Origin of the sequence: Bradyrhizobium japonicum USDA 6 (assembly GCF_000284375.1) — a bacterium.
In the GTDB taxonomy this organism is placed as follows: Bacteria; Pseudomonadota; Alphaproteobacteria; order Rhizobiales; family Xanthobacteraceae; genus Bradyrhizobium; species Bradyrhizobium japonicum.
In genome coordinates, this window is record NC_017249.1 from 3,268,098 (window position 1) to 3,323,140 (window position 55,043).

The window sequence follows — 55,043 nt, forward strand, 5'->3', positions numbered from 1 at the left end:
ATGCGATAGCCAAGTGCAGGCAGCCCGGCTTGATCTCGGCACGTTGCCTGTAGTGACAACGAAGGTTGTGAAGCGGTCCGCGAAACGGTCCGCCGCAAAAATGGACGTTACGCCAAATATTTGAACTCATCGGTGGGCCGGCAGGACTCGAACCTGCAACCAGACCGTTATGAGCGGCCGGCTCTAACCATTGAGCTACAGGCCACGCGAAAGCGGCCGGAGCTATTGAGTGCACTCCCCTTGTCTGCGCAATCATCTCGCCTGCGGCCAAAATGAATCCACGGCGTTGCCGGATTTAAGTCGCATTGCAACCCAGATCACGGCCAACGCTCGTGGTCGGGCAGGGGCGCAACACCGGGGGTTTCCATGTCCGGTCATTTGCGAATTTGTTTTGCCGCTTTTGTATGTCTTGCCGGTCTGTCGACGACGTCTGCGTCGTCGAACACATTTTCCGCATTCCTCAATGCTGATCCCGCGCCAGCCCCCGCGCCCAGTTCCGCGGAAGTGGAGTGCTTGTCGCGGCCCGGCAAGTCGACCGCCGACGGCCAGCACTGGGTCTATCGGGTGGAAGGCCGGCGCAGATGCTGGTACCAGCGCGCCGAAGGGACAGAGACGGTGAAGAAGTCGGTCCAGTATCGCACCGCGAGACATCGCGTCGCGATGGCCGAAGAGAACAAGACCGCAGCTCGCAAGCGGAAGGCGGTGGTGGATGCGCGTGCGGAGCTGCAGCGCTCCGCACCCGAGGATACGTCTCGGCCGAGCCCGTCCGCGCCCGTGCAGGTGGTTGATGCCGGTCCCGTCCTTGCGACCGGGACCGCGACCCGCGTGTCGCCGGTCCCCCTTTTCAAGCGCGACCGCCTCACGGCCGACGGTATCACGCCGCGCCAGGTCGGCGTCCATGCTGACGTCCAAGTCGACGTGGAGGCAATGCTGGCCGCCACGCCGGCCGTCAGCGACGTGGTCGCCGCTTCGGCGACGCCGCTCGCCTTTTCCATCGCCGGCGATGACGGGCAGGGCTGGACCTGGCTTGGCACGCTGCTGATGGTTTTCGGGTTTCTTTCCGTCTTGAGCGCGAGTCGAACCATTCGGTGGGCCGTGCTGCTGCACCAGTTGAGGTCATCATTCGTTCGCCAGGGGCTGCTGCCGGTCAAAGCGCGACCTCGCGGGGAGGTGGTGCGAAGCGGGCATTCGGCCTGAACCGCACGTTTCGGATCGGCTCGAGGCGTCCGCTTTCGGAGATGATGTGAGGGGGCATGATGGAGGACGCCGATGCCCCCTTGATCTGGCTCAAAGCCGACTCCCGCGAGATCATGGCTCGCTGACGGTGCAGCTAGGGTCCGTATCCGCCCAGCTGCTGAACGGCTGGTCGATTGCTTGCCGCTGTTGTCTCAGCGGTTGCGTCGACCAACCGGGGAGCGTGGCCCATGAGTAAGACTTGTTTGCTTGCCGTCCTTTGCGCCCTCGATCTGGCTGTGGCGACGCCCGCCTTTGCCAAGAGGTCGCGTACAAAAGTAGTTACGATCGCCGGTGCTCACCAAGCTGCGTCTCCGGCGGCGAGCTGCAGGATTATCTGCAGGCAGGACCTGTTCGATCGCAACAACAGGAACAACGTGCGGTCCGGTTGGCCTGGTCCCCCGGCTCAACCGGCGCAATTCTAACGCAGTCTCGTGACGGCATTTCAAGGTGGTTCAATTGCAGAGGCTGAACGAGCAACTCCGCCGATTTTAGGGGTGAACTATCTCACCTTGGATGGATCGCCAGCGGTCCGCATGAGGCGATCCGCCTTCACCAGCACGCGATCGTCAGTCGCCTGCGGCCGCAATGAGAAGCTGACAGCGACAAAAGCGACGCAGAGCACTATGCCCACCGCCATGGTGCGCTGAAAGGTTGGCCTATCAGCATTTTGAAATGAGGGGAGGTTGCTCCTCTTCGCCAGCTGTTCAAATCCAGCCTGGGAAAGCCTTTGCAATTGTTCGGCTTCGCGATGCTCGATGGAAAGCGCGCGGCAGTGAGCGGCCATCTCACGATAGTGTTCTCGTGATGAAAGATCGATCGCCGTCGCAGCGCGTTTTTCGAACGCTCGGGCTCGGTCGGCAAGCTCTTTTGCTTTTGACATCGGGCACCTCATTCAAAGGTGGTCCGCTGGACACCATTTCATAGGTCGGCCGACGTCTCAATTCGGTTCAACGCTCGGACGGCTCCCTTTCACCTTGGTGGACCTCTCAGCTGGTACGATGCGAACGAACTGACAAATATCTCCAGCTTCGATTGCTCTTCGTCCCGACAGGGCTCGACGTCTGTCCCGTGCTCACCTTGCCCGCCGCCGGCGGGGTTGGGGCAGGGACCATGCCCCATCGTGCCGTAATAACTTCACAGTTTGAGGAACCAATACCCATGCTGGCTGGGGGATCAGCGCATGGGGGAGCCATGACTGACAGCGATTGGAAGGAGCGCTGGCACGATGTCGAGCGCTTTCGTTTGATGGCGCATGAAACGACAGACCCAGTGGCAGCGGCTCTGCTTCGCGATATCGTGTTGGACTTGGAAGCGGACCTGAATGAGTTGGTCGACGTAGAGGCGCAAGGGCTGCCATGGCTTGGAGCAGCGGCATGAGTGAAGGCCTCGTCGATCGATCCGCCTAGAGCATGATCCGGACCCGAAGGGCGGCGTTAGCGTAAAGTGCACCAACGGTTTTCCCTCGCGACAAACGCGGAACGCGTTTGCGCGGAGATCATGCTCAAACAACAACCTAAAGCGCGATGACGATTCTCCTGACTTTATCGCGCTTTAGGCAACCGGTGTCTGCTCGACCAGCAACTCGCCACCGTCACCGTAATTCCAAAAGGCCTCGCCGAGGTGGATGTCCAGGTCGTTTGACACTGCCGATCGGGGCTCAATCGTTCCCTATGACCATCCCGGAGCACGCCGTTTCCAGCGGCGAAGGCCCCGGCCGGTGTTCGGTCACGGACGCGCGCGATTACTCGCGTAAGACGGCGTGCCGGTCGTCTGTCGCGGTTCACCGGGTGCAAGGTCCGCCCCCTCACTGCGGCCAATCCTTGCAGAGCGTGATGCCGATCATGATCAGGGAGCCGATTGCGACCACCATCGGGCAGACAAACGGCAACTCTTCCAGCACGCAGATGACGACCGCCCGGACGCGGAGGGTTTTCTTCGTTTGCGCAAAGCGCCAGCCTGCCACACCCATCGGACGTCTCCGTTTGGCCCCCAGCAGCGGCGGTCTTACTCTTCAGCACGAAGCGATTTCCGGCTATCGCCCATTCGGATGTATCCCTGGATCAAGGTGAAGGAACCCTTGCGCTAGCCATGGCGCCAGCGGATTGATGCGAGTAGATTGCTGCCTGTCGTGGCAAGCCACGCGGCTTTGATTGGAAACCGCGCACGCCGTGGCCCGTGATGTGATCCCAAGTTATTCGCCTTGCCAGGAATATCGCAGCATGTGGAATTGGATGATGCTGGGGCTAGAAAGCAATCGCGTGATTGGGCTGCGGATTGCGAAGCTGATGCGCGGCGGCAAAGCTGCCCAACGTGAAGCCCACCGCATGGTCAGTGAAAAAATGCTCGCGGCGGCGAAGGCCAGCACCAGCCTGATGGCGGGCGCTTCCGGCGACAAGATTGTTGAGCAATATCGAAGAAAGGTGGCGGCAAACGCCAAACGGCTCAGTCGCAAGCGAACGCGCAAACGAAAGTCGCGCTGAATTCGCCGGGGCGGCAAGAGCGGCTTGCCCTAGCCGCTCTCTCCGTTCTAGTCCGCCCCGCTTAGCGTGGGATCTGATCCATAGTTTGTTTAATTTTCTTCCCGGTATCGTCGACCATTTTGAGCGACAAGTCGGCGATACGACGGCTGCTTTCCAGAGCGGTCTCCACGGTCTCCCGCACCATATCACTCTGCACCGCTGTAAAGTCCTGTGGAGTTCGGCACGTCCACAACCTGTTCAAGTGGTCGATGTGCTTCTCAAATTGTTGCCGAACCATCTGGAGGTACTCTTGGGACTTTCCCCCCATCGCTTTGGCGGCGGCTGTACCACTGTAAAGGAGCGTCTGTGCGTTGCGAGCTGACCGTTCGGTTGCCGCCGTTGTCTTTTGCGCATCTTCTTCAGATAAGCCAAGCGTGCGACTAAACTGCTCGCTTGACCGTCCCATTACGAGGTCGCCGCTTCGAGGCTGGAGCGCCAGGTCTGCTGTAACGTCTCAACGTTTTGCTTGGGCATATCAGCGCTGGCCCGCGCCACTTCCTCGCCGGCTTCAGCCGCAGCTTGCCCGATGCGCGTAGTCTGCTCCGCAGCCCTCTCGCCTGTACGGCGGGCTGCGTCTTCCATGTTTTGTGTCGATCTCTCTTCCGGACGCGGGTTTGCCATCTTTAGTTCGTCGATGACTGCCCTCAGCCTATTGTGCAGAAACGCGATCTTGATGAGACCGTTCCTCTCGCAAAGGCGGTGCGCGGTGTGGCGCAATGCCGTCGTCCGACGTTGTGTGTGAGCGCTTCCGGTTTTTGCGCAAACCGGACATTCGGCCGGACCCACAAGTCTGAGAGGCGCCAACAACAGACATCGCTGGCGCAAATTCTAAAATACAAACTTGCGCAGTCGATTGATCAACAGCGCTAACGCAACTAGATCGCGTGTTGCCATTTTTTCCTGAGTGTTGCCGCGTAGGCACACCGCATACTGACCCCATCAGCTACGCTCAATAAGATCGATCCTAGACTCGTCTCTAGCAGCAACGGGGGCCTCATGCTGAAATTCGGAATCGTTGGCATTGCATCGTTGGCTTTGGTGGGAACGGCGGTCGCGGCGGACCTTCCTCGCCCGCAGCCAGTTGTCCAGACTGCGCCAGTTGGTAAGTGGCCCGTCGGCAAAACCCCGGTCGGCAAATACCCGATCGGCAAAGCTCCGGCCCCGGTAGTAACCAAGGGCTAATCTGAAGATTGGAGCGCCTTCGGCTCTTTGAGGCCGAGGGCGTTCGTCTGACAACGCCGAACAAACACGACCTCCGATCGCCTCAGTCTTCAGAGATGGACATAATCCTCCCGAGGTCTGCGGTGGGTCAAAGGGAGACCTCGTCGGCCACTCTGCTATCTGTCCGCGATATCCCCTCTAGCGGACATCCGAGCGTTCAGCCCAAATCTCAGCAATGGGCCAACAGGGGAAACAGCGCGGCTTGACCATCGACTGAACAAGCACGTCCTCATGGCGTTCGGCGCGGTCAAGCCTGGAATGCCTCAGCGACAAGATGAGAAAAAGCCGCCGCCGGTTTGGAACGGCGACGACTTCTTTACGCGCTCAGACGGCAGCGACTACCCGCCGCGTCGCATGAAGGAAACGGTTAGCGGGCGCTGCGACGCCATCAATTGGATGACGCTCCTGTTTGCGCAATTCATCGACTAGACGTTCGAGGTAGGGCGGCAGAGGCGAGGCTTCGAGAGATAAGCTCTGTTGCAATCTGTCACCCACCTCGTCACAGATCGACCGGGCAGTCTTCAGGTCGACGTGGTCCGATATTCGATTGGTCGGTTCCATATCGCGACCTTTCGATAGGCCCCACGATTAATTTAAGTTACAGGGATGCGAAAATGTTTCGCGCACCTTCGAAAAATGCCGGTGGTTCCATTTAGTGGAACGAAGACGCTATGCGTCAGACCGATCGCCATTGTCAGCGCTGATACCAGCAACCCGCCGAGTTAGTGAAACTCCTGGGGCGCGACTTTCTTGGTCGAGCTGCACAACGCAACGCGTTCAGAGGCTCGCGCGAGCCGCGAGGACGATCTTCGTGCCTCCCTTCGCTGCGACCACCACTTCAGGGTTGCGATGCGATGCTACGAACGCCCGTGTGAGTGGACGCAAGATGAGTGCTGGCAGATTCTTGACACCATTGCGGCCGATCGTGCGGGATTGATTGGATGGGCATGATCATGGATGTCGATACGCGAACGACTATCGACCAACCGGACGATCATGGAGACGTTGTTGCGGCCCTGAAGCAGACGATCGAACAATTGCTGGCACGAGTTGTGGAACTCGAGCAGCCTGGCCTTCTCGGGGGCCGGCCCGTAATCCCCCTTGTGACCGCTGAGGCACCCGCCAACGTCGCCTGTTGGCGCGAAGCGGCGTTCGACCGTGACCGCTCGAACTTCGGGTGCTCGGCGTGAAGCAGAAATCTTTTGCTCGACACGAGCCTTACCGCTTCTGCCCGAGCGGACTGTCCTCCCAATACAGGATAAGAGTGCGCAATTGGGCCTGTCGCAGTTTGTTCGTGCTGGCGCGCTGGGCTCGCGCGGAGTATTTCTGTATGTAGAATGCGGAACAATCCCATCATTGTGCAAAAATACGGCGGCACCTGTCTTGAAACGCCGGAAAAAATCCGCGCGGTCGCGAGCGGTCTCGCCGACCTGCACAGGCGTGGTTATCGGGTCGTAGCGATCGTTTCAGCGATCGGCAAGACCACCGACGAACTTGTCAAGCTGGCCTATCAAGTAAGCCCGCATCCCAATCGCCGTGAGCTTGATATGTTGCTAACCACCGGTGAGCGCATCAGCATGTCTTTAATGAGCATGGCGCTGTCCGATCTCGGCACACCGGCGATCAGTTTCACCGGAAGTCAAGCCGGAGTGATGACCGACGACTCGCACTCTTCCGCGCGCATTTTAGATGTGCGGCCGATTCGCGTGCGCGAGGAGCTCGACCGCGGACGCATCGTGGTTTTGGCCGGCTTTCAAGGCGTGAATCCCGCAACTAAAGAAATCACCACGCTGGGCCGAGGCGGCAGCGACACCACTGCGGTCGCCATGGCAGCTGCGCTAAAAGCCGAATGTTGTCAGATCATCAAAGAGGTCGACGGAGTTTGCTCGGCCGATCCGCGCATCGTGGCGAATTCAAAACTCTTGCGTCAGCTGGATTTTACTTCGCTGTCGGAGATGTGTTTTTGGGGCGCCAAGGTCTTGCATTGTCGCTGCGTGGAGCTGGCACAAAGCCAAAACGTTCCCTTGGTTCTGAAGAAACTGGGCGGCGCCGAACAAACCACGCGAGTGATGAGAGAGGTTATTGGGATGGAAAGCGGAAAGGTTTTGGCCGTCAACTCAATAACTCGCATTGAGCATGTGGAGATCGATTCCGCGGATCTCAATCAGGGCTTCGAGAAATTCGCGCGGCATCTTAAACAAAACGGCTTATCCTGGCCGCAGCTCCTCGCGTCGGCTTGCGCCGGCGGAAAAACCCGCATCATGATGACTTCCGATTCGGAGTCGCTCGACGCGTTGCTGCGCACGCTGGAGAAGAGCAAAGACTTGCGCCAACAGTGTGAGGCCTTGAGTTCGGTGAGCCTCACTTGCTTTGGCGGCGTTTCTTCAGACTTGCCGTTTAAGGCGATTCAGGTTCTGCAACATCACGGGATTGTCGCCGACAAATGCGTTTTGTCACCGCATTCTGTGAATCTGATCATTCCTGCGGAGAACCGCGAGGCCGCGATCAAGGCTTTGCATTCGCTGATCTAATTGATTGTCTTGCCTAGAATATAGGGGCACTCCGCGCGAGACACCCTGCGTGAGAAACTCGGCGTGAGGTTGTCGCCCGAGCGGTCACATTGGCGCAGAGCGGAGGGCACGCTCGATCTTCGGACAAGTCACATCTTGACCGCGTTCGCGAATAGCGTGTCACCCCACTCGTACAAGGGGCGCATGAAGTCAGATTGAGTGTGGATTGCTCGACCTTTGCGATCCCGCCATTTTCGTCCGTAGGTATCGAACGGAAAGTGTCGCATGTAGTAGTCGCAAGTCTCCTCCCAATGTTCGACCGACAATGACTTGCCGTAGTGTTGGCAATACAGACTGGTCGCCACGCGTTCTACACCGACCGGCTCTCGCCCATTCGCGAAGGCGACCCCCGACCGGTTTCGCCACAACATCAGAATATCCCGCTGTTCCGGGCCGAAGAAACGACGAAAGTGCAGTAGTTCGCAATCGGCACGATAGGGCGCGTCATCGCCACGAGTCATATAGGCGTCAAACAGCTGAACCCGCACGCCGTCATAGACGCTGGAATGAGTTCGTTCGACGTATCCGCGCAGATCTCCGGTAACACGCTCATCCGGATCGAAGCAAAACGTCCAGTCGAACTGCAATTGTTCGCGCGCGGTCTGCAGCAAAATTCCGCGATGTCGACGCTCGGCAATCCGGCGCGCCTCGATGTCCGCTTCCCACGACCGATTTGTCACAATTAGAGCGACTTTCGGGTGCCCGCCAAGAATCTCCAGCGTTCGATCCGTACTCGCGTCATCATAGGCGATTATCGCATCCACGTGCTTCCCGACGTAGTCCAGTGCATCTCGGAGAATAAGTGCTTCATTGCGAACGCGGGTGATTCCGATCAAAAAGTGCCGATGACCGACGAGGCCTCTGTTGCAAACAATGATTTGCTCACCGTCGCGGAGCTGCCAACTGCTCGTGCCCGACATGGTCACCACCTGACTGCGACAAAGAATTGGCACTAATGATGGTGGGCGGGCGCAGTAACCGCAAGAGTCAAAAATTGTAGGGCTGATGCTGCCAGCGGTACGCCGCCAACGCGACATTGGGGACAGCCACTCCGGTGGCCCGTTTGGGAGGCTCCCGAAATGGAATGTCGCCTGTTGGCCAGTAGCTGAACAGCCGACTGGGCGTGGCAACGTCGCCTGTCGAGGATCAACCAGACATAAGAAACTTCGCGCCCGACCGCTGCTTTTGACCCGAAGCAGGTATGGCCGGAAATGACGCGCCGCGCGATTGGTAGCCGCTCGCGAAGCGCCCGCATGTTGTTTTCAGCGAAGCTTTACAATAGTCGTTTTCAGTGAACGCTACTTTTGGTAGTCTTTACCATGTAGGTTTTAGAGCGATTTGGGGGAAAGCTGTGAGGGCACCACTGTATCTTGCGTTGCTGCTGTTTAGCTGCTCGGGCCTGCGGGCGGCCAGTGTGGACCCGTCCGTTCTCGACAACGCGGTCTATCGGGTTGGACAAGATGAAGCTCTCATAATGCAGGTTGAGGGCGCTGGAACAGCTCCTTGCAGTCGTAACACTCCGGTTGGGGCAACATGTTACTGCAACAAAGGGGTCAGAAGAGGGCATCCGGTACTTGGCTGGACCGCATCGACAGCTGATTTAACAAATGATGGAGCAGGACACTACATGCGACCAGGCTGGCACGTCTCGGCAACCAAGGGGATGCACGGCGGAATGAAGTTCTGCCACCGCGATCAATGATGCTCATTGTTGTTGCAGGTTGAGGTGGAGGCAGATCCTTTAAGTTCTGCTTCTGGCCCATCAGCGAAGTGGCGACACCCTCACTGAGGTCAGCTTAGTGGGGCTTAGCGGACGAGATTTGCTCACGCTGAGTTCTTCGCCTTTTGACCCAAAGGCGACGTCATTGCTCCGGTGGGCACTTGCGTTGTGCAAAGACACGGCGGGCGGTGGTTCCCCGCCGGTGCACAATTGGTCTGCTCGACTCACCATTGATCTGAGTCAATCTCCTCAGTGTCCTCCCGGTGAAATGATTTCGACTGCAGCATACAAGTAATAGGACGGCTCCGGCGCAATCCTGCCGAAACTTTCCCGCGAGGGAGGAGGCCTCCATGGCTGACCATTCCACCGTTTCAACTGAATCCAGCCTGGCGTCGCCGGGCCTGTCGACCGCGATCACTCGCCGCTCTCTGCTTGGCGGGACCGGCATTGCGGTTGGCGCCGCCGTGCTTGCGTCTCCGCCGAGCATGCCCGGGTTCGCCCCGGCGCTGGCGCAGCCTGTGAACGCAGACACCCGACCGCTCGACGCGGCGTTCAAGCACCGAGCCTTCGGAGTCCGCGTGGTCTGTGCGAGCAACAACGAGAAAATTCCCATCGCGCCCCACCCTGCGAATGGCGACGAGGCCCGCTACAGTAACAAGATCGGTTCCGATTCACGGGGCCTGCCGCACGACAAACGCGGCGAAGTGACACCAGAGGCATGGCAGGCTCTCTATACCGCCTGCCAGTCGGGCGATCCCGCCGATTTCGAGAAGATTCCGCTCGGCGGCACTCGCAAGCTGGTCAATCCCTTGGGCACGCAGGCCGTCAGTCTCAGCGGCATAAACCCTACTCAGATTGGAATACCCCCGGCACCGGCTCTCGCAAGTGCAGAGCGCGCCGGCGAGGCGGTTGAGGTATATTGGCAATCCCTGCTTCGTGATGTCCCGCTTACCGAGTTGCGCGACGACACCTCCAATCGGGACGTGCTCGCAGCAACCGAGGAGATCAACAAGCTTGCCGATTTCCGAGGGCCGAAGTCTGGTGGGCGGGTCACGCCCGGTACACTGTTTCGCGCCAATGCGCTTTATTTCGACGCAGGCGACCCGAAGGGCCGTTCCGTGACGCCTCCAGGCGTTTTGGACGGTCCGCTAATCTCGCAGTTCCTGCTCAGGGACACGCCCTATGCCTCACAGTGGATCAGTGCTCAAATTCGTACCGCGTCGCCCGCCAGCGAATTCTTGACCGACTACGAGGAGTGGCTGGCGATTCAGAATGGCGCCGCACCGAAGCGCCAGCTGCAGTTCGACGCGACACCGCGATACATCACGACGGGAAGAGATATCGCAGAGTATATCCACACTGGTCCTGCACTTGGGTGGGCGGCAGCGCTGCTCCTTGCAACCCCAGGAGGCGGGCCGGACAAGCGCTACTCCGGGATCTATCCACCGGCAGAGCCCGTGTCCTACCCCTCGAACCCGTATCGGAAATCGAAAACCCAGGGGCCCGGTGGTGGCACCTTCGGGTTGCCCTACGTGCAGGCACTGCTCGCCACGGGGATCAGTAACTCCGTCCGCGCGTCTTATTGGCAAAAGTATTTCGTGCACCGGGCTGTGCGACCGGAAGCCTACGGCGCTCTGGCGCACCATCGCCTCGCCAATGGCGTGAGCGACTACCCACTGCATGATGATTTTCTGAAGTCGGAGGGCCTCGCTCGCAGCAAGGCCAAATACGGCACTTATTTGTTGTCGCAAACCTATCCGGAGGGCGCGCCCTTCCACTCCACCTATCCCGGCGGGGCCACGAGCGTTGGTGCCGTCACGGCTACCATGTTGAAGGCGTTCTTCGATGAGAGCCGCGTCATCGCCAACCCGGTGCAGCCCGATCCGGCTGACCCGACAAGGCTCGTGCCCTATGACGGCTCACCGCTCACGGTCGGCGGAGAGTTGAACAAGCTCGCCGTGAATTTCGGTTTCGGACGGAATTGGGCGGGCATCCACTGGCGTTCCGACGCGTCCGCCTCGATGGCGATCGGCGAGGAAGTGGCTATCTGTATGTTGCGGGACGAGCGCGCTACTCTTCGCGAGCCGTTCGACGGCTTCTCCTTTACACGTTTCGACGGCAGCCGCGTGACGATCTGACAGCAGACGGGCGGCACCCTGCCGTGAGGCGCCGGTGCACATGAGCGGAAGGGTTTATGCTTGACGGCCTGCCGGTGAAGGCCCAGCGCCTCGGCTGCTAAATTGACGTTGGCCCCGAAGGCGGCCTCGTTCTGATCATCTTGCGATGCGCGTTGGATCGACCTGGCCCTTAACCCGTAAGAGCGTTTAAGACCAATGGGGGTCTCGCTCCACGCGGGACCCGACACTAAGCGCGACATGACTACAAGATGATCGGGTGTGGCGAGCACTTCCGGTTATGGCCATAGCAGACCGATCGTGCCTCTTGGCGCGATGTCGGCTTATGACCCCCAACGGACCTCCCCAGCAAAGGTTCGCGCTGCCGATTTGATCCCAACAAGGCTGCGAGATGTCCGTATCCCCAAGTGCCCTAAGTTGAAATTTGGAGTGCAGTTTGCTGCACCGCAGCGACGATTGATAGCAACCGATCGGGTTCCCAACCGTTAGCAGCCATCACCGGGTGGCCCTTGGCATTTGCCGGTGACCGAGAGACCAATAGCGCTCCCGCTCCACTCTAACAGGGAAGGAGAGCGCCATGAGACGCCGCTCAAAGCCCCACCCATTCGCAGAGAGACTAGCCGCCGAGAAAGTGCGCCTTGAGCAAGAGGCGGCGAAGCTGACAGCCGGCCGCGAACTGGAAGGCATTCTCAGCAAAATCCGCCAGATCGACGTAGCGTCCGACATCCATGAATGGCTCGAAGCGTCCGCCTAGCAAAGCAAGGGAGGGTGTCATGACCGAGCAGCCCCATATCGATTTGTATTCATCCGCCGACATCTGTGATGAACAAAGCCTCGGAGAATGTCGCAACATCGTCGCAGGACGCGCAACGCCAGATGCAGAGCGAGCCTACCGCTGCCGAGCAACCAAAGAAGATCGAGCCCGCACCCTCCTCGCAGTCACCGGATCGGACGGCAGGCACGGTCGAGCAGACCCGTCCCGCACCCACTGAACAGTCAAAGAAAATGACAGCCGGTGAGGCCGAGCAAGCGCCGTCCCAGCAAAAGGTGGGCCAGGACTGCGATTAAGCGCCGGGACCATGACTCGATCTGCGATTAGGGGACTGAAAGGCCCCTTTGAGAAGCTGATCGCGCTCCCGCAAGACCAAGCGGAGCGAGCATGATCGACCCTGCTCATTTCAATACGTATTCAATCCAAGCACGCGTCTGCCTTGGCGTTGCCGCCTTCGGCGCTGCGCTGCTGTTTGCTGGGGCGGTGGCGAGAATTTATTTCGTGCAGTAAGGCCGCGCGCGGCCTGCTGAGAGCCTCCACTTAAGTTTTGTTCTGGCGGCGCTCCGACTCCGGGTGCATACTGGTAGTATCACCGCACACGGCACCGTTGCTTCGAATCGGTGATCAGAACGCCGGTTGCGCTCCTGCCCAATTCACTTAGGGAAGGGAGAGTACCATGAGACGACGCTCACACTCCCACACATTTGACGACAATCTGAACGCGGAGAGAGCCCGCATTATCGCCGAACTGGAAAACACACAGCCGGGACAGCAACGTGATCTTCTAGAAAGCAAACTGCGCCAGCTCGAAACGGCGTCTTCTATAGACGGGTGGCTGACGTCGTCGGGCCTGCAACCTCCTGAAGAATAAGGCCGCCTCAGTTGGTGGCCTTTCGTTTGTGGCACCAGATGCACGAGTACCGCGCTTATCTCATGGGCCTCGACGGGCATATCGAGCGTCGCATCCAACTGATTTGCGAGGACGAAACCGAAGCCAGGAAGCGCGCCAAGGTCTTGGCTGACGGGTACGACGTGGAGCTATGGCTTCAAGATCGAAAGGTCGCGGAATTTAAGAGTGAGTAAGGCCGCGTCAGTTGGCGGCCTCTGTCGTGCTCGTCATCCTGCTATGTTACCTGTTGGCCCTCACGCGAAGTCCGGCTGGCTCTGAAATCGTCAGCGTATTGGGGTAGACCGGAAGTGACTGGCCGACTTCCAAACCGCCGCTCATGACCCGAAACGGACGTGGACTAGCCGGTCTTTTAGGGGGCGGCCGGGCCGTTCTCTCGAAGAGAGCCTAAGCGAAGAGTACCTGTTGAGGTCATGCAGGACGCGTCCGCCAGGGCTAGATTTGCGACAGGTTCTACCACCGATATTGCCCACGTTGGACTTGGTGTTGCTGTCCGCTCTGGCGCTCAAAGGCCTGACATCAGCACCGCTGACGCACTCAAGGCGACGCTGCTCAAGGCTCAGTCCATTGCCTCGATCCCGGAGAGTGCCACCGGCTATTCAATTGCAAAGGTATTTGATCGCCTCGGCATCGCCGAGCCAATGAAAGCGAAGATGAGGGCGCAGCCCAGCCCTGCGCAGGTCGTCGCGGCAGTTGCCAAGGGTGAAGCCGAATTGGGCGTTTTTCTTATCAACGTTCTTACCGCTCCGGGTTTGGATATCGTCGGTCCGTTTCCTGCCGAACTGCAAAAAACGTTTTATTCACCGCGGCTGTTGGATCGGAAACTAGGGAAGCCATCGCTGCCAAAGCAATCATTGAATACCTTGAGTCCCGCGGCAGTTGGGATCATCAAATCGAATGGTATGAATCCGAGCTGATGGCGCTGATCAGCTCCTCGAGCGGCAGACGTTCGCGCGTGCTCACCAGCAGTGCCGCAGAAGAGAGATCGTCACAGCCGGTTATGGCCCGAGACTAGCTCGGTGGACCGACGCGGTCCGCACTTGGGGGTAGATCGGACACGCGCCGAGCGCGCTCGGAGCGCCGCTTTTGACCCGAAGCCGAGATCGGCGAGCACAAGGTCGTGCGCTATTTGGTCGGTCCTCCCGGTGGTCGAATGAGGACATCAGATGGTGGACGTCTGCGTTTTGGGCCCATCGAAAAGCTTTCTTCAGGAATCGCTTGTGAGGGATCCGCACCCGCGCACGCAACAAGGCGGCGATGACGTCGTGTTCGATTTCTCCAAAAGGGTACGGCACGCCGTCACGTCGGATGACGTCGAGGACGCTTCGCGGCCATGGACCCGTCCTAAAGGGCGCCTGGGAAGCAGTGCTTCAAGAGTTTGACGCAGAATGCGCTGTACGACCGCGAGCACATGGTATTCAATCCCTGGAACTGTCTGCCTGGGCACGGGCCGCTCGGCAGCGTCAACTGGATGCGGCTCGACGTCTATCTTGCCTCGCGGCAGGTGCGGCGGAAAGTGAACTTGGTGGGTCATGAGCAGCGAGCCGAAGCCCGATCGTTTGGGCGGACTTCAGCGGACACAGGGGCCGCCGAATGTCGAGAATGAGGCTCCGCATGCCGAACGCCGCCAGCTCACCGTGACATTTATCGACGTCGTCGGTTCGACACCCCTGAGCGAGCGGATCGATCCCGAGGAGTTCTTCGCGATTATCAGAACTTACCGCGATATCTGCGACGAGCAGATTCGCCGCTACGGCGGTCATATCGCCAGGATGATTGGTGACGGGTTGCTCGCATTTTTGGCGTCCCGCAAGCACATGAAAATGATCCTGAGCGCGCGGTCCGCGCCTCTCTGGCGATTGCCGCGGCGATCAAGGAACACAAGTTTCTGCTGTCGGACGGCAGCTTCGTTCGCCTGGGCGTGCGCATCGGGGTCAACACCGGGGTCGTCGTCGTCGGCAGCGTGCCCGGCGAGCCCCCCGATCGACGGGAAGTGTTCGGCAGTACGGCGCATGTCGCTGCCCGCCTGCAAGGACTCGCGAGTGAGAACGGTATCGTAGTTGGCTCGAGCACTTACGATCTGACCCGGAGAACCTTCAGCTATGTGCCGCTTGGCCGACAAGCTCTCAAGGGCGTGGAGGGGCCGGTCGAGGCTTGGCGTGCAGAGGCGCTTGGGTCAAACGAAAGCAGGTTCGACCGCGCGCGGAGGTCGCCTCTTGCCCCGATGATAAACCGAACCAGCGAAAGTGCGTTGCTTGCCGAGATGTGGCAGCAGACTCTCGCCGGCTCGGGGCAAGTTGGCGTCATTTCCGGCGAGCCCGGAATCGGCAAGTCACGTTTGATCCGCCAGTTCCGCAGTTCGCTCGGTGCGTCTCCGCGTGATGTTCTGTCGCTGCAATGTTCACCGTTCCACATTAACACGCCGCTTGCCCCGGAAATCGAGCGCCTCATACGCGCGACCGGCATCCACGACACCGACAACGCGGAACTCGCGCTGGCAAAACTGCAATCGCTGTTGGCGAGCGCCGTCACCGATCTCAAGCAGGCGCTTCGTTACTACGGGGCGGTGCTATCGATCCCCGCATGCGCGGGATACGAGCCCGCGGATTTCGGATCTCCGTTTGAGCGCGAGCGTGCGTTCCAGGTGTTTGTCGATGCCCTCGTCGCCGCCTCGCGCAAGCAGCCGATCCTCGGAATCGTCGAGGACGTCCAGTGGATGGATCCGACCACCATCGAGCTGCTGGGACGCGTGATAGCCCCGCTGTCCTGGCGAACGGATAATGGTCCTGATCACGCATCGCGACGACTACAAGGCCGACTGGCTGTCGGGCCCGGCCATTCGACGGATCACCCTGCAGAAGCTGGCGGCGCATGAATGCGAGCAGATGGTCGCAGCCGTCGCGGGCAGCGATCTCGTACCGCGCCGGATCACCAGCCAGATCGTGGAGAGGACCGACGGCGTGCCGCTCTTCGTCGAGGAGTTCACGCGAGCCGTCGTCGACGCCGGCGCGGTCCCGCGGGCCGCAGAGAGCCCTGCGCCGAAGTTGCCGGAAACACTGGTGCCGGCAAGTATCCACGATTCACTGATGGAACGCCTCGACCGTCTCGGTCCCGCCAAGCGCGTCGCCCAGATCGCCTCCGTTTTCGGAAGGCGTTTCGACTATTCAGGCATTTTCAACGTGCTTCCGGACCAGAGCCAAACGCTGCCAAAAGCGCTGCGGGCTCTCGAGAGAGCGGGGATCGTGTATCGCACCAAGGAACCCCAGGGCGAGGTCTTCACGTTCAAGCACGCGATGATACAGGAAGTCGCCTACTCCTCGTTGCTCATGGAGGAAAGGCGTGAACTCCATGCGCGCGTCGCATCGTGGCTGCTCCAGGACACCTCCATTGAAGAAAGCAGCCAGCCAGCGGTGCTGGGCTATCATTATGCGCGCGCGAGCAACGTTCCGGAGGCGATCGAGGCCTGGCTCCAGGCTGGCAAATCCGCGCTACGCAGATCTGCGACCAAGGAAGCCGTGGCTCATCTTCGCGAAGGTCTCTCGCTGATCTCCAAGATGCCGGCGTCGCCACGGCGCTTCGAGGCTGAAATCGGACTGCAATCCAATCTGGCGATGGCGTACACGGCCAACGCCGGATGGTCCGACCCGAACGTCTATGGTCCCTACAGTCGTGCGCTCGAGCTTTGCGCGAGCCATGGCACCATTCGCGAGAAGGCGACGGTGCTGTGGGGAAGTACCATAGCCAAGCTGGTCAACTGCGAGCTCACCAAAGGCCTCGAACACGCGGAAAATTTCGTCCAGCGGGCAGAAGAGTGGCGCAACGACGAGGCTGCCCTCATGGCCTACACCGCCGCCGTGATCGCCAATTTCTTCCTCGGTCGTTTGCAGCAGGCGAGTGAGCTCGCGGCTCTGGTCAGCGCTCGCTACAATCCGCGCGAGCACGGCAAGCTGGTCCAGATCTATCAGCATGATCCATTAATTGTATCGCTCGTCTATTCCGGACACATTGAATGGCTGTTGGGCCGGCCCTGCCGGGCCAGGGAGTGTTGCATGACGGCGCGGCAGCACGCGAACGAGATCGGGCATCCGTTCATGGTGGCCTTTGCCTCGATTCTCGGCGTTGCCGATCACTGGTATGAGGGCGATCTCGCGGAGAACCTTGCCAGCGTAAAGCGAGGCCTGAAGGTCGCTGATGAGTATGGTTATCCGATGTACCGGGTCATCGGCCCATTGTGGGCGACCGCCGCGTTGGCGGCACGAGGCCCCGCACCGGACGTGCTCGAACAACTATGTGGCTTGCTCGATAAGCTCCCCCCGAGAACCAGTGCATTCAGATGCCGCTCTATCGAATTCTGCTGGCCACGGAATTCGGACGGATCGGGCAGATAGAAAGGGCCCGGAGCTTCGCCGCTTCGGCTGCGACCCTGATGAAGCAAACCGGCGAACGCTGGGCTGCTCCCGAGATCTACCGGATCCACGGCACGCTGCTGTCTCGCGAACCGTTGCGGGACGACCGGGCTGCCATGCGCATGTTCAAACGCTCGCTCGTCTCCGCCAGGCAGCTCGGGGCGGTTGGCTGGGAATTGCGCACGGCGATCAGCATCGCGCGCCTGGTCAGCGCAGGCGGGAGCGCATCCGGACGCACTGAGGCACAAGACCTGCTAATATCGACCCGGGCGAAATTCGCATCCGCGGAAACCTCCCGCGATCTGCGCGAGGCTGATGATCTGGTGAGAGTGTTGAACTAGCATTGGCCTGAGGTCGGACCGTTGGAGCCGGTGATGCGCAGAGCCTGGAGGCCAAGATTCAGCCCAATCGCGCCGCGTCGTGCTGATGCGGAGCGCGATAAAAGAGCCTGTGTCAATCGGTCAGGTTGAGCGTCTTATCGGCGCAGACGTTGATGCCGGAGGCATCCGTCGACTGGCCGTCGTCGAACGTCCCGCGCAGATCGAAGCGGCAATCGCTGGCCTGTGGCAGTTTAGCCGACGCTTGCTTGCCGGATTTCAGCGGGCCCAGTACTTCCTTCCAGTCTGGCGACCCTGACTTGGCCGCCTCGAGCTGGACTAGATCCGCTTTGCGCGAGTTCGTCACGGTGACGGTGACCGCGCCCGCCTGTTTCGCCTTGGGCTTCGGCGCGGCCTGCGCGGCGGTAAGGCCGAACAGAGTTGCTCCCACGAGCGCTGCAGCAAGTGTCCGAGTGTTCATCGGATTGTCTCCGTTTGGCCCCCAGCAGCGACGGTCTCATTCTTCAACGCGAAGCGGTCCCGGTTATGGCCAGTTCGCGTGTTCCATAGATCAAAGTGAAGGAACTCTTTCAGCCCTGTAGCCCCGGTGCGCGCTGCCTGCCGTCCTGCGAGGTCGAACTGTCCGCGTTCTCAACGGCCGTCGCCCGCGCATTGTGAGGGGGCGCAGGATGACTTCTGCCGCACCATCGATGCGGCGCGCACGCCTGATGGCGTCTCGCCGAAGTGTCGGCGGAACGAGCGATTGAAATGAGAAACATCGCCAAAGCCGAGTGCAAACGCGATATCGATGATGGCCAAATGCAGATGGTGCGGGTCAGTCAACATCGCGAAGGCACGCTCAAGCCGACACGCTGCAAGGTGCTCGGTGAACGACTTTCCGGTCTCTTCGAGCAACTTTTGCACGTATCGCCGCGACATACCGAGCGCTCCAGCAACATTGTTCAGATCGAAATTGGGGTCGCAGAAGCGTCGCGCGACCTCCGTCAGGATCGCCTGCAGCTTGGCTGCCTTCACACCACGCTCCGTAACGAGGTTTGCAGCTTCGACGGTCGGCCCGAGCGTCGCGGCCACAAGATCGAGGAGATGTGTGCCGACGGTGGAGGCGAGTTTTGATGACGGAGGTTCTTTGAAGGATGCGAGCGATTGCAGGTAGAGGTGGAGCAGGCGAAGCGCCGGTCCAGGACGCACCGGCCGACCTGATAGATCTTCGGGCTGTGCAACCAGCGACCTAAGGGCGGCAGCCGGCACGGTCACGAATTTGACGCTGGCGCCACGCGACCCAAATACTCGCAGCAGCCTTCCCCGGTCAACCAGACAAGCGGCGCCGGCATCATAGACATGTTCCTGGCCAGCATTTGCAAATTGGACCGGGCCAGCTTCGACGATGTTCAGTCCGAATTGGTCACGGCTATCCTTGAGGTGGCGTTTGTGACGGATAAACTCCACCGGCGTGGTGACAATGCTACAAACGCCAACCGGGCCGAGCGGCAAGTAGGTGACATTGATACGCGGGCGGCCGCCGCTGTGATCTATCACGTCCAAGGCGAGGTTCAGCCGCGTAAACTCTTCACGGAACGTGGAGAACCGTGTGCGCTCCGGCAGCATCTCAGTCGACCATCGCACAAGGGGAGATGACGTTGGCATGCCGGCCTCCCGTTTCGGTGCCCAACCAGGCAAGAACGACTGAGCGCCCGAACGAAATCCGCAAATTCCTCGAATGACGCCAAGACTGAGACAATATCGGACCGCAGCTTCGCTGCAGGTGTGAGGTGGATTACAAATGGAGGTAGGGACCTCAAGAAAATGATGAGGAATTTCCCGTCAGGCTTTCGATGCTGACACGGCTCGCATCGAGGTTGCTATGATGCGCGAAATGCCGCAAGGGCACGAAGAATTTGCGTGTGCAACTTTCAGGATGCGCATGTGTAATCCACAGCCGATACGACTGGCGTCACTCCTCAAAGGTGAAGAAAACGCCGTGCCTAAAGGCCGCCAACCGAGACGGCTTGCTTCTTTAGCAAGCCCACATCATCCGCGAGCTGCGGGCGGCCGGAAAATCCGGTCTACGTTCCATTGCGGAGGAGCGGAACGAAGCCGACAAGTCGGTTGCGCGCGCGGAAGGCTCGGTTTGCTCGGTTCGGCGGTTGCGAGTGTCTTGACCATCGCAAGATCGAATGGGGTTGGGATAGAAGCAGCGATGCGGGCCCGAATGGGATCGCCCAAAAATGTCACTGCAATCGTGATCATAACTACAGATACTAGGACTACGAGCACATCAGTCATGATTCGCTTCGAAAAGTGCTTCGTCATGATTTGAACCCTCACAACCAATGACGCGCGCGTGCGCAGTTAAACTCAATTTCGCATGCAAATGGGTATGTCAATGGGAGTCGCCGCACGTAGCGGATCGTCACCAACTATGTAGCAGCGATGCAGACCCAATTTAGCGGATGCGTCAAAACTGATGTCCTCGCAGGACGCTATAGCTTCCACGTCGTGCATCGCACGGACACGACAGGATGGTCGAGGGTCCTATGGAGGGCGACGAAAAGCGCGGGGACCGTGCGACCGAACCTATCGAGAATATCTGGCGCAAGAAAATTTGTGGTTGCGGTTGCAGAGGACATGCATCTGTTTCGGACGCGCGCTCATATCATCGCGCTAGGCGGTATACCTTGAACTGAGACATTGTGCCGCAACCGATTTGTAAACTGTGGTTGAGGTTCGTCTTGCGTGCCAATGTTCTCATCACGCCGGGCTCAAGCGACTGAGCTGATTATTCCATCGAGATCGAGGAGTAAATTTCATGGCGCAAATTCTTGCTCATAACCTTAAACCCGCCGCGACTTGGGGTTCCGGCGGCGCGTCCTACGATACCGTGAGCCAAAGTATAGCGGACGCCATTGATCACGTCGTGAATCGAATCTGGCCGCAACCGGGAGAGCGTATCCTTGACGTTGCGACAGGCACGGGCTGGACTGCGCGGCGGTTATCTAATCGAGGCGCAAAGGTGACTGGTATCGATATTGGTGAAGGCGTTATCGAGGCGGCGAAACTGATTGCACCGGAGATCGACTTCAAGGTCGGCGATGCCGAAGCGCTGGAATTTCCGGATCAAAGTTTTGACTGTGTGACTTCGACGTTCGGTGTCATGTTTGTCTCGCGCCCCGAGGCTGCAGCTGCCGAGTTGGCACGTGTCACGCGCAAGGGCGGGCGACTGGGGTTGGTCACTTGGCTGCCTGGCAGTGCGGTTGAAGAAATATTCCAGACAATGCGGCCATACATGCCGCCACCGCCTGACAATCCTCCTCCTTCGCCATTTGCGTGGGGCCGGGAAGGCCGCGTTCGGGAATTGCTTGGCGATACATTCGATCTGGCCTTTGAACCTGGCACCACGGTACTCCGCATGCCGAGCGGCCAAACGGTATGGGACATATTTGTGACTGGCTATGGTCCGACAAAAACGCTGGCCGCATCGCTCGACCCTGAAAGGCGCACGGCACTTCAACGAGACTTCATCGCGATGCATGAGAAGCACCGCTCGCCGGTCGGGTTAGCCATGCCGCGCGACTATCTCTGTACGATTGGAACTCGAAAATAACGCACCCGGCACTGCGTGCCCATCAGCCATCCGCGCAACGCATCCGCAGTCGACCAAGCGTCCCATCATCGACCTCGACGCGAGCGCGTCAACGCGGGGGCCTCCGTTGTGTCCGGCACGTTGTCCACCGCAATCGGTAGCGGCTTGCCTCTCCCGCTCGGGGCGGCGCATCGCCGCGCAGCTGGGGCTATCACCGAGGAGTAACACCAAACTTGAGGGGCACAACGGGTGGGGTTAGGCTTCCGGCGAAGTGAAGAAGCAATGGCCTGATAACCCGGCGGTGGTCTACATGCGCCATACGATTAAGACCGCTCCAAACGTCGTCATCCTCGAGGCGTCACACACGCGGCGGGGATTTGCAATTTCCTGGATCGCCCGAACCCTAGTCGCGGCGGCACTCATCGGGTTCTGTCTCAACGCCGACGTCGTCGCGTGTGTGGCGCGATACGCCACTCAGCAGGAGTTATCTAAGCTCATCACGATCGTCCCGCCGGTCATGGCGCAACAGACGCCATTGTCGAAGGACGACGAGGCGGCGCAGCTCAAGCAGGCGGTCGACAGCGCGACAGCGGAACTGCGGCAGTCTCTGCAGCTAGAGCACGCCAGGGCTGAGGCGCTCGAAAAAGAACTTGTGAAGGCATGGCGGTACGTCGGGAAACTGCTGTCGATGCCAAACGGCGAGGCGCACCAGTTCAGCCAAGCGGTCGACAGCGCGACGGCGGTACTGTGGCAGTCTCTGCAGCAGGAGCACGACAGGGCCGAAGCGCTTGCAACCGAACTGGCGGAGGCGCGGCGCTCCATGGAACAGAAACCTGCCGTTGTGGAAGAGAGGCGCGGTGTCTCCTTGCCTACCTGGGCAAACAGCTACGCCGCCTTCGTGAAGCCCGCCCAGACCGTAGGTCAACCGGACGTGGCCACGGAGAACCGCAAATCGGCAATTAAACCAGGCGAACCAGCTCGCGTTGAACACAAACCGCGCGGGGGCTACGGCTGCCAGCACTTTCAGACTTACGATCCGGCATCCGGAACTTACATCGGCTATGACGGACGGCGGCGTTCCTGCCCATAAGTGCGGGGGGTGTTTCGGCAACAAGTCTAGCTGACCTGCCGCTATGGGTAGCGAGATGCAGCCGCCCTCACTCGGCTGCTGCGGCTTCCTGACGACGTCACCGAACGTGTCGTCTTGTCGATCCATCCGAAGGCCATGCCGGTGATCTTGGCCACCGACGAAGAGCGAGACGTGTGGATGCGCGCACCGTGGGATGAGGCCAAGGCGCTGCAGCGGCCATTGCCGGACAACACGCTTAAGATCGTGATGCGGGGTGAGGATATGGAAAATCGCGTCGCCGCATAAGCCCCAGCATTCGCTAAGAAAAAGGCGAATTAACCTTTCCTTAACCATAACCGTTCAGCCTCCTCTCGGGGCAGCTCGATGGAGTAACGGGCTATGTCCGACCGAGCAGCAAAGCCTGATGGGAATTTGCTTTCTGCGTTCGCGTTGATGATTGGTGGCACATTAGGTATCAGCCTGCCGATAACGCTGGTGATCATTTGGATTTGTGCCTAGCGGCTTTCCGATATTGCGCCGCCGCCTTGTTGTCGCTCGTTGCGTGTACGAGCGCAGCTTTCACTGTTGACCTAATCGGCCAAGCCAGCATCGTCGACGGCGACACTCTTGAAATCCACGGAGCGCGCATCAGGCTCTGGGGTGTCGACGCTCCCGAGAGCAGCCAGCTTTGCCGGGGCGAGGACAGTCTGCAGTATCGGTGCGGCGCAAAAGCTGCGAACGAATTGGCGGCCTTCATTGGTGAACGGCCAGTGTCATGCGCGCCGACGAGCCTCGACCGCTACGGGCGCACGGTAGCTTCATGCGCAGTCGGTGGGACCGATCTTGCCGATTGGCTCGTGAGCCAGGGGCTGGCGCTGGACTGGCCGCGATACAGCCGCGGGCTCTATGCTGCGGCTCAGAATGATGCGCGAGGCCACGAGCGGGGCATATGGTCAGGCAGCTTCGTCGAGCCATGGCGCTATCGCGATTGCATCTGGCGCGGCGGGCAACCCGCAACCTGCTCAGACTAGCTGCTGCCAGTTTGCCGCTCGGTCCACATCATTCGCACCTTACCTGCGAAGGTGAGTTCAGGACGATCTCTGGCTTCCCCTTGTAGGGTTGAACTTGGCCTGTGATGCTGCACGTCTTGCTCGCCACGTTGGGCAATTCAGAAAAGGTGCTAGCGTTCTTGGTAGGTATCCAGCCAGTGAAAGCTTGGTTTGGATACGTGCCGCCCATATTGAGAAACCTGTTTCCTCGACCTGATGTCGTGTCAGCCGAGACAACGCCCTTCACCGTGACCAACTGGCCTTGATAGGTCGGGGCTTCTCTGGGCGAATGGTTTTGGCCGGAGGGTCTGCGAAGGCCGCCGGGACAACCCCAATCAACGCGAAAAACAAAACAACCATTTTGAGCATTATTGTCCCCGTCACACGTGTTCCTACGAGAACTATGAAAGGACATTTGTCACGGTTCAACGGCCCGCGTCAGCCTGCAGCGTGTGACCTGCTTCGCGCCGTGCCTGCGACTGAACCTCGGTGAGTTGGACTGTCGCCTCGCGTAGTCATCATCGACGGCCTATGACCCAAGGCGGTCATTGGGCGACCGTCACGCGCACGCGCCAATCTGGGGCAGATGGATCAGCTGGGATCCCTTCGGGCGCAACGAACGCCACGCGGCGAATCGCCGAAGCGAGCTCGGAACAAGCGATTGAAATGCGAAACATCCGAGAAGCCGACCTCTAGGGCGATATCGGAAATTAGCCGCGCGCTGGCGCTGGACTCGGTCAGCAGTTTGAGCGCTCGTTGGAGGCGTAACTCATTCATGTGCCCGGTGAACGATGATCCTGATGATGCCATGAGGCGTTGCAGATAGCGAGGTGAGATGCCTTGGCAACGAGCTACCATCTCGACGCTGAGCCCTGGTTCTTGAAAGTGTGTCTCGATGTAATCGAGGGCGGCGCCGTGGCGCGCATTCACGACAGCGCTCGCACTGCTCTCGCCCAAGGGGGCGCACTCGCCGATTGCGAGCGCCAGAAGATCGTGGATGTGAGCCACGACCGCATCTCGCAGCTTCGGGGTGGCCAGAACACTCTCAGTAAATGCCGACTTGAGATAAGCCATGAGAAGTCGGAGCGTTTCACTTCGGTGGGAAATCGGCCGCATGGCGCGGCTTTCGACGTTCGTCACGCGCTGTGCGAGGGCGTCGCGCGGTACGGCAAGACCGAATAGCAATCCGTCGACATAGGTGACGGTGGCCGGCTCGGAATGCAGAATTGCGATGGCGTCGCTGGCGTGAAGCTCGATTTCTTGACAGCGCTGCGATAGTTGACTTTTGCCGGGAGAACAGAGGATGACTCCGATCGAGTCATCACCATCAGCGATGCTCGCCTGCAAGCGCTTGAAACGCATAGGGGAGCCTTTCAGCGCGAGCCTGCGCAAACCTCGGATCGATTGCAGCGTTGCGTAGGCCTGAAACGGTGCGTTCGATAGAGGCTCAATATCAGCGTGGACTATGCCTCGCCCAAAGTCCTCGCGCCATAGCGGGACTCGCATCCGCTCCGGAAACTCCCGCGTCGAGAAACGATGTGATACGAATTCGGCTGCGTCCATAGACATGGGGACCTCCAGCCTTGTTGGACATCGGGATCAAATGCGACAAACTCACCAGTATCTGCATTTTGCAGCTCGCGCACCGAACTTGTTTGATCTGTGCGCAAGAGTCCAAGAAGCTACGCCATTGGCCTGCTAGTCTCGCTCAGCTAAGTTCAATGCTGATGTGAACTCGTTCACTTAGCGGCCAGAAATTAGGTCTATAGTGATTGCGAAGGCCGTGGCGTCAAAAAATCTCCTTTAAGAGGAGGCGGTGGTGATGGCTCTATTTCTGATTGCCGTTATCGGATCTAGTTTGGATATCCTTGGCGGGGTGAACCCGTAAGCTCCGCTTCTATGATTCTCGCGATTGATCGAACTCAACGATCCGCGGACAGACTGTCCTTCAGCACTAGACGTTCTCTGATACCGATTTCGTGTCGCGCCTCGTCGGCCACATCGTCGTCATCCGAGTTCGTCGGACACAAACTACTCCGGCGCCGTTGATATTTACCGCCGGTTGAAATGGTCGAAATCTATCGTCAATGGTGATGATCAAGCGAGGGTTCGATCATGTCCACCCTAGTCGAGATGTTTTACCGTGAGTATTGCCGTGCCCGCCTCGCCGAAATGCGGAAGCAGCTTCTGATACCGGTTGCCAGCGACGGCATATTGCAAACGTTTTGGGAGGACGGCGAACCTTCCGGCCCAGGCAATCAAAGCGCCGGTTGGCGAACGAAAGAGCCTCCAACCATCAGGTAGCTCAGGCTCGTAACCGCATCGTTTGGTCGGATACCCCGCTCGGCCCCCCAGCCTGGAGCAGCGGAGCCTCTCATCGACCGATGTGCGAGCACGCCGGCAGGTCAGACAGATGCACGATCGAACTCACACCTCGAAGCGATTGATCGGCGAAACTCCGCCGGAGTTCTGGGGGGCTGGCCGCGACCTGCGCATCGATGTCTGTCGCGGGATCGCGCTATGGTGGATCTTTCTTGATCATGTTCCCAACAACATCGGAAGCTGGTTGACACCGCGCAACTACGGCTTCTGCGATGCCGCCGAAATATTCATGTTCATTTCGGGCGTGACCTGCGCGCTGGCCTACGGCAGGGCACGTCAGCGCGAGGGCTGGAGCGGCATGATTGGTCGTTCGCTGCGGCGGGGATGGGACATCTATGCCGCGTTTCTGCTGCTCACGCTCGCTTGCACCGTCCTCGTCTACCTCGCGGGCAGCGATCGGCTTGCCGACGAGAGCAATACGCGGATTCTGCTCGATCATCCGGGCGCGACGCTTGCGCATGTCGCAATCCTGCAATATCGCCCTGTCAACACCGACGTCTTGCCGACTTTCGTCATCTTTCACGTGTTGTTCGCGCCGCTGTTGTGGATGCTGCTGCGTGCACCAAACATTACGCTTGGTGTTTCGCTGTCGCTTTATGCACTCGTACACATCTTCGGCTGGAGCGTTCCAGCCTGGCCCAACGGCGCCTGGTTCTTCAACCCGTTGGCTTGGCAGCTTTTGATCGTGCTGGGCGCGTGGTGCGTCATCGAAGGGGAGAGGGTCTGGCCCTGGGTGACGTCGCGCACGACGCTTACTCTTGCTGTTGTCTATCTGGTTTTTGGCCTGGTCCTGACGCTGAGTTGCAGCGGCAAACCGCTGGTCCCGCAAAATTTGACGAACCTGCTCTTTCCGCTAGATAAATCGAATCTCAGTCCGTTCCGGCTGTTGCATTTCTTGGCTCTTGCAATTGTGGTGCTACGGTTCGTTCCTCACGATTGGCGCGGACTATCGACGCCAGTCATGCGCTGCGCGAGGTGCTGCGGCGAGAATTCGCTGCCAATCTATTGTCTCGGCGTCCTCCTGGCGCTGGCCTGCCACCTGACGCTGCTTGACATTTCGGACCGGCCTGCGATGCAGATCGTGCTCAGTCTTGCTGGAATCCTGGCGATGATCGTCGTCGCGATACTGCTGAACCGGATCAGCCTCAGACGCGGTCATTACCCCGGGTGGACGCAGTCGACCGAGAAGATCGCACCGGTATTCTCTAGTTGGCAGGTTGCTGATGGAGTGCGGAGGGAAGCTCTTGGCCCTTAGCTGACGTATTGGGCACGGCGTCGGCTTTTGACCCGTTTTCGGACGTGGACTAAGAGAGCCTAAGCAAAGAAGGGGTGCGGAGCGTCTCCCGTTCCTTTCGCCTTCATAAGCGCAACGCACTCATCGATCTGCTGGTCGGACACGTTTAGTCCTAATTCGCCGCGCAGCACGTCCCTGAACTCCCTTTCGGTCGCCAACCAGCGTTTCTCCGCGTGCCCGTCTGCGTCGCGCACGGTGACACGCGCGTTGTACATAGTGATCCGGCTCCTGTTCGGTCCCGGCTTTGCCACGATGATGTTGCTTTGGTATGGGTTGTAGGCCCGGCGACGTTAGCCACCCGTATATATGAGAAGCGGTTTCGAGCTGCCGCAGTTTGCGTTCCAGGAGATCACGTTGCGGTCCTGGCTGCGTATTTTCCAGTTCCGCTATGATGCGGGCTCTTTCCGCGTTCAGATTGTCGTCAATGTGGGATAGCGAGCGTCGTCCCATGGCACTCTCCTTTCCCTGCGTGAATTGGGCGGGAGCGCAACCGGCGTTCTCATCACCGATCAAAGCACGGTGCCGAGCGGTGCGGGAACCAGTATGCACCCGGAACCAGAGCGACGCCAGAACAAGAGTTATCCCAGCAAACGTCTGCCGGGGTCAGAAGCGGACTTCAGCCCATCGGCCGGGATACGGCTGACGCGGTGGCGGTGCTCGCGGTGCGACGTAGAAACGCGCTTCGCATGCAACGCAAGTCAAGTGCTCCGCGATATCAACCCGCAGCCCGGATCGCAATTTATTCGATCCGCAATCCGGACACTTTCCGACGTTTAGTGCTTCAAGAATATCCGTCTCGCTCATGAAGCCACGAACATCAGACGCCGAACGAACGCGTGATGTGCTTCGCCATGACGATAACTGCGTCGGTATACTTGCCATTTGAAACTTGCTGATCGCACAGCATCAGGAAAAGCAGGGCGAGAGCAGCAATCATGCAACCTTTGAGCATAACGGTCTCTCCATGAAGAGACTGCCAACCGAGCAGGTCCAGATGATAGTTAGCGAAACGGGTGTCGCCGCCGCGACGATTGCAATGGTCTCAACGTTGGCAATGATGCATTAACTTTCCGTAAAGCAGAACTAGAGAGGCAAGCGCCCCTGATCTTCGGACCAATCAATAATCTCGAAGAATCGGACCAATCAATAATCTCGAAGAACATGCCCCGACGAAGCATCTCGGCCTCTAGATTGGCGGCATGCTCCCGCCAGTCAGGCGTTTCACGAACTTGGAAGCGAGGTTTCTCTCCGGCAGCCTTCTGGGCCTCGTCAGACGCGAGAGCGCCGCGAACACTCTCATACATCATGGTGATGCTGTCGTTCGTGAAAGCTCGATAGTCCATCGGTCCAACAAAAATTCCGTCGCGGGGTTGAGTTCGGCGACGGCTCAGGTGTGAGTTCGTAGATATCGACTATGCGCTAGCCGGGATAATGATGGACGTTGGGGGTTAACGGGCCGTTGCTGCAAAACTAGTGGCAGGCGCAATATCGGAGAGCGGGCCCCGGCGTACGCTCGCTGCCTCGCCATGTGCTAAGCCTAAGCTCCGTGCCAGACGTTCAACGCGCCTTCGCGAAAGCCTTCAACGAACTGATCAGATACGTCTGGTGGCATAATTTGGGCTAAGATCATCGCGCTGTCGGAAAGCCTCGTCGGCAATGTTCGGCGATCTACCATCCGTCGATGCCGCCGGGCAGCCTGTCGTCGGTGATAATGCCTCTGCGCCATTCGTTGCGTGGACGACGTTGTATTCTTCCTCTCGCAAGGCCTCCACGACGAACTCGCGTATGAGGGCGTCGTCCTCGACGAGAGGTATTCGCACTAGCGGCTCCTTCAACCGAAGGTGGAGCGCTTCTGCCAGCAGGCGCGTTGACCGCCGCGGCAGGCCCGCTCTCGCGGGCTTGCCGGTAACCGTCAGAACCCGGAATAGTAGTCGTTCACGGCTCTCGCGCGTCCCGGGTCGTTCCAGTCCCAGGCATTGTCGTTGCCGTACTTCGGCGCACCCTGAAGCCTGTCCGCCGTGAGATTGGTTCGGTAGCCGCCGAGACCCGTGTCATACTTCAGCGATTGCCAGGGCAGCGGGTAGTGATCGTCCCCGATGCCGAGGAAGCCGCCGAAGCCGAGAACCGCGTACGACACTTGGCCGCTGACCTTGTCGATCATGACGCGCTCGATCGAACCGATCTTCTGGGCGTCTGACCCATAGACCGCCGTGCCTTCGACCTTGTCGCTACCGATCAGCGTACCGGTTTCACGCCTGTCCGTTTCCATTGTCGTCTCCTCCTAAAAAACATGACGCACGACAACTGTGATCGAGAGGCGATCGTTCCTACGTTTTAAAGGTTTCGGCGGGAGGCTATGGAAAGCGAGCGACGCGACAAAAACTGATCTCGTACTTCGCGCGTCGCGATGAATTCACCACCCCGACAACCGGCGCAGCGGAAGGTCACAGGATTTCCAGCCCGTGACCCTGAGCAGCAAAATGAGGTTAAGGTAGTGGCCGAGGATCCGCGACGCGGCCTTTGTGCCATCGATTGGAATGAGTCATCCATTCGGAAATCGGCTCGCCATCGCGATGCCGGCCTCCAGCTTCTGCGCCAGCCCAAGCCGCCGCGGCCCCGAACAGCAACGCTGCAGCCGCTGAGAAAGCGATGATGATGCTCGCCGCGCGAGCCCTCGAGATCGCGCTCTTTGCATTTGCCAACGTCGTGTCCACCCGCCTTTCAGCGTCCGATGCCGCAAGACCGGTCAGTGCCGTGACCTGCTGAACTAGATAAGTGCGATCTTCGGGAAGGACGCCGCCGTGGCTCGAAGCAGTTGCCAGAATGCGGGCGGCTTCAGCACGCTCACCTGTCAGGTCAACGTTCGGCGGCCTCCGGGGCGCACGGAAGAGATGATCAAGCTCGTAACTTAGGACCGACGGTTCGGTAGCGGACGGCGGCTGCGTCGTCGCGGACGGACGGTTTGCGGCGCCTGCTATCAACGCAGTTAGAACCGCTCCCATCAAGACCGCGAGCGCCCAGGCAGCAACGCCATGCAGTCCGTCGCGCGTCTCGATGTCATCGGTCGCGGAAGCGTAAGGCGGCCGCACGCGCCCGGCAAAATAGCCGCCGCAGCCAAAACTGATAAGGGACTGAAAGATCAGGTAGACGCCCGACAACAGCCATAGCGCAACGGAAGCATCTCTCCAGGTCGGCGCAGCGGAGGCCATGCCCAGTCCAAGCGCTGTTCCAAAGGAGATCAGTATCAGGGACAAACTCGTAGCGACGAAGGCTCCAACAACGATGGGTGTCCACTGCAAACCCCAGGGCCTGGTTAAGTTGGACGCGGTGGCTGTTTCGGATGCGATCCCGGAGATTGGTTCAATGGCCATGGCGTCTACCGGAGACCGAGTAGAGACAAAATGAACATGACGATTACGATCAGGCCAACGAGATAGATGATTCCATTCATGCGAAGTCCTCCTCTTCGCCATTTCAATGCCAGGCGTGCGTAAGGGTTCCTCGATCCAGACCCGCCAGGTGGCGCATCCGCGCGACTCCGGTCATAAAAAACAGCCGCGTTGCCGGGGCAAGACAACGCGGCTGGGAAGCAAATCCCCGGAGGAGCCAGGCTTACTTCCTGTTGCTTTTGGGGCCGGCCTGATCGCTGTCGGGAACCAGAGCCACCCTGGCCGGACGCGTCAGGCTTCATCATTCCGCCCTTGGTCATGCCGTAATTGTAAAATCCTCACATGCCGTTTCTCAAGGTCGGGGAGACGGCCCGGTTGGGGGCTTGGGGGCAAGTAGACCGGGGCCGCTCCGCCAGCATCGGCGGCGATGCTTGGCAGGTTCTCAATTGGCCTTCGGCGCTAGTTGTTCCGCGCCGCCCGATGCAGACGCAGATTCGGCGTCGGTCGCCGGTAGGAATGCGAAGCTGGCAGTATATTTTCGCGTCTGGGATGCGCCGCGCATTGTCGTATCTCGGAATTGGTCTATGCGCGTCGCTGACTGCTTGGATGTCGATGATGCTGTTCTATAGAAGTGGTTCTGCCGCAAATTTATCGATGCAGGCAACCCTTACTAGCCAGGAGGGTCGTTTCCTTTCGGCTCTTGTAAGAGTTTCAGCATGTGTCCCCGCGGTTCGCGATCACGTGGGGCAGGGCGCTCGGATGGGACGCGGCCAAGCTTCGGCTGCAGCTCGACGAGATCGGTAAAGACGTCGGCCTGGCGGCGCAGCTCGTCGGCGATCATCGGCGGCTGGGTGGCGATAGTGGAAATCACCGTGACTCGCACGCCGCGGCGCTGCACGGCTTCGACCAGTAAGCGGAAGTCGCCATCGCCCGAGAACAGCACCATCTGGTCGATGTGTTCGGCGAGCTCCATGGCGTCCACCGCGAGCTCGATATCCATGTTGCCCTTGATCTTGCGGCGGCCGGATGCATCGACAAACTCTTTAGTCGCCTTGGTGACGACCGTGAACCCGTTGTAGTCCAACCAATCAAGCAGGGGACGAATCGAGGAAAACTCCTGATCCTCGATGACTGCGGTGTAGTAGAAAGCCCGAAACAGTTCCCCGCGGCTCTGAAATTCCTCCAGCAGGCGTTTGTAATCAATGTCGAAGCCCAGTGCTTTCGCCGTCGCGTAAAGATTGGCGCCATCGATGAAAAGCGCAATCTTGTTAATCGAAGCGGATGACATGACTTGCGGGCTTTCCAGAGCGCCGATTTAGGTCTTGGTCGAAGACCAGCAATTGAATCCTTGGCTCAATCTCGAAGGACTACGAAACGCGCGAAAAATACTTTAAGCTTCAAGCAATCGCATGGTGAGGAGGAACTCCGCCGCCACCAAAGAAGTTAGCCGATTTAAAATCGTTGAGTAATGTGGCTATTTTAGGTGGTCGTTTTGGAGTATGCGTCCCATGAGCGAGATGGATTTTCCTGTCTTTGATAGTTCGATCACACGGCGCGGTCGCGGCTGGCGTTGGTGTGTTTCTGGCGAAGCCGGTAAAATCTTCCTGCAGGGTACTGAGCGCAGCCGACCAGCGGCACAGTATATGGCTGCGCGAGCGACTTTTTTGCTGCTCCTCACCGCGCCCTACTGGAGCCCCAGCAATGAGCTGCTTCCGGTTAACGGATATCCGGTTAAGCCAATTCCCACCGTGCGCCCGAACTCAACTGGCCTGAGATAGTGGACTGCACCCCTGAAGTGAGACACGATAATTTCAGTGACAGGCATTTCAAGGATGACCTGTGGCAGGACAAGGAAAGAACCGTCAGTTTCCGACGGCCTACAAGATAAAGGCGATCAAGCGGGTTGAGAGAGGCGACGGCGTTCTGCCCGTAGCCCGTGAACTCGGAATTTCTCGCAAGATTCTCCACGACTGGATCAAGGCGTGGAAGGCCGATGGGCCAGACGGGTTGAACCGCAAGCGCGGACCCAAGCCTGGCCCCCGCAAGCTGAAGCCGCCAGCGACGTACAACGACAAGCGCTCGGCCCTCGTGCTCGCCAAAGCGCGTATCGCCGAGCTCGAAGGGCTGGTGGGTCGCCAGCAGATGGACCTCGATTTTTTTCGGCAAGCCTTGCGCGCCTTGGAGCGGCCGGCAGCGCAAGGCAAACCCGCATCCGCATCATCGAAGTCATCCAAGCGATGACTTCGCAAGCAACAGACTCAAACGTCGACGTGCAGCGACTATGCCGCCTCGCGGGCCTGCCGCGCGCTACGTATTACCGTCATCTCGCCAAACGCAGCAGCGAGACAGCCGAGTGCGAGCTGCGCGACGTGATCCAGCGCATCTGCCTCAAGCACGTCTTCTACGGCTATCGGCGGGTGACCGCGGCTCTCCGGCGCCAAGGTATGGTGGTGAATGCCAAGAAAGTTCAGCGGCTTATGCGCCAGGATAATCTGCTCGCACAGCGCAGGACGCCGTTCCTGAAGCCGCCTGCAGAACGACCATCAAGCGTTCTCGTCATCCCCAATCTGGTCCGCGGCCTAGTGCCATCCGCACCCGATCAGATCTGGGTCGCCGACATCACCTATGTCCATCTCGCCAAGACCTTTGCCTATCTCGCCGTCATTCTGGATGCCTTCTCGCGCAAGGCTGTCGGCTGGGCTTTTGAAGATACGCTCGATGCCTCACTCGCCATCGCTGCACTGGAGAAAGCCATCGACGCCCGGAAGCCGGCACCCGGCAGCCTGATCCATCACTCCGATCGCGGTGTGCAATACGCGTCCATCGCCTATCGCCAGCGACTGGCCGATCGCGACATTACCATCAGCATGAGCAGGCCGGGCAATCCCTTCGACAACGCCAAGGCCGAAAGCTTCATGAAAACGCTCAAGGTCGAGCAGGTCAACGGCAGGACCTTTACCGATCTGGGCGACGCCCGCCGCCACATCAACAGCTTTATCGCGGAGGTCTACAACAAAGAGCGCCTGCACTCGGCGCTCGGATATCAGTCGCCCCTTGAGTTCGAAGCCGCGTTCGCGCAAAACAAAGCGCGATAACGCATCGTGACAACCCCGCTGTCACTGAAATTATCGTGTCTCACTTCAGGGGTGCAGTCCAATAGCCAAAGGCCGTGTGCGCTTGGATGCTCTCGGACTCTCGGAAAAGGCTCTCCATCGCGGCGTTCATGAGAGGGCTCGCAGTGTGGCGTGGCGCGTACGGATCTTCAAGAACCAATTCGTTGATTGGAAAAACGCTTCCTGTGAGTAAGCGCTGGGAGTTCTTGCGTCTGCGAGAACGAACTACGCCGGCAACCCTATCACGTCGTACTCAAATGCCACCCCCTTGGGGGCATTCTCCTCGAACCGTTTCTGCGGCATCGACACTCGCGAATACCTTGATTTGGTCGACGTCGCCGACATGTTTGGCGGTGTTCACGTAGACGAAGACGGTCATTGATCCCTCTTCAGCTTGCGCCGGCTTGGGTCTTTGGAACGGATCGGACTTCCTGCGGGTTAAGCGCGACGACTCTGGGAGTTTGCCGTGAAACTAATCCTACTATTAGCAACCGGTTTGGTTGTCTCTATTGCTGCCGTGTCGGCGCAGCCTTCCGGCTCACCAAGCGGACGTGGGGCGGTCAATGGTGATCCCGCAGCCAGCTCGACGGCGCCGAGCAGAGACCCGCGTGGCACCACTGGCATGTCGCCTGGTTCGAGTAGCGGAAGTGGTACGTCCACTTCTGGTGGCAAAGACGACAATGGTGATCAGGGTCGAGACAAAATGCCGGACAGCAACAGGACTGTCCGGCCCGAGAACCAGCAGCCGGAAAAGCCGCACTAGCGCTTAAAATCCCGTGTGGATCGACTCTCGTCGAAGTTCTGGCGTCGCAATTCGGACGGAGCAAGATGAGCTGAGGCCGCTTGAGCTTCGGAACGGAGGCGAATCCAACCGACGCTCAGCGAGGGTAGGCGGCATCCACTCCCACGCATGGTCCACTTGTGAACAACGCCGCCGCGATGTTAGCGCGCGTGCTTTACGTCTCGTGAATGTCCTCCGTCTTGCGCGAAGCGCCTCGCGTTGAAGCTGGCGAATTTCGATAGGCTTCGGTATTTCACGGGGGTGTGCTTGGCGTCACCCAAAACTATGTTGCCGCGCTCTGAGCGAGTCTGGAAATGACTGGCCGCCGCAACAAGGACAATCCGCCTATCCTCATGTGCCAAGAATGTAGGCGACGGATGGTGTATCTCGCTCCACTTCCAAAGATTGCTAGCCTGCCCGCAGCACACGCTTACTTGTGTCGACCATGTCAGCGGGTCGATAGCATTACGTTGAAGTAGGGCCGACGCAGGCATCTTTTAAGCTAGCCGTCCTGGCACCGAATGCCGAAATTGTCGCAGGTCAGCGCAAAGGCTTCCTTCGCCTTTGCATCCTCAAAGCAGAAGCGAGTGCCGATGTCTGCGCGATCGGCCCACCACCCCAATTTGCTGCCCTTCGCAATGCGAGCAGCCTCTCCGCGCAGCAAATCCAACTGTTTTCCAGCCGCGTGAACGACTAAGCAATTTTCCTTTGTCATGAATGCGGTCCTCAAAAATGAAGCAACGACACCATTTTGATTCCGACAAAAAATGAAAATAGTGTGGCGGCTCGGGTGCTAGAACGAAGGCCGCACCAGGGGGACTGCTGCGACCTCATTCTCGAAAAAATCGGGTGGAATGATCTAAGTGAAATATGCAGCCATCCCCGGTGATCAACAACCTACCGCAGCTCGGTCGCAGCGCAATGTCAGCTAGGTCACACCTGGAAACCTATTTAATGCGCAGGCACGACTTACTCAGAAGCCCTTCGCTTAGGCAGTCTGGACTGCTTCGTCGCGCGCTCCTCGTCATGACAATCCCTAATAATTCTTGACGGTCGGGCTAAACACCAGCCACAGTGCGATTGACACCAGCCCAAAGCAGCCGAGCAGCAGGAAGGTCGGGCCGTAGCCGATCCATTGCGCGATCCAGCCGCCGAGTGCGGGACTGAGGCTTGCGCCGATCCCCTGCACGGTGATCACGGCTCCCTGGCCGAGATTAATGCGCCCGCTGCCGTTGAGCGAGCGCGCGACCATGCCCGGGACAGCGACAGTCTGCAGTCCGGTCCCGATGCCGTCGAGCACCTGCATTGGTACAACACCCCACCATCCCATGACGAAGAAAGCGAGCACGCCGCGAACAGGCAGCATCGTGAAAGAGACCAGCAGCACTGGCCAGTAGTTGCGCTTGCCCGCGACTTGCATGCCGACTAGCGATGTCGCGATCATCACGCCCTGCGCGATCACCACCGTGATTGCTACGAAGCTCGGACCGTCGGCCTGTGCTTCTGCGACGGCCGCAAGGCCATAGAGCGGAACGATCGCGGCGTTGCCGAGATGGAAGATCGCCAGCGCCAGCGCCAGCACGAGCAGCGCCTTGTGCTTGAACAGGATGGACAGACCACTCGGCGGGCTATCCGGATCGTCCTCCTTGCCGCCGCGCGCGGCGCGATCGTCGATCGCCTTGGCCGGGATCATCAATACGCAAGCCACCGCGATGGCGCCAAAAATCGCGGCGAGTACGAACACGGTCACGTAGCCGAATTTGTAACCGAGATAGCCCGACAGTGCCGCGCCGACCATGTTGCCGGCATGGTTGAATGCCTGGTTGCGTCCGTTCAGCGCATTAAAACCTTTTTGATTAGCGATGCCGAGCGTGATGCCGGTTACTGCCGGCACAATCGCGGCACTCGCCAGCGATTGCGCAACCTGCGAGAACGTCACCGCCCAGAAATTCTGTGAGATCAGGATGATTGCGGATGCCAGAACGACGCAGATGCCAGGGATGACGACCCACAGCCGCTTGTTGCGGCTAGAATCGATGAAGCCGCCGATCGGTGTCGTTACCAGCATGCCCGCGACATTGCCGAACGTCATCGCCGTGCCGATCAATCCGGTGGCCCAACCACGCTCCTGCAGGAATACGCCCACGAACGGCCCGATGCCGGACTGCATGTCGGCCATGAAAAAGTTGACGGCGTAGAGGGGCCAGATGCGGGAAGGCGAGCGCGATATCATTTGAGAGGCCGAGCGTGAAGCTGCCGATCGAATAGAGTCTCGCGCAAGCGGACATGGCCCGCCGATTGGCCGGACTGGAAAATAACCTGTGCCCATCATGTTAGTTCCGCCGACCTTGGCGATTAGAGCGCAACGACGTCACCTCGCTAATGCCTCGCGCTCATTTCTGGATCTCTGCCATGCCTCTCTGGACCTGCGCGGCCCCTCCCATGCGCGGTCCGTTTCCCGGCGAGAGTTAGCTTATGGCGGCGAGCTCGAGGAGCTTCCGCGCGGTGGCCTTGGGTTCGGCGTTGGGATGTTCCCCGACGAGTTTTATATTGCGGCCAAATCTTCTTTCACGCCACGTGCCACGATTCGCAACGCGCCGTCTGCAAGCGGACGCTGAAGTTCTTTGGCTTCATCCCAAGGCCCCTTCATCCAGGTCTCAACTGCACCCGGCGTCGTCAAAACAACGGCATCGCTTTCGGGTGGATGGCGTTTACCTCAAAGCTTGGTTTGGTAGTTAGAAATCCATAGAGGTCGTTGGTCGTCTCGCCTTCCCTGACTTTTCGCACCGAGGTCCAGTTTGCCCAGATGCCAGCGAAAGCAGGCGAGGGGACGGGTTTCGTCGAGCGCAAACCAGATGTCGCCGCCTTCGGCTTTGTTGAACTCGCTGAAGCTGGTGAACGGCACCAGACAGCGATTGTTCGGCCCGAGCCAGCGCTTCCAGTGGTCGCTATTTGTGTTGCGAATGTTGGTCGTGCCGCTGTCCGGCTCCATCCGGAGCAACTCCTTGAAGTGCACCGTTTTACCTTTGGCCTCGAGTTTCTGGGCACGTTTCTTTGTCGCGTCCATAAGAGCCTCCGAGGAAGAAGGCATTCTCCATCGCGCCATGACAATCTCGCGTCCGTCTAGGGCATTGCGGACGATGGGGGCAGGGTAGTCGGGAAATATGCCGGGCATGCTGGGCAGATTGCCGACGCGACTGTTCAACGCTCCGAACAATTGACGGAGTAGAGATTGCACATCGTCACATCTCGGAAGGAGCAGGCCGGGCGGTGCGCGAGCTGCAGCAGCGCCGCGGACGGCCAACGACCCGTCTTAGCACATCGTAGCACCGGAGCCTGCCAGCTAGGTCATGGACAAAGGTCGTGGGAGGGTGCCGCAATGCAGCGAAATCAACATCACGCCGGTCTTGCAGCGGGAGCATTCGATCTCCAGCCACGGATATACACGATGGCTTTCTCGGTCGATCACGCGGGCGATCAGGTAGTGATCGCCGGACGTCTTAAACGACCCTAAACGTGTGGCGTCGATCGCGAGCTCTGACCTCCCGAGCGGATAATATCTCCGCAACTACGGCGTAGGCGCGCTCTTTGGGCACGCCTAGCGCGACCTTGCCCTTGATGAACTCTTCGAGGCCGACCAAAAGTTTACGTTCAGCCTCTGTCATCTGTTGAATAGCGTCCGTTTCCTGCTTGAGTGCGTCGTCGTCAGACATCAGTGCCTCATCCTAGTGGTGGCTGCGGCGAGCCGGGACAAGTACGGCGCCGGGCTTAAATTGGCCCGGCGGCGGTAAGGTTCAATCTGTTGGGATGCCAACTCAAAGGCCCGCTGGTTCACTGGGGGCCTACCACCAATAAGCAACCCCTGCCGGTTTACGACAGGGGCTGCCGCGGATGGATGGCCTGAGGCTAGCGTCGGGGCGTCTAGGTGTCACGCCAAGGACCCGCTGAAAGTCAACGCCGCTCGGCGCCTCGCAGCTAGCAGATTTGTTAAGCAGCGCGCACAAATAAGCGGCTTGTTAGACCGTGCGGGGTTTGATCACGTGCATCAAGATTGAAAACACGCTTTAGTTGCATCGATTGTTCTGCAGTACGCATTGCGATCACCATTCACGCTTAGCGGTTCGCCAGCTTGACCGATCGAAAAGCGGTCGCGCAAGCCGTGGTCCACCGACACACGGGCTTTTTAACTCAATGGTGCCGCGCTATTTTAAAGCCATGCCGCGTAGCACAAACCGTAACCTGCCGAGATCTGCGGACCTATTGGCCGCCAAGGACGAGCTTCTTGCTGGTCGACGGATCGTCATTGCTGCTTTGGCTGGACCGCGTCTTAGCGGTAAGAAAGGCATCGTTCTTGGTCAGGGAGCGACGGCCACTCAGGTCAAGGTGCTCTTAGACGGTGCCAAGGGCTACGTGATTCTCCATGCGCGATACGTTGATCTATTCGAGGATCGATCCGCTACCGAGGGGGTCTAGAATGACCGAAGCGAAGGCGCGGTACGTTGTTTGGTATGAGCGACCGGTAACCGGCCGGTTCACCGTACTGGATCTTTCACTAGATGTGCCTGCGATCGGAAAAGGCGGGAAGCCTCTGTCTGGCTTGTCGCACTCCACTGCTGAAGCAGAGTCCGATAGACTGAACGCTGCCCGCAGCCGACCGAGGGGCCCAGAAAAGGGGATGGACGGAAAGGGGCAATTGAACCGCGGGCCCCGATTGCGCAGGAGGCGCGCGACCGAACGCTCAGCATTCTCGCGTCATTGCCGGATTGGTCCGGTTCTTCAACTTGATCCAGTCTTTCGAGCGGCCGGCGCCACAACGCCGGTCGCGGCGTTTCGAGACCAGGCCTCGAGGCCCATGCCACAGGCTGCCTTGAAAAGGTCCGGCCCAATCTCTCCCCCTCAAATGGTGCAATGAAGATGCCATCCGGTCGGCCGCGTAGCAGGCGCGACAGGTTGGTCTTGCGCATTGTCAGCGGCAGCTGGCGCAGATCTTCACCGCCGAGCGCCAGAATGTCGAACGCATAGAGCTGCACCTCTCCATCGTGCCGGCGCGAGTGTAGGGCGTTGAAGTCTGAGACGCCGTCCACGCCGAACACTACAGCCTCTCCGTCGATGACGAACTGCTGCTCACGGTTCTTCAGCGCCGCCTCGACGATCCAGGGGAAGCGGTCCGTCCGGTTGTGGCCGTTCTTGGTGAGCAGCCGAACGTCGCGCCCTTTGCGCTCGACGCGCAGGCGGTAGCCGTCATACTTGATTACGTGGATCCAGTCGGGGCTGGCCGGCATCACCTTGGCGGCCGTGGGCAGGCAGGACTCAAACGCTTTCGACATAGTCGACAGATAGGCGCGGTTTCGTAGATTGCGAATCCGGAACCGTCATGAATCAATATCGGCTTGACACTGTTAGTGGCGGCGGGTGTAAAAAAACACGCGCAGCGTGCTGTTCGCCGGAGGCTACGAAACCGGATGGACTGGATCGCTTATACGGTTATCGGGCTGTTGCTGCTCTTTGTGGCAGGTAAGTTGTTTTGGAAATGGCTCAACCGAGGGATCTGGCGGAGCTAAATTCCGAAACGACATCAGTGCCGCCAGCCGTCCTTGTCGACCTCCACCTGAAATCTTTTCGGCATCCGCGGCACTTCACCTTCGCCAGTCACGTTGCAGGCCGGGCAGGGCGCGCCAGCGCCGCCACAGCTGCAAGCGCGCCGGCCATCCCAGGGGCGATCCGGGTGGTTCTCGCAAACCCAGCCAAGATCGTCGTAGTTGGTGCACGTTGTGGCGCATCCGCCGGCCAGCGGCTTTTCATCGCTGGACATCAAGCAACCCCGCGCAAGGGAAACGCTAGCTGCATGTCGACGCGCCTTGTGGCGTTAGCGGCGATGAAGGCTTGTAGTGCAGAGGAGACCTCAGCGTCGGTGTCGGCTGCGCGCTGGGCCAGTGCGTCGGCGACCTCGGAAGTCGCATCCCGCGACCATCCCTCGACGGGATTGAAGGATACAATTCGGACCGGATAGGCGTACTGGCCGGACACGAGATTTTGCAGGATCGTCTCGAGGTCGGTGTCAGCCTCGTCCGTCTCGCGCCAAGCGCAACCAGCGCGCGCGCCGAAGTCTTCAAGCACCAGATAGATGTCGCGGTCGAGGCGGTCGGCGGGCACGATCGAGGGCGAGGAACGCATACGATACTCCGATACTACAAAAGCGAAGAGAACGGCCCCAGCTCCGGAGGGATCAGAGGGTAGGCCGAGGCCGTTCCGCCGGCCCGGCTAGGCAAGCGAGCCGCGACGATTCATATTTTCGGCTGCTCTTGTCGTTCCCCTTGAGTCCGCTGTCCCCGAAGAAAAGGGCCCCAGCTCAAATGAGGGATGAGCCGGGGGCCTAGAGGTTACCCTCGACGAGCCTCAAGGGCGTCGGGGAAACTTGGCACTAGCCGCGATGTTCCTGCGCGATGGCTTGCTGGCGCCCGACTCGAACCGGCAATACACTGATTACAGGTCAGCCTCTCTACCACTGAGCTACAAGGGGCTCCAGCCAGGCAGGGGGAGTGCAAGCTGGGGACGTGGCTTGTCGGCCACACGTCCGACTAAACCGAGACGGTTTGTCGGGATTCGGACAGACGAGCCAGCGCCATTTATTCAGCCTGTCAGCCATTGAAGTGGTGTGATCGGCGGATCAGCCCGGCGGTCTCCTCCAAGGGCCGCCGGGCTTTTCCGGTTTGCCAGTGGCCAGGGGCTGACGCCGCTGAGTGAGTGGAGGCAAGTGGCTTGGATAAGGATCTTCATTTCAGGATTGCTGTCATCGCCCTTGGCGCGTTTACGACCGTCTTGGCTATCAGGCTGATATATCCTGTCTGACGTGTTCCTTCGATGGCGGTGCTTGTTCAGCCGCATCGATGGAACCGTGACTCCAAGCTGCATATCCCGCATGCAGCACCACGTCTGCCCCAACCGTGCAGACAATCGGCAGCCGGGAAAAATAGGAACCCCTAGTACTTATGCCGGTTCTTTCCGCCGCATGCCCACCATCCATTTCGACATTCTCAGTGATGCCGACACGATCATCGACGACGAGGGCGTCGAATTGCCGGACACCTGCGTGGCCCCGCAGATGGCTCTGGAATTGCTAGGTCAGGCGATTTTGGATGGATCGCGCCGTGGCACTCCGGGCGTGACCAAAATCGAATTGCGAGATCAGAACGGGCCTTTTCTGCGCGTGTCAGCCGCTGTCGTGATCGAGAAACTGTAGCGAGATCTCGGTGATCGTGCGCCCTTAAACGGACATTCATCAATGAGCGATTTTCTAAGTCATTCTTCAGTCGATATGTCCGTCTTTCCGAGACGGGACGACCTGCTTAGTAGGACTGAGCAAACCTCGCCGGTCAACGACCGTCGATGGACTGATGGCTATCTGTTGCCAGTCGTATTCTTATCCGTCGCCGGCGCGGCCTCGGTTGTGTGGTTCGGCGCCATCGGATGGACCAGTTGGCGCCTGATCAACTGGGTGATTTCATAAGCTGTCCAGCAACGATAAGCCGCGCCGCCGCCCGGCTGCGAGCCCGCGAATTCGTGACCGTTGCAGCCTGGCCACGAACGGCTCGGCTAGGAACGTTCCCCGATTGAACAGGACATCATGGTCCGTGACCTTTTGCTCCTGCTCGCCGTTTCAATCGTGTTGAACGCATTTATCTGGAGCATCTTCGGAAATTCGAAAAAAAAGTCTCAGCATCCGCGAGGTGAAGCATTACTTTCCTTGAATGCCGCTCCGGATTTTTTTCAACCGACGTCTGAGTTCATCCGTATATGAGGACCGAACGCTGACGCGTCCGTCGCCCGGCGCCCACTTCAGCGCAGGCAGGCCAGTCTTAAATCTCCTGCGCGCACTCTCGTGCGCCCAGCACGTTCTGCATAGGGTCAGCAGAGGATGGCTGTCGGGGTAGCTCCGGACCTCTCCTGCGGAGTAGCGGCACTTGCCGCTGTCGCAATTTGGATTGTTGTTTGGATTCTTCACATGGGCCCCGGTCAAGTCGAGATCTGTCTAAAGTGAACGAAGATTGTGACGAGTGCATGCATGGGAAAAGCCTGAGCGCGCCGAAAAGGCGGCTCCAGCGGTAGGGTTGCGAGCGTGCTGGAGCCGCGCAGTCGCGATGTGCAAAGCGCTCTGGGACGAATTGGACTGGCCCGAAGCGTGATTCAAATGCTGTTCGAGCGCCAGCGTTCCTATTGAAGACGTGTCGTGCGGGATACAACATTACGCCCGCCTTAAAGATCGGGAACAACCGGAAATGCGCGCTGATTCAACTGCGCCGAACGGCGTCAGCGTCCGGTTTCACCCCCGGCGATGTGCGAGGCCGTTTCGTTGTGTGGCGCTGAGAAAAGCAAAAACGCCGCCCACTTAATATACCGCGGGCGGCTGCTTCCAGCCCTGGGACGAATCAGCAAAATCCCGGATACCCACTAAGAGATGCGCGGCGAAAAGGTTCAGCCGCACCACGGGGGTGTTTGTGGGGATGGCGGATTTGGAGCGGGGCTGCCCAAGATGGCGGGGCGTCATTCGCGACGGCTCGCGGGCGCATAGCGCGTAGTCTTGGCAGCGCTCTCAATGTTGTGGTTTTCGGCCTCTGCTGGAGTTTCGAATGGCACCGCTACGACTTCGCCGGTCGGTGCAATCATCACGGCAAGGTACGGGAGCCCCAGCTGGGGCGGATTGTAAACAACGAAAGTTATGCCTGACATTTTTGATGTATCTCGCATCCGAGGTAACGGCTGAGCGCCATCTTCCACGCGAAGCGATCTGCCGCTATTGCCCAACCGGCCGTATCCCTAGATCAAGGTGAAGGAACTCTTGCGAAACTTTTCGTCGTGCGGGCGCCTATACAATTCCCCAAAAAAGGGCCTCAGCTCAAATGGGGATGAGCCGAGGCCTATAGGTTGCCCTCGGCGAGCATCGTCGAGGGCGTCGAGAAAACTTGGCAAAAACCACGATGCTCCTGGCTCGGCAGAATCCCCGCGGCGCAAAACGTCAACGGTGCAGGGGGAGCACTAGCTGGACCCCGATCGGCTGATCGCGCGCTGTGTGAAACAAGCCACACGCAGGGGAGATTTAGAACTTGGCTGGGAACGTCTATGTCGCGCCCGGCTTGTGTTATGCGGTGACGGTCTCGGTCCCACGAGACAGAAGCCTGTCCGGAAGCCCCAGCATCATTACGCCCCCGGCCCGATGCTGGGGCCTCCACGGGCAGCATCCCACCAGCGGAGCTTTCCTCCACCTATTAGGACTCGCTTTCCAATGTTGGGAAGCGCACACTGAGACGTCGCCGCAGGGCTAGTGGCATACATCGGTGATGAGAACACCAATTTGCGCTCCCGCCTTCTCAGGAATGGAGTCGCGCCATGCAGCGACGCCGTCTCAAGCAAACAACATCCCTTGAAGACCGCCTTGCCGCAGAGGCAAAACGCCTGCGCGAGGCGGCTGAATCGCTTCCACCAGGTATCGAGCGAGACCACGCGATCCGTAAAGCTCGCCAAGCCGAGACGGGCTCGCATATCAACGATTGGCTCAGATCCCCCGGGTTGCAGCCGCCAAGTGAGTGCTGACAGCGCGCCTAAGGCTGTGGTAAAATCAGTCCCAGGGAAAAGTACGCGCGCCGGGGCGTGCTATGCGGGACTATCAAGCGCAATTGGAAAAGCCGCGGACCGACGCGGCCGAGTGCGAGTTCATCAGCGATCTTGCCACTGATAAAGCCAAACGGGACTTGTTCGATAGGTTGGCCAGCCATCTTACGGTTCTTGCCGATCAGGTCGAAGCAGCCATGCTCGAGCGCAAGGTCCGCGACGGAACTTAAAGTGGCACAATCTACATAGACCCCACTTCTAGTTAGTGCATAATTTTCCCTCAAATACGCGAGGGAGCGCCATGACCGAGCGACTTATTCAAGCGGCTATTGTCGCGGTAGGCACTCTCAACGCAGCGCTCGTCGTCTGGATGATCTTGAGGCTTTGAAGCCGCCCCAGTGGGCTAGAGCCGCCCCAAAAAAACTTCGGAACAGTTGTTCACTTTGGTACTTTGGAACATCGACACGGCCCGCGGTGATTCGATGCTCCAAATGATTTTGATAATGGCAGGGCTTGGTACTGCGCTGATTGCCACCATCGTCATCCTGTTCGAGTGGCGCGCCTTGGTCGGGTACTGGCGCCTCAAGAGGCGGCCGCCCGCAAATATCTCAATCGATGCAAAGTAAAGGCCGCCTCAGTTGGCGGCCTCTTTTCAGGGCGTGTACTCATAGATCCGCGATGTCCGCTTATTCGCCAACAGCGGCGCAGAGTCCGCAAAGGCCAACAGCGGATTCGTTCAGCGTCTCACTTGAACTTCACGACATCGTCTGGGATCCAGAAGTGAATGCACATCGGGCCGAAGCTGCCGGACGCTTGCGATGAAACCTTACGCCGCATTGCCGAGGTGCCCATCTCCTTGGTCTAATGGCTCCTGACGTTCATTCAGGGACTTGCCTTGAACAGTTTCCAGATAGGCGTTCATTTCGTCACGCTGGCGGCGGCGTTCGCGCTCGCCGTGCCGATTGGGTGGGACCGCGAAAAGCGGGCGCGCAGCGCGGGGCTCCGTACTTTTCCGCTGGTCGCGCTGGCTAGTTGCGGCTTCATCCAGGCCAGCGAACACCTCCTGGCGTCCTCGCCCGACGGAATGGCAAAGGTCATCGAAGGCCTAATCACCGGCATTGGCTTCATCGGCGGCGGCGCGATCCTCAAGCAGGGCAATATGGTACAGGGTACCGCTACCGCCGCGAGCCTGTGGGCCACCGGCGCGATCGGAGTCTCGGTCGGGCTCGGCAGCTACGATGTCGCGGTGACGATCGCGTTGTTCACCTTCCTGACGCTCCGGTTGTTAACCCTCGTCAAGGAAGAGGACGACCCTCAGTGACATGTTTAGAGCCAAGCAGCCGCCGCGAGAGCCGCAATAGGCTGTAGGTTCAGCACAGCCCCATTCTCGAGGCTGGCGATATTGAAGCGATCTTGCAGATGTACGCCGATGACGCTGTGACCGAATGCGATTGTGACGGTGTGACCAGGTTGAGCGCGGCGACGGCATCTTCTTTACGCGCTCAGACGGCCGCGACTACTCGTCGCGTCGCATGAAGGAAACGGTTAGCGGGCGCTGCGACGCCATCAATTGGATGACGCTCCTGTTTGCGCAATTCATCGACTAGACGTTCGAGGTACGGCGGCAGAGGCGAGGCTTCGAGAGATAAGTTCTGTTGCAATTGTCACCCACCTCGTCACAGATCGACCGGGCAGTCTGATGATCGATGTGGTCCGATATTCTGCTGGCTGGTTCCATATCGCGACCTTTCGATTAGGCCCCACGATTAACTCAGGTTACAGGGATGCAAAAATGTTTCGCGCGCCTTCGAAGAATGCCGATGGCTTCATTGAATGGAACGAAGACACTGTGCGTCAGGCCGATTGCCATTGTCAGCGCTGATACCTGCAACCCGCCGAGTTAGTGAAACTCTTGGCGCGCGACTCACTCGTCTGTTCCGGGTTAAAACCGGCAATAGTCTGGTTGAGCAGAGAATTCTGCTAAAATTCCAAAAGCCGACTTCAGCGCTTTTTATGAGTACGCGCCCTAGCCGATGTGCAATTTGCCAGTCAGCAGATCTTCACCGGGCGGCATCAGCTTCACGTAAGTGCCGCTCTCGTGCTTCGACAGCCAGCCGCGCTCGATCGCGAGTTTGAGCCCGGCGCCGAACTCGCTGCCACTGCCCTTCAGCTTGAACAAGAAGGGCGCGTTGATCCTCTCGATATATATGCGGCCGTCCCGGACAGCCTCGACGCTCGCTGCGAGCTCGACGAGCTTGCGCGCGGCCGCCTCCGGGTCGCATAGGGTCGTCTTTCGGTGTGCTTCATCGGCGTGTCCCATTGGCCGTATGCACGGCAGTGATGTGTGCGCGGTGCTGGTAGCTCTCCGCCGGCTTCCAGCTGTCGAATGTGGTGCCGCAGACGCAGCGCATTCGTGTGCTGCGGATCTCGCTATCGAGCTTCTCGCCGCGCGCGCGCTTGGCCGCAACCGCGGCCCGCCAGTCGCGATCGCTGCGCCATTCGGCGAAGGCATTATCGGGGATGCTCGGCTGTAGCTCCGACCATGCCGTCTCGAAAGCCTCGCGCGCGGCTTCGAAGGTCGCGGCTACCCTCCTCGAGTGGTCGAATGTTTACAACACCTCCGCATGAACCTGAGCCACGCCACGATCCGTAATACCCAAGCTCCGCGCCGCGGCCAACGAAAGGTCGAGGACACGACCGCGGACGAACGGACCGCGGTCATTGACTATGACGATGACGCTTCGGCTTCCGTGGGTGACGCGCAACTTGGTACCGAAGGGTAGGCGGCGGTGCGCTGCTGTTAGCCGATTACGATCAAACGATGAACCGCTCGCTGTCTTGCCTTTGGAATAAGAATAGTAGGAGGCCGTGCCGGAGAAGACTCGATTCTGAGATTGAGCTCCTGAACGATCTTTCGAGGGCTCTTCCGAAGTCTGAGGTTGCGTTTGCTGTGTGGTCGAAGGTTGCGTTTGCGTTTCGTCCTTCTTTGTCTGGTCGCTTCCTTCAGGAGCTGGCTCAGCGTGAGCTCTTGGAATGATGGACCACCTGTCATCGAAGGTTTGTCCGACAGCAGGAGTTGAGTAGATCGCCATCCAAGCTGGGATTGTTGCAATCGCGATCATTCTACCAAGAACTTGCATGATCGGCCTCACGCACAAATGAAACTGATGGACAATGCGAACTCATCGGCCTGTGTTCCGGCACGCGCATCCACGTGCAGAACAAAGGTGAATGCATACCGATGGTCCGATGAGTGGTTCCAAGAGTGTTTAGACGCAGCGCAGCAGGCAGCTATCGCTGCGACGCATCACGCCGTAGAAGCCGCAAAACCGAAGGCACAAATCATATTCGCCTCCAGCAGCCGCTGCTTGGCTTCTACTCTGGTGGTGCAGTCTTTCGATCTCGAAATTGCTCAAGCGTTCGCTATTGCATTGGCCGCCACGCCACGTCTGGCGAGGTAGAGATCGATCACCTTCTGCGCCTTGTCGACGCTCCAGCATAGCGCCTCGGCGATCTCCGGGGCCGTTGCGCCGGCCTCAGCGGGCAGCGTCGCGGCTGTGCCGCGGTTATCGTGGAAATTGGCCAGCGCGCGGCGTTCTTGCCTTTGGCTTCGGCCTGGAAGGGCCTCACGTTCCTCCTGCTCGACGCCAAGGGCTGAGAGCGATCAACGGCGCGCCAATACATATCCAATCAGGAAGGCGATTCCGAGCGATGCGAGCGGAGCCTCGCGCGTTAGGTCGCTGACGATAGCCTTCCACTGGCCAGGCGGCTTGCCGTCGCCGAGCCCCTCGCGGACATCGTGTGCGACCTCGCGGACCGTTTCGTTGGCGGCAGCGAAAGTTGAGGTTTGGGTTTGGGATGGCGTGTCAGTCATGGCTTCCTCCTCGGGCGACAATGAACCGTGGAGAGCCTGGTTCCTCCAAAACTGACGGGGTCTGCTTTACCGTGTGCGACAAGACGGCATGCTGTTCGTCTCACGCTTTAGGAACGAGGCAATAACGCAACGTATTGTCAGAGGAAGTGGCGGGCGGAGCCTTGCAATGATCAGCGTGTCAAGGAAAGATCTGGAGCTGATAGCACTGCAGGAAATCCGGAGCTTTCCGGGGGGCGAGTTAGTTATCGCGGTCGAAATCGAATGCGACGAAGGTTATCCGAACGACATGAATTGGCGTTTGGACGTTACTGCGGCCGATAACGCCGACATAGATCGCATCGAGTATGCCGCTCGGACGACAACCGCAAGACTAAAACGTCGATACGTTTTCCGGCGGCACTGAAGATCGATCGCGAGAACTTATGGAGCAAGGTTTGCGCAATAGGAGAAGCGACCATGCCAAACCTAAGTCAGGAAGACATTCGTATTCGTGCCTACGAGCTTTGGCGTACTGCGGGCGAGCCAAGCGGCGACATGGAGGCCTTCTGGTTTGAAGCCGAGAAGCAGCTCCTGGTGGAACGGTCGCAACCTGATGAGCTTCCGCCCGGCATGACCGATAATTTGCCGGTATAAGAGCAATCAAGGCGCGTGGCGATTACGCCACGCGCCTTCGAGCAACGAGCCGTCAACGTTTGGCGGGCGGCCCGCTCTTGTTTCCCGGCAGACCTTTGATATTCGATGAGTCCTGTTGCTGGGTCGTGGTGTTCTGACCGACAGTACCTTTAGGAGAGGGGCCGCTTGTGCTACCCGGTGCTCCGGCAATTCCTGTTCCTGAATTTTGAGCGCTTGGTGCCGTCGTCGTAGAATCGGCGCGCCCCGAGCTGCTGCCCGGCATCTGCGCTGCGGAACCTGGTCTGTCCTGTTCACCGACGTAACCCGACGCACCGGAGTTTTGAGTCTTGATGCCTTTATCGGCTTCGTTTTGCATGTTTGGCGAGGTCTGTTGAGCCGCCACGGGCGTCAAGCCAACGGCAACAACGATTGCTGCAAGTGCGATGCGACGCATGAGTTCCTCCTTGGGTTGTTTCCTCAACAACGTGAGAAGGGCTCGCTGGCTCCTAGGTTCTTTTTTGATTCTTTGAAGGCCGATCGTATTCGCGCGCATTGCAAGAAGCTGTTCTTTGACTGATCGCAAGTGCCCGAACTATTTCGGCCTCGGCATTTTGAGCGACGAGTTTTTGTTTTCTTGGTTATGATTGCGCAATGCACCGTTGCTTATTGACCGCTTCAGGAGGACGGTATTCCGCACCGGAGCATGCGTCGGGTGATGTAAGGCGCCTACACGTTGATCTCGCCGGCGGCCCGCACAATCGCCGCGATGGCTGCCTTGGCCGCAGGCGACGAGGTTCTCCCTCGTAAACGCACGATGCCCGTGCTCGACGGCGGCGACAGCCACCCCGCACGACAAGCCGAACGAGAGCGCCGGATTCCAGCTCTTCCCGTACCGCCGCGTCCGTCGCACCCAGAACGGTATCCGTGGTGAGGGCGACTGTCTTGAGCATGCCATAGTTGTCGCACTCGAGCGCAATAGTGGCCTCCTGGCCCTCAGGCAGGCCCAGCAGGGCGGCCAGTTCAACCGTTGAGGGGCTCAGCAGCCTAGGTACCGCAAGCCCGTACGCCCAGACTTCCTGCAGCGTGTGCTCGCCCGCAGCCAGCGGATGGCCTCTCCGCACATACAGATTGGCCGGTTGTCCCCCGATCAGCTGGATGTCCAGCGCAGCATCCCCGGGCATGTCGCGCACATCGGCGGCAAAGAACTCGATGTTCTCGGTACGCAGACTCTCCAGCAACTGCGCCCAGTTGCCGACCTCCATGCGCAGCGCCACCTGCGGGTGCTGACGGCGTAGCGCCACAAGAGCGCGTGGCATCAGGGTGGCCGTCAACAGCGGCCCTACGCCGAAGGCCGTGTCGCCGAGCTGGCCGTCGCGGTAAAGATCCACGTCGCGCTGCAGGCAACGTGCCTCGAACAGCAGCTTGCGCGCCCGCTCGATGACGAATTCGCCGGCCGGGGTGGGGCGGACATCACCAACGTCGCGGTCGAACAGGCGGATTCTCAAGTCGCTCTCGATGGCCTGGATGCTGCGGCTGAAGGCCGGCTGACTCAGGTGGACGGCTTCGGCGGCGCGGGCGAAGTGCAGGGTGTCAGCAAGAGCGACGACGTGCCTCAGTCGGCGCAAATCCATGGTATTGCGCTCCATGCATCAAGATAATGAGAATTATGCATTGGACGCATTGGTGATGATACTTCTAAATCGCCCTCACAATCAAAAATGTGAGCGATAGGAAACACCCAACATGAGCTTGCAAGTGCAATACCTCCTGATCGGCGCCTGCATCCTGGGCTTTGCCGCCATGGAGTTTATCACCCGGCGGTATCAAACCACCGTGCAAGACAACGCGACAGCCAACGACGCCTGGCTTGAAGTGCTGATGTTCGTCAGCCTAATCGCCGTCACCCAGCCGATCGCACTGTTGGGTAGCAACGCGCTGTGTAGCTGGCTCATGCCCGCGCAGCACAACGCCTGGGCCAACCTGCCGTGGTGGGCAATGTTCGGCCTGCTGCTGATCGGCGATGACCTCACGCAGTATCTCTGGCACCGCGCCTCGCACACGCCGCTGCTATGGCCGTTGCACCGCGCGCACCACAGCGCAGCCTACATGAGCGTGCGCATTACCTACCGCAACAACTTCTTCTACTACCTGATGATGCCGGGCCTGTGGATCGGCGGCGTGGCGGTGTATCTTGGTTTCGGCCCGGTCTACGCGGCGTACCTGGTGATCAAGCTGGCGGTCATCCTGGGCGCGCACTGCGCCTGGGCGTGGGACGCGCCGCTGTACCGCATCCGCGCGCTGCATCCGCTGATGTGGGTGCTGGAGCGTACCATCTCCACGCCGGCCACGCACCAGGCGCACCACGCGCTCACCAACGAAGACGGCATCGGCCACTACAAGGGCAACTTCGGCAACCTGCTGTTTTTCTGGGACGTGCTGTTCGGCACCGCGCATATCACACGCAAATATCCGGCCAAGGTCGGCCTGCAGGACGACATCTTGTTTGGCCCGGAGCGCTGGACGACGCAGATGTTCTACCCGCTGGTCCATTCCGAGCGCGAGCATTCGGCGCTGCGCCCCGGCGGCTATGGCTTCACCGAAGCCGACCTAAAGACCGAAGCTAAACAGGAGGCAGCCTGAACGACCGAGCCAGGTTCGACTTGCCCCCGTGGGTAGCGCACTCGAAGCACTGCAGCAGGCGTTCGCGGTGCCTCGGAAGGAGCCGAAATGCGACACCATCTGGTCCGCGAGCGGCCTCTTGACTACGCCGAGGTGACCCGAATGGAAACTATCATGCTTGCGGCTGGGTGGAGCGCCGCGTTGGTATCGGTTGGGAGAAGGCGATGATCGTCTGTTCTTGCAATGTGTTCAGCGACCATCAGGTGCGGTCAGTGGTTGCAAAAGAGGCACGATCGCCCCGTATGAGCGAGGTGTATGCCTGCCTCGGATGCAGCGCCCAGTGCGGCCGCTGCGCTCACGCTATCAAGCGGATCATGGGTGAAGGGCCCAGCTCCGCTCATGCGAATGCAAGCATGCATTGACTTGGAGTTGATAAAGTCACGGTTACGCGCGCCCTCGTTGTTCGCGTGGAGGACACGCGAACAACAGTGAGGAAGGGAACATCATGAACGTGCCTGTCAATTCCCGTTCGATCGACATTCCCACTGAATTTCAGTCCTGCTTTGACAAGCAGCGTGCGGCTTATGTGGCGACGCCGGAGCCATCCTATGCTCAGCGCATGGCTGACTTGAAGGCGCTGGCGCGGCTCCTGAAAGACAACAAGGACGAGTTCGTCGCAGCGATCAACGCCGACTATGGCAACCGGTCTGAATTCGAGACCCTATTTGCCGAATACTTCGTTGTCCTCGAAACAATCGCCGACGCCGCCAAAAATTTGAAGAAGTGGATGAAACCACAGCGCAGACACGTCGACTTCATGACCTATCCGCTCGCGCGCAACCGTGTCATCCCGCAGCCGCTTGGCGTCGTCGGGGTCATCGTTCCCTGGAATTTTCCGCTTAATCTTAGCTTCTGCCCGCTTGCAGCGATTTTGGCCGCCGGCAATCGCGCGATGGTCAAGATGTCGGAAAATTCAAAAGCGCTCGCCCAGGTTCTGATGCGCGTTTCCCTAAAGTATTTTCCGATCGAGAAGCTTGCCTTTTTCGAGGATGGCGGCGGACGAGGACCGGGATTCTCGTCATTGCCCTTCGACCATCTGCTGTTCACGGGATCCGGTGCTACCGGTCGCTCGGTCATGGCCAACGCGGCCCGCAACCTCACCCCTGTCACGCTTGAACTGGGCGGCAAGGCACCTGCGATTGTTGGGCCTGACTTCCCGGTCAAAACAGCGGCGGAGCGCATTCTCTGGGTGAAGATGTTCAATGCCGGTCAGATCTGTACGAATGTCGACTACATGTTTCTGCCCAAAGGAAGTGAGGACGAGTTCGTCCGCCATTGCCGGCGACTGTTTGCCGACCGCTTCCCGGACATCAACGGCCCGGACTACACGTCGATCATCGATGAACGCTCTTTCACACGGCTGCAGGCGACGCTGCGGGATGCCCGTACAAAGGGCGCGGTCCTGGTCAACCTTGCGGAACAGCAGATTCCGGACGCGAAGCGTCGCAAATTTGCACCGCATCTCGTGCTAAATCCGACGGAAGACATGATTGTCATGCAGCGCGAGATCTTTGGTCCGATCTTGCCGATCAAGACGTATGCAGATCGGCAGGAAGTCGCCGACTATATTAATAGTCACGACCGCCCGTTGGCAATCTATCCATTCACTCACAATGCCGAGCTGCGCGACTTCTACATCTCGCGGGTCATGTCGGGTGGCGTATCGGTTAATGAAGCTCTCCTGCACGTCGGCCAGCACGACTTGCCATTCGGTGGGGTCGGGGCGAGCGGCATGGGCCATTACCACGCGCGCGAGGGGTTCAACACCTTTTCAAAATTGCGCCCGGTCTTCTACCAGGGCCCTCTCTCGCCGATCCAAATGCTATTTCAGCCGCCCTACGCGGGCCGCCCAATGAGCATCCTGCAGACGATGATCAAGTGGAAGACGTGATGCGTGAAGTGAGCATTGCGGCCTTGATTCATTCTCGTTCACGCGGAGACCACCATGAAGGGTAAAGTCGTTGTTATCACCGGCGCGTTAGGTGCGCTTGGCAAGGTGGTCGCCGAGGAAGCCCTTTCGCGCGGCGCGCACGTCGCGGGCATCGATCATGCTGCGTCGCAGCTCGCGGCAACAGCCCAGCGGATTGAACTCGGCCGCATCGACTTGACCGACGCGGCACAGGCGAAAAAGGCGATTGATGCCGCCGCCGCTCATTTCGGCGCGATCGACGCGCTGATCAATATTGCCGGCGGATTTACCTTCGAGACTATTGCCGACGGCGATCTCAGCGCCTGGCAGCGTATGTTCACGCTCAATGTCGAGACCGCGCTGAACGCCTCGCGCCCGGCGATCCCGCATCTTCTCAACTCGCGGGCGGCCCGCATCGTCAATATTGGCGCGATGGGCGCACTGCAGGCCGGCTCCGGCATGGGTCCTTATGCGGCGTCGAAGGCGGGCGTGCATAAGCTGACGGAGTCACTTGCCGCCGAGCTGAAAGGCAAGATCACCGTGAATGCGGTGCTGCCCTCGATCATCGATACCACGGCAAATCGCGCCAGCATGCCGGAGGCCGATCCCGCCAAATGGGTCGCGCCGAAGGAACTCGCCGATGTCATCCTTTTCCTGGCAAGCGACGCCGCCAGTGCCGTCACCGGCGCGCTGCTGCCGGTCAACGGACGGGTCTGACGCGCGGTTACGCCGAAGCATGGCAGAAACCGAGTGCTCCGCTTGCCTGGGATTCGTCCGCCAGCATCTAGCCGAACGTGTCCTGCCTCCGTTCCGTGCGTATAAAAAGCCCCTTCAATGCGGGCCAGGGACGTAGGGTTCGCACAGGGCCGGCGGTTTTTGGCTAGGACGTGACCATCCGAACTAGGCTGCTCGCCAGTAAATAGAGATTCCGAAAGAATGGGTTTCGCGGTGTGGCGGACCTAACTCAAACCCCCGACGATTTACGATCCGCCCGCCCCCGCGCTATAGTCAGCCGAGCCCCGTCGTTCCGACAAAGAGAAAATCCAATAAGGGTTCAATGCAGGTCTGACGGCCCGGTTGTCGGAATGGGCATTGAGTTTCCTGGCAAATCATACGCCTCTTAATCAGCGGGTCCCAGGTTCGAGCCCTGGTGCGCCCACCATTTCAATAACTTAGCTAGGTCAACCGTTTGAGACGTCGTTTTTCAAACGGTGATTTTCTCAGATCAAGCTGTCTCGCCGTCTCTTAGTTCGGCAAACGATCTCCTGATGCCTGTTTCTCAGTAGCGGAAGCCGAGCTGCTGCCTGGGACCTCTCAGTGCGGAAATCGCTCAACTGGTTTCAGGGAGCGTGGGGCTTTGGCGCAAGCGTGAGCGCGGCACCGAAAGCAAGACAAACACCAACGCCGATCACGCAAGCGGTCCATCCAAGTGAGTCAAAGAGTCGACCCAGAACGGCGGTCCCGACAAGTCCACCAAAGAAGTAGCAGGCCGCCGGGGTCACGCCGTAGCGGCGCGTCAAGGAAGGGAGGATCGCTTGCGTTGCGAACAGGTCGACAACGGTCAGGAATGCGGTCAGTCCGATCACGAGCGAGCGAAGCACGATACCCGGCGAATGCTCGTGCATCTCCATCGCGGTCGGCTTCATGCGGGCGGGCAAATCGGTCATTGCGCGGCGTCTCCTGGTGTTTGAAATGAGGATGTGACGCCCAGCGTGCGGGGCGGCACGGGGGATCCCGGGTCGTCACATCCAGCAACGAGGGCTGGGACTGGGGGCGCTCGCTACATGTTGTCGTCGTGCGGATCCTTGCGGACGTCGCCGACGTAGAGAATGACTGTCTCCTTGCCGAGGTTCTTCCACCAGTGCGAGGTACCGAAGACCTC

General features: G+C 59.3%; 56 protein-coding genes, 1 tRNA gene and 6 pseudogenes (1 of these 63 only partly in view). 34 read left to right on the forward strand and 29 right to left on the reverse strand.

Annotation, left to right across the window (positions count from 1 at the left end; all coding sequences use genetic code 11):
• Positions 1-131: 131 nt before the first annotated feature.
• Positions 132-206 (reverse strand) — tRNA-Ile (locus BJ6T_RS15360).
• A gap of 160 nt (positions 207-366) precedes the next feature.
• Between BJ6T_RS15360 and BJ6T_RS15365 the strand changes: the two genes are divergently transcribed.
• A complete protein-coding gene (locus BJ6T_RS15365) occupies positions 367-1,197 on the forward strand; it encodes a hypothetical protein (protein WP_144037998.1) in 831 nt (276 codons plus the stop codon).
• Between the two features lie 538 nt (positions 1,198-1,735).
• Here BJ6T_RS15365 and BJ6T_RS15370 read toward each other — a convergent pair.
• Positions 1,736-2,116, reverse strand: a complete 381-nt coding sequence (locus BJ6T_RS15370; protein WP_014493329.1) for a hypothetical protein — start codon at positions 2,114-2,116, stop codon at positions 1,736-1,738.
• Positions 2,117-2,427: 311 nt separating this feature from the next.
• Between BJ6T_RS15370 and BJ6T_RS45630 the strand changes: the two genes are divergently transcribed.
• Entirely contained in the window at positions 2,428-2,613 is a 186-nt protein-coding gene (locus tag BJ6T_RS45630) for a hypothetical protein (protein WP_038935262.1), read from the forward strand.
• A 427-nt stretch (positions 2,614-3,040) separates the two neighbouring features.
• On the opposite strand, the gene BJ6T_RS47220 is transcribed toward BJ6T_RS45630, so the two are convergent.
• Complete coding sequence (locus BJ6T_RS47220; protein ID WP_014493330.1) at positions 3,041-3,205, reverse strand: hypothetical protein; 165 nt, start codon at positions 3,203-3,205, stop codon at positions 3,041-3,043.
• Between the two features lie 181 nt (positions 3,206-3,386).
• Here BJ6T_RS47220 and BJ6T_RS15380 point away from each other — a divergent pair, with 181 nt between their 5' ends.
• Positions 3,387-3,716 (forward strand): hypothetical protein, encoded by a 330-nt coding sequence (locus BJ6T_RS15380; RefSeq protein ID WP_373866022.1) that lies wholly within the window; start codon positions 3,387-3,389, stop codon positions 3,714-3,716.
• 61 nt (positions 3,717-3,777) lie between these two features.
• On the opposite strand, the gene BJ6T_RS48315 is transcribed toward BJ6T_RS15380, so the two are convergent.
• Both BJ6T_RS48315 and BJ6T_RS48320 read right to left on the reverse strand, forming a co-directional pair.
• Entirely contained in the window at positions 3,778-4,161 is a 384-nt protein-coding gene (locus BJ6T_RS48315; RefSeq protein ID WP_014493332.1) for a phasin family protein, read from the reverse strand.
• Positions 4,161-4,472, reverse strand: coding sequence for a hypothetical protein (locus tag BJ6T_RS48320; protein WP_014493333.1), 312 nt, complete (start codon positions 4,470-4,472; stop codon positions 4,161-4,163). Before BJ6T_RS48320 ends, BJ6T_RS48315 begins: the two co-directional genes overlap by 1 nt.
• A 279-nt stretch (positions 4,473-4,751) precedes the next feature.
• Here BJ6T_RS48320 and BJ6T_RS48325 point away from each other — a divergent pair, with 279 nt between their 5' ends.
• The 4 genes from BJ6T_RS48325 (at position 4,752) to BJ6T_RS15400 (ending at position 7,507) form a co-directional block, all read left to right on the forward strand.
• Positions 4,752-4,937: a hypothetical protein gene (locus BJ6T_RS48325; RefSeq protein WP_080588649.1), complete on the forward strand. Its 186-nt coding sequence runs from the start codon at positions 4,752-4,754 to the stop codon at positions 4,935-4,937.
• 270 nt (positions 4,938-5,207) lie between these two features.
• Positions 5,208-5,405 (forward strand): hypothetical protein, encoded by a 198-nt coding sequence (locus BJ6T_RS49640; RefSeq protein ID WP_014493334.1) that lies wholly within the window; start codon positions 5,208-5,210, stop codon positions 5,403-5,405.
• Positions 5,406-5,917: 512 nt separating this feature from the next.
• The gene (locus tag BJ6T_RS15395) at positions 5,918-6,166 is read left to right on the forward strand and encodes a hypothetical protein (RefSeq protein WP_014493335.1); all 249 of its coding nucleotides are present in this window, start codon (positions 5,918-5,920) and stop codon (positions 6,164-6,166) included.
• A 147-nt stretch (positions 6,167-6,313) separates the two neighbouring features.
• Positions 6,314-7,507, forward strand: a complete 1,194-nt coding sequence (locus BJ6T_RS15400) for an aspartate kinase (protein WP_014493336.1) — start codon at positions 6,314-6,316, stop codon at positions 7,505-7,507.
• 128 nt (positions 7,508-7,635) lie between these two features.
• On the opposite strand, the gene BJ6T_RS15405 is transcribed toward BJ6T_RS15400, so the two are convergent.
• The gene (locus BJ6T_RS15405) at positions 7,636-8,466 is read right to left on the reverse strand and encodes a glycosyltransferase family protein (protein ID WP_014493337.1); all 831 of its coding nucleotides are present in this window, start codon (positions 8,464-8,466) and stop codon (positions 7,636-7,638) included.
• A 1,150-nt stretch (positions 8,467-9,616) separates the two neighbouring features.
• On the opposite strand from BJ6T_RS15405, the gene BJ6T_RS15410 reads away from it, so the two are divergent.
• The 9 genes from BJ6T_RS15410 to BJ6T_RS48350 all read left to right on the forward strand — a co-directional run bounded on the left by BJ6T_RS15410 (position 9,617) and on the right by BJ6T_RS48350 (position 17,827).
• Positions 9,617-11,404 carry a vanadium-dependent haloperoxidase gene (locus tag BJ6T_RS15410; protein ID WP_014493338.1) on the forward strand — a complete coding sequence of 596 codons (1,788 nt, stop codon included), beginning with the start codon at positions 9,617-9,619 and terminating at the stop codon, positions 11,402-11,404.
• 574 nt (positions 11,405-11,978) lie between these two features.
• A complete protein-coding gene (locus BJ6T_RS47230; protein WP_014493339.1) occupies positions 11,979-12,155 on the forward strand; it encodes a hypothetical protein in 177 nt (58 codons plus the stop codon).
• A gap of 68 nt (positions 12,156-12,223) precedes the next feature.
• The gene (locus BJ6T_RS15420) at positions 12,224-12,469 is read left to right on the forward strand and encodes a hypothetical protein (protein ID WP_141379572.1); all 246 of its coding nucleotides are present in this window, start codon (positions 12,224-12,226) and stop codon (positions 12,467-12,469) included.
• A gap of 91 nt (positions 12,470-12,560) precedes the next feature.
• The gene (locus BJ6T_RS49130; protein WP_259226262.1) at positions 12,561-12,683 is read left to right on the forward strand and encodes a hypothetical protein; all 123 of its coding nucleotides are present in this window, start codon (positions 12,561-12,563) and stop codon (positions 12,681-12,683) included.
• Between the two features lie 166 nt (positions 12,684-12,849).
• Positions 12,850-13,044: a hypothetical protein gene (locus BJ6T_RS45635; protein ID WP_014493341.1), complete on the forward strand. Its 195-nt coding sequence runs from the start codon at positions 12,850-12,852 to the stop codon at positions 13,042-13,044.
• 449 nt (positions 13,045-13,493) lie between these two features.
• Positions 13,494-13,997, forward strand: a complete 504-nt coding sequence (locus BJ6T_RS15425) for a molybdate ABC transporter substrate-binding protein (RefSeq protein WP_014493343.1) — start codon at positions 13,494-13,496, stop codon at positions 13,995-13,997.
• Between the two features lie 941 nt (positions 13,998-14,938).
• Positions 14,939-15,955, forward strand: a complete 1,017-nt coding sequence (locus tag BJ6T_RS49885; protein WP_502358327.1) for an AAA family ATPase — start codon at positions 14,939-14,941, stop codon at positions 15,953-15,955.
• Positions 15,861-17,468 (forward strand): ATP-binding protein, encoded by a 1,608-nt coding sequence (locus tag BJ6T_RS48345; RefSeq protein ID WP_014493346.1) that lies wholly within the window; start codon positions 15,861-15,863, stop codon positions 17,466-17,468. The genes BJ6T_RS49885 and BJ6T_RS48345 overlap by 95 nt, the downstream gene beginning before the upstream one ends.
• Positions 17,414-17,827, forward strand: a complete 414-nt coding sequence (locus tag BJ6T_RS48350) for a hypothetical protein (protein WP_014493347.1) — start codon at positions 17,414-17,416, stop codon at positions 17,825-17,827. Before BJ6T_RS48345 ends, BJ6T_RS48350 begins: the two co-directional genes overlap by 55 nt.
• Before the next feature lie 112 nt (positions 17,828-17,939).
• On the opposite strand, the gene BJ6T_RS15435 is transcribed toward BJ6T_RS48350, so the two are convergent.
• Together BJ6T_RS15435 and BJ6T_RS42575 are read right to left on the reverse strand one after the other, a co-directional pair.
• On the reverse strand, positions 17,940-18,284 hold the full coding sequence (locus BJ6T_RS15435; RefSeq protein ID WP_014493348.1) for a hypothetical protein: 345 nt from the start codon (positions 18,282-18,284) through the stop codon (positions 17,940-17,942).
• Positions 18,285-18,454: 170 nt separating this feature from the next.
• Complete coding sequence (locus BJ6T_RS42575; protein WP_014493349.1) at positions 18,455-19,468, reverse strand: helix-turn-helix transcriptional regulator; 1,014 nt, start codon at positions 19,466-19,468, stop codon at positions 18,455-18,457.
• Positions 19,469-20,630: 1,162 nt separating this feature from the next.
• Here BJ6T_RS42575 and BJ6T_RS15445 point away from each other — a divergent pair.
• The 4 genes and pseudogenes from BJ6T_RS15445 (at position 20,631) to BJ6T_RS15455 (ending at position 23,504) form a co-directional block, all read left to right on the forward strand.
• Positions 20,631-21,425: a class I SAM-dependent methyltransferase gene (locus BJ6T_RS15445; RefSeq protein WP_014493350.1), complete on the forward strand. Its 795-nt coding sequence runs from the start codon at positions 20,631-20,633 to the stop codon at positions 21,423-21,425.
• 250 nt (positions 21,426-21,675) lie between these two features.
• Entirely contained in the window at positions 21,676-22,494 is an 819-nt protein-coding gene (locus BJ6T_RS15450) for a BA14K family protein (RefSeq protein ID WP_014493351.1), read from the forward strand.
• Between the two features lie 82 nt (positions 22,495-22,576).
• Positions 22,577-22,779: pseudogene (locus BJ6T_RS43525) on the forward strand (SOS response-associated peptidase); the annotation flags it as partial.
• 242 nt (positions 22,780-23,021) lie between these two features.
• On the forward strand, positions 23,022-23,504 hold the full coding sequence (locus BJ6T_RS15455) for a thermonuclease family protein (protein ID WP_307724543.1): 483 nt from the start codon (positions 23,022-23,024) through the stop codon (positions 23,502-23,504).
• Positions 23,505-24,113: 609 nt separating this feature from the next.
• Here the strand turns inward: BJ6T_RS15455 and BJ6T_RS15460 are convergent.
• Positions 24,114-25,091: an AraC family transcriptional regulator gene (locus BJ6T_RS15460; RefSeq protein WP_014493353.1), complete on the reverse strand. Its 978-nt coding sequence runs from the start codon at positions 25,089-25,091 to the stop codon at positions 24,114-24,116.
• Positions 25,092-25,935: 844 nt separating this feature from the next.
• Here BJ6T_RS15460 and BJ6T_RS15465 point away from each other — a divergent pair.
• Positions 25,936-27,159, forward strand: a complete 1,224-nt coding sequence (locus BJ6T_RS15465; RefSeq protein WP_014493354.1) for an OpgC family protein — start codon at positions 25,936-25,938, stop codon at positions 27,157-27,159.
• A gap of 856 nt (positions 27,160-28,015) precedes the next feature.
• Here the strand turns inward: BJ6T_RS15465 and BJ6T_RS49135 are convergent.
• The 4 genes from BJ6T_RS49135 to BJ6T_RS15485 all read right to left on the reverse strand — a co-directional run bounded on the left by BJ6T_RS49135 (position 28,016) and on the right by BJ6T_RS15485 (position 31,875).
• Positions 28,016-28,150: a hypothetical protein gene (locus BJ6T_RS49135; protein ID WP_259221601.1), complete on the reverse strand. Its 135-nt coding sequence runs from the start codon at positions 28,148-28,150 to the stop codon at positions 28,016-28,018.
• Positions 28,151-29,110: 960 nt separating this feature from the next.
• Positions 29,111-29,467 (reverse strand): PRC-barrel domain-containing protein, encoded by a 357-nt coding sequence (locus BJ6T_RS15475; protein ID WP_014493356.1) that lies wholly within the window; start codon positions 29,465-29,467, stop codon positions 29,111-29,113.
• Between the two features lie 217 nt (positions 29,468-29,684).
• Positions 29,685-30,569: a hypothetical protein gene (locus BJ6T_RS15480; protein WP_048228166.1), complete on the reverse strand. Its 885-nt coding sequence runs from the start codon at positions 30,567-30,569 to the stop codon at positions 29,685-29,687.
• 688 nt (positions 30,570-31,257) lie between these two features.
• Complete coding sequence (locus tag BJ6T_RS15485; protein ID WP_014493359.1) at positions 31,258-31,875, reverse strand: LabA-like NYN domain-containing protein; 618 nt, start codon at positions 31,873-31,875, stop codon at positions 31,258-31,260.
• 220 nt (positions 31,876-32,095) lie between these two features.
• Between BJ6T_RS15485 and BJ6T_RS43545 the strand changes: the two genes are divergently transcribed.
• The 3 genes from BJ6T_RS43545 to BJ6T_RS15495 all read left to right on the forward strand — a co-directional run bounded on the left by BJ6T_RS43545 (position 32,096) and on the right by BJ6T_RS15495 (position 33,682).
• Positions 32,096-32,365, forward strand: a complete 270-nt coding sequence (locus tag BJ6T_RS43545) for a hypothetical protein (protein ID WP_080593869.1) — start codon at positions 32,096-32,098, stop codon at positions 32,363-32,365.
• A 61-nt stretch (positions 32,366-32,426) separates the two neighbouring features.
• Positions 32,427-32,828 carry a helix-turn-helix domain-containing protein gene (locus tag BJ6T_RS15490; RefSeq protein WP_014493360.1) on the forward strand — a complete coding sequence of 134 codons (402 nt, stop codon included), beginning with the start codon at positions 32,427-32,429 and terminating at the stop codon, positions 32,826-32,828.
• Complete coding sequence (locus tag BJ6T_RS15495) at positions 32,825-33,682, forward strand: IS3 family transposase (protein ID WP_014493361.1); 858 nt, start codon at positions 32,825-32,827, stop codon at positions 33,680-33,682. The genes BJ6T_RS15490 and BJ6T_RS15495 overlap by 4 nt, the downstream gene beginning before the upstream one ends.
• 271 nt (positions 33,683-33,953) lie before the next feature.
• On the opposite strand, the gene BJ6T_RS49140 is transcribed toward BJ6T_RS15495, so the two are convergent.
• The 9 genes and pseudogenes from BJ6T_RS49140 to BJ6T_RS15535 all read right to left on the reverse strand — a co-directional run bounded on the left by BJ6T_RS49140 (position 33,954) and on the right by BJ6T_RS15535 (position 40,655).
• Entirely contained in the window at positions 33,954-34,079 is a 126-nt protein-coding gene (locus BJ6T_RS49140; protein ID WP_259226254.1) for a hypothetical protein, read from the reverse strand.
• A 904-nt stretch (positions 34,080-34,983) separates the two neighbouring features.
• A complete protein-coding gene (locus BJ6T_RS15500) occupies positions 34,984-35,196 on the reverse strand; it encodes a hypothetical protein (RefSeq protein WP_014493363.1) in 213 nt (70 codons plus the stop codon).
• Positions 35,197-35,517: 321 nt separating this feature from the next.
• A complete protein-coding gene (locus BJ6T_RS15505) occupies positions 35,518-36,714 on the reverse strand; it encodes an MFS transporter (RefSeq protein WP_014493364.1) in 1,197 nt (398 codons plus the stop codon).
• A gap of 312 nt (positions 36,715-37,026) precedes the next feature.
• A pseudogene (locus BJ6T_RS15510) lies at positions 37,027-37,719 on the reverse strand (SOS response-associated peptidase family protein).
• A pseudogene (locus tag BJ6T_RS48355) lies at positions 37,683-37,926 on the reverse strand (hypothetical protein); the annotation flags it as partial. The pseudogenes BJ6T_RS15510 and BJ6T_RS48355, both read right to left, overlap by 37 nt.
• Before the next feature lie 55 nt (positions 37,927-37,981).
• The gene (locus BJ6T_RS15515; RefSeq protein ID WP_014493366.1) at positions 37,982-38,194 is read right to left on the reverse strand and encodes a hypothetical protein; all 213 of its coding nucleotides are present in this window, start codon (positions 38,192-38,194) and stop codon (positions 37,982-37,984) included.
• Between the two features lie 819 nt (positions 38,195-39,013).
• Entirely contained in the window at positions 39,014-39,808 is a 795-nt protein-coding gene (locus BJ6T_RS42580; protein ID WP_014493368.1) for an ATP-dependent DNA ligase, read from the reverse strand.
• Between the two features lie 248 nt (positions 39,809-40,056).
• The gene (locus BJ6T_RS15530; protein WP_039227707.1) at positions 40,057-40,293 is read right to left on the reverse strand and encodes a hypothetical protein; all 237 of its coding nucleotides are present in this window, start codon (positions 40,291-40,293) and stop codon (positions 40,057-40,059) included.
• Positions 40,293-40,655, reverse strand: a complete 363-nt coding sequence (locus tag BJ6T_RS15535) for a hypothetical protein (protein WP_014493369.1) — start codon at positions 40,653-40,655, stop codon at positions 40,293-40,295. The genes BJ6T_RS15530 and BJ6T_RS15535 overlap by 1 nt, the downstream gene beginning before the upstream one ends.
• A 697-nt stretch (positions 40,656-41,352) precedes the next feature.
• On the opposite strand from BJ6T_RS15535, the gene BJ6T_RS45645 reads away from it, so the two are divergent.
• From BJ6T_RS45645 to BJ6T_RS15550, 4 genes are all read left to right on the forward strand, one after another.
• A complete protein-coding gene (locus tag BJ6T_RS45645) occupies positions 41,353-41,721 on the forward strand; it encodes a DUF6894 family protein (RefSeq protein ID WP_144037999.1) in 369 nt (122 codons plus the stop codon).
• A gap of 2,144 nt (positions 41,722-43,865) precedes the next feature.
• Complete coding sequence (locus BJ6T_RS48360; RefSeq protein WP_014493371.1) at positions 43,866-44,069, forward strand: hypothetical protein; 204 nt, start codon at positions 43,866-43,868, stop codon at positions 44,067-44,069.
• A gap of 62 nt (positions 44,070-44,131) precedes the next feature.
• Positions 44,132-44,317 carry a hypothetical protein gene (locus BJ6T_RS15545; protein ID WP_014493372.1) on the forward strand — a complete coding sequence of 62 codons (186 nt, stop codon included), beginning with the start codon at positions 44,132-44,134 and terminating at the stop codon, positions 44,315-44,317.
• A 665-nt stretch (positions 44,318-44,982) separates the two neighbouring features.
• Positions 44,983-45,408, forward strand: a complete 426-nt coding sequence (locus BJ6T_RS15550; RefSeq protein WP_014493373.1) for an MgtC/SapB family protein — start codon at positions 44,983-44,985, stop codon at positions 45,406-45,408.
• Between the two features lie 705 nt (positions 45,409-46,113).
• Here the strand turns inward: BJ6T_RS15550 and BJ6T_RS15555 are convergent.
• From BJ6T_RS15555 to BJ6T_RS15565, 3 genes and pseudogenes are all read right to left on the reverse strand, one after another.
• On the reverse strand, positions 46,114-46,407 hold the full coding sequence (locus BJ6T_RS15555) for a hypothetical protein (protein WP_014493374.1): 294 nt from the start codon (positions 46,405-46,407) through the stop codon (positions 46,114-46,116).
• 289 nt (positions 46,408-46,696) lie between these two features.
• Positions 46,697-46,975, reverse strand: a pseudogene (locus BJ6T_RS48365) (septal ring lytic transglycosylase RlpA family protein); the annotation flags it as partial.
• Between the two features lie 776 nt (positions 46,976-47,751).
• Positions 47,752-47,961: a hypothetical protein gene (locus BJ6T_RS15565; RefSeq protein ID WP_014493375.1), complete on the reverse strand. Its 210-nt coding sequence runs from the start codon at positions 47,959-47,961 to the stop codon at positions 47,752-47,754.
• A gap of 166 nt (positions 47,962-48,127) precedes the next feature.
• Here BJ6T_RS15565 and BJ6T_RS15570 point away from each other — a divergent pair, with 166 nt between their 5' ends.
• The gene (locus tag BJ6T_RS15570) at positions 48,128-48,364 is read left to right on the forward strand and encodes a hypothetical protein (protein ID WP_043900199.1); all 237 of its coding nucleotides are present in this window, start codon (positions 48,128-48,130) and stop codon (positions 48,362-48,364) included.
• Between the two features lie 53 nt (positions 48,365-48,417).
• On the forward strand, positions 48,418-48,594 hold the full coding sequence (locus tag BJ6T_RS43575) for a DUF2934 domain-containing protein (protein ID WP_014493377.1): 177 nt from the start codon (positions 48,418-48,420) through the stop codon (positions 48,592-48,594).
• Positions 48,595-48,646: 52 nt separating this feature from the next.
• On the opposite strand, the gene BJ6T_RS49650 is transcribed toward BJ6T_RS43575, so the two are convergent.
• Entirely contained in the window at positions 48,647-49,027 is a 381-nt protein-coding gene (locus BJ6T_RS49650; RefSeq protein WP_014493378.1) for a hypothetical protein, read from the reverse strand.
• 184 nt (positions 49,028-49,211) lie between these two features.
• Positions 49,212-50,204 carry a LysR family transcriptional regulator gene (locus BJ6T_RS15575; protein ID WP_014493379.1) on the reverse strand — a complete coding sequence of 331 codons (993 nt, stop codon included), beginning with the start codon at positions 50,202-50,204 and terminating at the stop codon, positions 49,212-49,214.
• 112 nt (positions 50,205-50,316) lie between these two features.
• On the opposite strand from BJ6T_RS15575, the gene BJ6T_RS15580 reads away from it, so the two are divergent.
• The 4 genes from BJ6T_RS15580 to fabG all read left to right on the forward strand — a co-directional run bounded on the left by BJ6T_RS15580 (position 50,317) and on the right by fabG (position 53,878).
• Positions 50,317-51,213, forward strand: coding sequence for a sterol desaturase family protein (locus BJ6T_RS15580; RefSeq protein WP_014493380.1), 897 nt, complete (start codon positions 50,317-50,319; stop codon positions 51,211-51,213).
• Between the two features lie 203 nt (positions 51,214-51,416).
• On the forward strand, positions 51,417-51,614 hold the full coding sequence (locus BJ6T_RS43585) for a (2Fe-2S)-binding protein (protein WP_080593946.1): 198 nt from the start codon (positions 51,417-51,419) through the stop codon (positions 51,612-51,614).
• Positions 51,615-51,697: 83 nt separating this feature from the next.
• Positions 51,698-53,143 carry a coniferyl aldehyde dehydrogenase gene (locus BJ6T_RS15585; protein WP_014493381.1) on the forward strand — a complete coding sequence of 482 codons (1,446 nt, stop codon included), beginning with the start codon at positions 51,698-51,700 and terminating at the stop codon, positions 53,141-53,143.
• 54 nt (positions 53,144-53,197) lie between these two features.
• A complete protein-coding gene (gene fabG / locus BJ6T_RS15590) occupies positions 53,198-53,878 on the forward strand; it encodes a 3-oxoacyl-ACP reductase FabG (RefSeq protein ID WP_014493382.1) in 681 nt (226 codons plus the stop codon).
• A gap of 722 nt (positions 53,879-54,600) precedes the next feature.
• Here the strand turns inward: fabG and BJ6T_RS48375 are convergent.
• Positions 54,601-54,828, reverse strand: a pseudogene (locus tag BJ6T_RS48375) (MFS transporter); the annotation flags it as partial.
• 113 nt (positions 54,829-54,941) lie between these two features.
• Positions 54,942-55,043 (reverse strand): annotated as a pseudogene (locus BJ6T_RS15600) (cupin domain-containing protein) (its annotated part continues 258 nt past the right edge of the window); the annotation flags it as partial.

Bases quoted from the DNA above. Each gene is read 5' to 3' on its own strand.
- BJ6T_RS48345 (WP_014493346.1), top strand. From the start codon at position 15,861: ATGGTCCTGATCACGCATCGCGACGACTACAAGGCCGACTGGCTGTCG.
- BJ6T_RS15480 (WP_048228166.1), bottom strand. From the start codon at position 30,569: ATGGCCATTGAACCAATCTCCGGGATCGCATCCGAAACAGCCACCGCG.
- BJ6T_RS48315 (WP_014493332.1), bottom strand. From the start codon at position 4,161: ATGGGACGGTCAAGCGAGCAGTTTAGTCGCACGCTTGGCTTATCTGAA.
- BJ6T_RS15460 (WP_014493353.1), bottom strand. From the start codon at position 25,091: ATGTCTATGGACGCAGCCGAATTCGTATCACATCGTTTCTCGACGCGG.
- BJ6T_RS15395 (WP_014493335.1), top strand. From the start codon at position 5,918: ATGGGCATGATCATGGATGTCGATACGCGAACGACTATCGACCAACCG.
- BJ6T_RS15435 (WP_014493348.1), bottom strand. From the start codon at position 18,284: ATGAACACTCGGACACTTGCTGCAGCGCTCGTGGGAGCAACTCTGTTC.
- BJ6T_RS49135 (WP_259221601.1), bottom strand. From the start codon at position 28,150: ATGCTCAAAGGTTGCATGATTGCTGCTCTCGCCCTGCTTTTCCTGATG.
- BJ6T_RS49130 (WP_259226262.1), top strand. From the start codon at position 12,561: ATGATCGACCCTGCTCATTTCAATACGTATTCAATCCAAGCACGCGTC.
- BJ6T_RS47230 (WP_014493339.1), top strand. From the start codon at position 11,979: ATGAGACGCCGCTCAAAGCCCCACCCATTCGCAGAGAGACTAGCCGCC.
- BJ6T_RS42580 (WP_014493368.1), bottom strand. From the start codon at position 39,808: ATGTCGAAAGCGTTTGAGTCCTGCCTGCCCACGGCCGCCAAGGTGATG.
- BJ6T_RS48360 (WP_014493371.1), top strand. From the start codon at position 43,866: ATGCAGCGACGCCGTCTCAAGCAAACAACATCCCTTGAAGACCGCCTT.
- BJ6T_RS15565 (WP_014493375.1), bottom strand. From the start codon at position 47,961: ATGACTGACACGCCATCCCAAACCCAAACCTCAACTTTCGCTGCCGCC.
- BJ6T_RS15535 (WP_014493369.1), bottom strand. From the start codon at position 40,655: ATGCGTTCCTCGCCCTCGATCGTGCCCGCCGACCGCCTCGACCGCGAC.
- BJ6T_RS15485 (WP_014493359.1), bottom strand. From the start codon at position 31,875: ATGTCATCCGCTTCGATTAACAAGATTGCGCTTTTCATCGATGGCGCC.
- BJ6T_RS15400 (WP_014493336.1), top strand. From the start codon at position 6,314: ATGCGGAACAATCCCATCATTGTGCAAAAATACGGCGGCACCTGTCTT.
- BJ6T_RS15505 (WP_014493364.1), bottom strand. From the start codon at position 36,714: ATGATATCGCGCTCGCCTTCCCGCATCTGGCCCCTCTACGCCGTCAAC.
- BJ6T_RS15445 (WP_014493350.1), top strand. From the start codon at position 20,631: ATGGCGCAAATTCTTGCTCATAACCTTAAACCCGCCGCGACTTGGGGT.
- BJ6T_RS15575 (WP_014493379.1), bottom strand. From the start codon at position 50,204: ATGGATTTGCGCCGACTGAGGCACGTCGTCGCTCTTGCTGACACCCTG.
- BJ6T_RS15425 (WP_014493343.1), top strand. From the start codon at position 13,494: ATGCAGGACGCGTCCGCCAGGGCTAGATTTGCGACAGGTTCTACCACC.
- BJ6T_RS48325 (WP_080588649.1), top strand. From the start codon at position 4,752: ATGCTGAAATTCGGAATCGTTGGCATTGCATCGTTGGCTTTGGTGGGA.
- BJ6T_RS45630 (WP_038935262.1), top strand. From the start codon at position 2,428: ATGACTGACAGCGATTGGAAGGAGCGCTGGCACGATGTCGAGCGCTTT.
- BJ6T_RS43545 (WP_080593869.1), top strand. From the start codon at position 32,096: ATGAGCGAGATGGATTTTCCTGTCTTTGATAGTTCGATCACACGGCGC.
- BJ6T_RS43575 (WP_014493377.1), top strand. From the start codon at position 48,418: ATGCCAAACCTAAGTCAGGAAGACATTCGTATTCGTGCCTACGAGCTT.
- BJ6T_RS15475 (WP_014493356.1), bottom strand. From the start codon at position 29,467: ATGGAAACGGACAGGCGTGAAACCGGTACGCTGATCGGTAGCGACAAG.
- BJ6T_RS15370 (WP_014493329.1), bottom strand. From the start codon at position 2,116: ATGTCAAAAGCAAAAGAGCTTGCCGACCGAGCCCGAGCGTTCGAAAAA.
- BJ6T_RS15495 (WP_014493361.1), top strand. From the start codon at position 32,825: ATGACTTCGCAAGCAACAGACTCAAACGTCGACGTGCAGCGACTATGC.
- BJ6T_RS49640 (WP_014493334.1), top strand. From the start codon at position 5,208: ATGGCGTTCGGCGCGGTCAAGCCTGGAATGCCTCAGCGACAAGATGAG.
- BJ6T_RS15530 (WP_039227707.1), bottom strand. From the start codon at position 40,293: ATGTCCAGCGATGAAAAGCCGCTGGCCGGCGGATGCGCCACAACGTGC.
- BJ6T_RS45635 (WP_014493341.1), top strand. From the start codon at position 12,850: ATGAGACGACGCTCACACTCCCACACATTTGACGACAATCTGAACGCG.
- BJ6T_RS15570 (WP_043900199.1), top strand. From the start codon at position 48,128: ATGATCAGCGTGTCAAGGAAAGATCTGGAGCTGATAGCACTGCAGGAA.
- BJ6T_RS15545 (WP_014493372.1), top strand. From the start codon at position 44,132: ATGCGGGACTATCAAGCGCAATTGGAAAAGCCGCGGACCGACGCGGCC.
- BJ6T_RS43585 (WP_080593946.1), top strand. From the start codon at position 51,417: ATGATCGTCTGTTCTTGCAATGTGTTCAGCGACCATCAGGTGCGGTCA.
- BJ6T_RS15585 (WP_014493381.1), top strand. From the start codon at position 51,698: ATGAACGTGCCTGTCAATTCCCGTTCGATCGACATTCCCACTGAATTT.
- BJ6T_RS49140 (WP_259226254.1), bottom strand. From the start codon at position 34,079: ATGACCGTCTTCGTCTACGTGAACACCGCCAAACATGTCGGCGACGTC.
- BJ6T_RS15555 (WP_014493374.1), bottom strand. From the start codon at position 46,407: ATGGGACACGCCGATGAAGCACACCGAAAGACGACCCTATGCGACCCG.
- BJ6T_RS49650 (WP_014493378.1), bottom strand. From the start codon at position 49,027: ATGCGTCGCATCGCACTTGCAGCAATCGTTGTTGCCGTTGGCTTGACG.
- BJ6T_RS15405 (WP_014493337.1), bottom strand. From the start codon at position 8,466: ATGTCGGGCACGAGCAGTTGGCAGCTCCGCGACGGTGAGCAAATCATT.
- BJ6T_RS15500 (WP_014493363.1), bottom strand. From the start codon at position 35,196: ATGACAAAGGAAAATTGCTTAGTCGTTCACGCGGCTGGAAAACAGTTG.
- BJ6T_RS15420 (WP_141379572.1), top strand. From the start codon at position 12,224: ATGAACAAAGCCTCGGAGAATGTCGCAACATCGTCGCAGGACGCGCAA.
- BJ6T_RS42575 (WP_014493349.1), bottom strand. From the start codon at position 19,468: ATGCCAACGTCATCTCCCCTTGTGCGATGGTCGACTGAGATGCTGCCG.
- BJ6T_RS15465 (WP_014493354.1), top strand. From the start codon at position 25,936: ATGCACGATCGAACTCACACCTCGAAGCGATTGATCGGCGAAACTCCG.
- BJ6T_RS15365 (WP_144037998.1), top strand. From the start codon at position 367: ATGTCCGGTCATTTGCGAATTTGTTTTGCCGCTTTTGTATGTCTTGCC.
- BJ6T_RS47220 (WP_014493330.1), bottom strand. From the start codon at position 3,205: ATGGGTGTGGCAGGCTGGCGCTTTGCGCAAACGAAGAAAACCCTCCGC.
- BJ6T_RS48350 (WP_014493347.1), top strand. From the start codon at position 17,414: ATGCCGCTCTATCGAATTCTGCTGGCCACGGAATTCGGACGGATCGGG.
- BJ6T_RS15580 (WP_014493380.1), top strand. From the start codon at position 50,317: ATGAGCTTGCAAGTGCAATACCTCCTGATCGGCGCCTGCATCCTGGGC.
- fabG (WP_014493382.1), top strand. From the start codon at position 53,198: ATGAAGGGTAAAGTCGTTGTTATCACCGGCGCGTTAGGTGCGCTTGGC.
- BJ6T_RS15410 (WP_014493338.1), top strand. From the start codon at position 9,617: ATGGCTGACCATTCCACCGTTTCAACTGAATCCAGCCTGGCGTCGCCG.
- BJ6T_RS15515 (WP_014493366.1), bottom strand. From the start codon at position 38,194: ATGTCTGACGACGACGCACTCAAGCAGGAAACGGACGCTATTCAACAG.